The sequence below is a fragment of the Nitrosomonas sp. Nm34 genome, assembly GCF_900113925.1.
Classification (GTDB): domain Bacteria; phylum Pseudomonadota; class Gammaproteobacteria; order Burkholderiales; family Nitrosomonadaceae; genus Nitrosomonas.
In genome coordinates this window covers 57,672-115,342 of the sequence record NZ_FORD01000002.1, presented here as the reverse complement: position 1 = coordinate 115,342, position 57,671 = coordinate 57,672, and the positions used below count along the sequence as shown (strand labels likewise).

Below are 57,671 nucleotides of genomic sequence, written 5' to 3'. Positions count from 1 at the left end.
AGAGGCTAAGGGATTTGTTATTTTGGGCAAAAAATGAAAGAAACTTACTTTGATGTTCCTTTCTAACCCGGAGAGTTAAATCGACCACTCTCCAGGATTTTTTATATCATGCAGCAGTTTGCTGAAAAACCAGTTATGTTTCCGCCGCGATGTCGTCATGAGATTAGGTACAGGCTCAAAATGCTCGTTTATCAGAGATAAGCTCCGCTTTTCTCGCCTGTTTTTGTTTATCATCGATTGCTTCGGATACATTTTCCAACCGCCTGCTAGAAAATCAATTGGTTTCAGGCTAACTTGCTGTCCCATCGTACTTGATGCCATGGGTATGTGAGTTAATTTTTACTCTCAATTTCATTCATTTGTTCAAACACTCTCTATTTGCGGAGATTTCTCAGACTTATAACTTCTGCGCGCAAAGCAAATACCGGAAAACATAGTCAGTGGCCACATCAATAGAGTAATGAGCCCTTCTCGATCTCCTGTTTCCGCTTTAAATACTCATCGCGGGTCATTTTACCTGCCTTGAAGTCTGCTTCCAGCTTATCCAGCTGATCCTTGTGCTTATACTCGTAGGCGCCCCCAGCCGCGCCCGCACCAGCCAACAGCCAGCAGCCAGTCAAAGGGCTTAGCGCCAGCAAGATAACGATTAATCTGAGTAGTTTATGCATCATGATTGCCTCCTCCATATGTGAAATGTCGTTCAGGCGAGCTTGGCCTCAACCGTGAGATTGAGCATTTCCGCTTTTTGTGTCTCAACTTCTGGTGCCACCCATTCACTACCACCTGTCGATTAGCACATGTCATTAGGGAAAATAAATATTCTTTAGTAATATTTGTACCTCAACAGTTTATCGAGTTACCTTGATGGATAAAATACGTGTAAACACGTAGGCAGGCATAAGCGGAAAAAATAGCCATAATAGCCGATGGAGTGAGATAGCCTGAGTGGTCATAAAAAACACATTTCGAGGTTATTTATTCCTAATTGGTATCCACATTTTTCGGGGATAAGATTGTGGATAACTACCTTATGTTGAGGAGGAATCATATTTATTCAGGCTGCCTCAAAAATAGGCAAAAAGTATAGATTTCCGGACCTAGTGGTTGATTTAGAGTATCCTTGTAAGCATACATAAGAATGCCACTTGAATTATTCAGGCTGCAATGCACGACATTTACGCATAAGGCAGCATAACCGGCAGTAGAATTCATACCCTAATGCAAGCAAGGAACCTCCATTGTTTAAGGGGGCTGATACCTTGCACTATGCGGTTATCAAGCAGAATTTCTGGTAGAGATGCTGATGCCCTATGTCGCTGTAATTCCAGTTCTAAATCAGACATGACGCGAAGGCGAGCCGCAGACAGTACCAATCATACGCAAGGTGAAGTCGATAAAGTCAGTTTTGATTAGAAATGGAATAAGCTAACCCCATTCTCTTGTGATGGGGCCAAGAGAGATTAAAAAAGCGAACAATAATGCAACGCATACAATTGAAATAATAAGTGAGGTAAATCTAAATTTTATTATCCACAATTTTCGTGGATAAGGCTGTGGGTAACTGACTTATATCATCGAAAGATAATGTTTATTTCAGATGCTGCAAAAAGATGCTAATAAAAGTTCCTTGGTCGCAATTCCTCGTCGTGGCAGCAAGATTTGTTGAGCCGTCGAAAGTGTCTAGTGAAACAATATCAGGCAGCTAGTGCTGTCATCGTGTCTGAAACTTCAAATTGTTCCATTTCTAAATCAAAACTAACTTTGTCGGCTTCGCCTTGCCGTATTATTTATACTGTCTGCGGCTCGCCTTCGCGTTATTTTTGATTTGGAAATGGAATTACTTGTTTCCTTTATGAGGAAAAATATCATGACAACTATTAAGCAGAAGATTGTTCCACATCTATGGTTCGACAAGGAAGCCAAAGAAGCTGCCGGATTTTACACGTCTATTTTCAAGAACTCTCGGATCAAGCGCACTACCACGCTTCACAATATGCCTTCGGGAACAGTAGATGTCGTAACCTTCGAGCTCTTCGGACAAGAGTTCATGGCGATCAGTGCAGGACCACTTTTCAAATTCAACGAGTCGCTATCGTTTATCGTCAAGTGTGATACACAGGAAGAAATTGATTTCTACTGGCAAAGACTTACCAGCGAAGGTGGGCAAGAAGTTGAGTGTGGATGGCTTAAGGATAAATATGGCTTGTCATGGCAGATCGTTCCTGCTGTTATGGATGAAATGATGCAATCGCAAGATCCTGCGAGGCTGACGCGCGTTACCCAAGCATTTCTCCAAATGAAGAAATTTGACATCGCGGCTTTACAAAGGGCATATAACGGAAAATAACGCCATTTATTCTGCACAGTGAGATTCTCTCCCGTTTCATTCATTTGCTACAAATGTCCATTCCCGCCATTGCCCAAGCAACGTAAAATACAACCCCAGGCGTATGGGGCGTTGTTCCTCCATCTGTTGCAGCAAATTGGCGTAGCGTTCCAGTTGCGGGCGATAGCGCAGCTGCTCATTATCGAGAAAGGCTTCGATATCTCCCCCCTTATGAATACCTGTTTTATAATCAATAATCCAACGGGTTCCTGTGGTATCGATAAAAGTTCTGTCTATGACGATATGATCGATTCCCTCTTTGCGCACACCGCTCAACGCCCATTCACAACGTGCCTCGGCATGTTGGCCGCTTAGAATCCAGCGCGCTCTCTCGTCCTGCCATAACCGCTTAAGCGCGGAGGACAGTTGGGTTAGTGCCTGCTCAAAATGGTTCTGCGTGACGCCTATTTGCAGCAATAATGCACGACCCGCCCGCTCCAGGGGGGACACATCCTGCGGCGCAAAATGTTCGATACCGATAGTGCCGATATGCTGTAACAACCGGTGGATCGCTGTACCGACCCGCCGCGCGGTTTCACTCGTCCAATCAAATTCAACCGATTCTTCCGGATTGTGATAAGCAGCCGCAATAGCCACTTTGATGGCCTCGGGCGGCGCCGGCAGGCTCCACTCAGTCGCTAACCGTAACCGCTTGCTGGAGTAGAACGGGGCTTCGGTCATTACTTCTTGCGCGGTATTTTCCGCGGCTTCTTTCGTCAGTGTGTTAGCCTCCTGCAACAAAGCCTGAAAATGGGCTGCAGCAACCGGCCATAACCGCGCCAGCAAGCTGTTCGCCGGGGGCACCTTGATTTCCATATTGTCGGGTAGCTCTGGCTGATTTACATGTCCGAACAGATGCAGTTGATGTTTGGCACGCGTGGCGGCAACATAGAGCAAACGACCCTCTTCCCACTCACCTTTTACTTGGTCTAATTTGCGTAAGTAGGCGGTAATCGGATTGGCCTCATCACCCACTGCATGGATCGGTGCCAGCAGCAATGCCGGCTCGCCTGATTTCAATTGATGTTTCATCCAGTACAATAATCTGGCCTCCTCATTTCTACCTCTGTGACCCAGGCCGGGTAGGATGACGGTGTCAAATTCGAGCCCTTTCGCCTTATGAATAGTCATCAATTGTAACGAATTATCCGCTGCTACATCGGGCAGGGCATAAAGCTGCTCGACATGCTCACTGAGGAGCTCGATATCCGGCGGTTGACCTGTTTCTTCCAGCTTTTCCAGCAATTGAAAATAAACTTCTGCATCATCCAGATCAGTTTCATCTGTCACACAGGCCGGCCCGCCCAAGGCAAGCCAGGTCCCTTCCACATTCCGGCGCAACGAGCGTTTTGCCTGCTGAGCAATCGCGCTCTCAAGGATAGGCAATACACGGCTCAGTCGCTGTTCGCCATCCTCACTGAGTGGGCAATCATCACTAAGCTGCATAAGCCGGGAAACATGCCGCAGCTGGTCAATAATGGTTTTCTGCCAATCCTGACCCGCCAACACATATAAATCCTGCAGAGTCAGCCCACACCAGGGTGCGCGCAATATCGCCAACCAGGCAATGCGATCGCCATGGTGCAACAAGGCGCGGGTTAACGCGAGTAAGTCCTGAATCACAGGGCGATGAGTAAGCTGTTCGATTTCAACCGCCTGAAAGGACAGTCCTGCCCGTTTCAGGTGCACAATGATCTGCATGAGATGGCTACGGTTGCGCACTAGAATGGCGGTCGTTCCATTCGGGTAACTCTCTTTAGCCCGCTGCACTATCGATACAATCTGTTGTGCTTCCGCAGAACCATCACGTTGCAGCGAGGGATAAAAAATCACTGGCTCTTGGGCTGAAGTCGCATGAAAGGCGACTGACGGCGCATACGAAACGGCACTCAAAGTCATGTCATCCTTTTCTGGCAGAATAAGAGGGAAATGCTGATTGATCCAATGGACGATGCCTTGCTGAGAACGGAAATTGACCGATAAGCGCAGGAATTCCAGCGGAATCTGGCCAAACGCTCCACGATCTCGAATTTCGAGGAATAACCCGACCTCGGCTTGCCGGAAGCGATAGATGGACTGCATCGGATCTCCCACCAGAAATAAGGTGCGCCCATCGTTCACTTGCCAGCCGGCGGTCAATCGCGCCAGCAATTCTGCCTGGTTGAAGGAGGTGTCCTGAAATTCATCTACCAGCAAATGCTGGATACGATAGTCCAGCGCCAGGGCGAGATCAGTCGGGGCATCAGGTTCTCCCAGCGCCTGAATTGCAGCCAGGGTCAGCGCAGGGAAATCAACCTGCCCCATTTGCCGGAAAGTGATTTCGAGATAGCCTGCTGTCAATCTAAGCAATTTGAATAATGCTTGCAGCGTCTCCCACTCTTCTTCCTGGTATTGATAGGCAGGAAGCTCTCGCAGCTGTGCCAGGCGCTGAATAAATTTACTTTCAGCTGCCAATGCTTCCAGCAAAGCTTCCATGCGCCGCTTCATGTCGCGGCAGTACGCTTTTTCTTCTGGGTTATTTCCCTGAGGAGGAGGAAAGCCTTCATTTTTGCTGATTCTCTTCCGTAATTCTCCTTTACCCGTCAGCAGCAAGCTGGCTAACCCTTTCCATTGCGCCAGATCGTCAATTTGCGCACCTGGTAACGTGTGCATATTCTGGCAATGCGTGATAGGAGAAGCGCTCTTTTCGCCTTCAAGCTGATTGGCAGCAAATCTTGCCAATGCCACCATTTCCTCCTTAGCCGTTACCGGAATATGATCGACCAATCGCCGCAAGGCATCGACCACAAGTTCAGCCAGTGCGCCTTCCAGCTGATCACGCATGAGCCCTGCATGATTGGGATCGGCCAGAAAAGACAACCATTGATCACGCCGCGCGAGCATGCTGGCCAGCAGTTGCTGTAGTTTATCCAGTTGGTTGTCCAGATGTTCAATCAGATGAGCAATCGCATGCGACCACTCATCCCCCTCTTCCACTGCTTCAATCGTTTGCCTGGCCGCCTGTTGATAAAGTTCTGCTGCATCCTCCGCAATGGAGGGTAGCGCACCTAGTTTGGAAAGAATCGGCATTTGGCTAACCAGTCTGGCACATAAGGAATCGATCGTCTGGATACGTAAACGGGCAGGATTTTCCAGTAATTGCCACTCATTGGCTCGATCATGCGCCAGTACGCGCTGGGCCAGCTGCCAAGTTTGATATGCATACTGATCCTGCGGTGGCAGTGAATTTTGAGCATCCGTTAGCGCCTGCAGAATGCGCTGCCGCATTTCACTCGCTGCCTTGCGGGTAAAAGTAATCGCCACGATTTCTTCCGGCGCGTCGACTCTTTCCAGCAGCACCAGGAATCGCTGAGTCAATAAACCGGTTTTACCCGAGCCAGCGGGTGCCTGCACAATAAAGGAGTGTTGCGGATCAAGCGCCCGCAACCGCTCAGCCTGATCAGCCACACCTGGCTGCCTCGTCATCCCTCATTCTCCTCTTCTTCAATATTCACTTCACCTGTCAGGGCTAATTCAGTGATACGGCATAATGGCTGCAAGGCGCAATAAGTACACGTGGCAGGGTATCGCTTGGGATTAACGGCAGCTTCTCCACGACAAAAACTGTCGCTGAGCCTTTCCAGGGCTTTTCGCCAATGATTCAGTAGTTGTGACCAGTCACCGATCTCACGATTCTGACTAAATTTTTCGTATGATTTCACCTCAGGCAAGAGGCCCTCTTCAATCGTGATTCCGCTGAATGCCATCCGCCCGGCTCGTATCTGGGCAAAGGCGATGCCTGCAAGATCATCGGGAAAAACCAGACTATATAGCGGCAGTTGCGGTTCATCGGGCGGATCGCCAAACCATTGACTGGCTTTAGCCCGGCCTGTCTTGTAGTCTATGATCAATTGATGACCCGGTTCAATCTCATCGATGCGGTCAATTTTAAGCTGAATGCTGAGTGCGCCCACCGTCAATTCATATTTTCTTTCTCGGGCAATCACGCGAAAAGGCAAACGCTCTTTTTCTAACGCCAGCCACGCCATTATTTGTCGATGCAAGCGATTGATTTCCATCTCGCGGAAACGTTGGCTGAATGTTTGTGGATAATGCGGAGCCGTCATGTGAATGACTTCATGCACCTGGTCCAGTACCAGTTCATTCAACGCAGTATCTGCTAATGCTATCAGCTGTTCATGTGAATCAAGTTTCTCCCACACTTTCTCCATGATGCGATGTAACACATTGCCGCGGGTCATGGCGCTCAAGCCGAATTGGATTTGCCCAAGCGGTCGCGCGCCCAACCGCAGTTCTGCAAATGCGCGAAAAGGGCAGGCGGCCTGCAGCTTGAAAATGTAACTGCCACCTTTGGTGGCTGTCTGCTCCAGTACAGGAGCAGGATCGTATAACAATTCACTCAACTGAAGATGACTATGAATCATTTCACGCCATGAGGTCATTTTACTCGCTGACAATGCACTCACGGCAACAGCGGGATACCCCTTGATCAAAGGGCTAGCGCGTAGCTCCTCGTCACCATTGCGCTGGGGATAGCTTAGCACGACCTGATCAGCGCTCGTCACAATGCGCTGCATAAACAACCGTGTTACCAATAACTCACGCTGTTCACTCGAATGCGGCAATGCATGATTGCGCTGTAACGGCAAGGGTATAAAAGGATTAGGCTGCGGCGATGCTGGCCAGATGCCATCATGTAACCCCATCATCCATAAATAATCAAACTGAAGGCTATGGGCTTCAAGTGGTCCAAGTACTTGAACCGGGGCAACCCCTGTCTGAGGTTGAAAAATGCGCTCTCTTGCCATCTGCCAAAGCTGACTTAATGCATCGGATAATGAGATCTCCCCCCTTACCCAATCGAGCGTGGCCAATTCTGCTAACAACGTACGCCATGCTTCCAATGTCTGATACTCTTCACTCGATAAGGAATAACCCTCCAGCCAACCCATCGTCCTGAGCAAGTGGTCGAAATGCCGCACCCATTGCTCGGGGTGCTCTCTACGTGAGCAGGTGGATAGCCATCCTGCCAGCGTCTCGAGCTTTTTCGCCAGCACCGGGCAGGCATAACTGTGGCTGGTGTGTGAAGCATAATACGCCAAGGTACCAATCGATATGCTGGGCTCACCTGTTTCACGCAATTGGACATCGAGCAAAGCGCGTGCACTCGACTCCTGCGCCCACCCGCCCATAAAGGGTGAGTGAAGTAATTGGCTGATATCTGACAAACTGATCGCTGGCTTTAACAGATCAAGCAGCTTCAATGCGGTCGTCACCAGTGGAAAGGTAGCCAATGGCTTGCCAAGTGAGATATTGTAGGGGCGTTCCTGTTGCGGATAGCCTGGATGGAAGGTCGAGGGTATCAGGATGTCATCCAATGCGTGCACGATGATTTCCCGCATATCAGACAGGTCTGGTACGACAATACCGATTTGTGCCGCGGGATTGTCTTCCAGTCTCTGCCGCACCCAGCGCGCCATAAGCTTTGCTTCCTGCCGCCGATCGGTACAGGCTAGCTGTGCAATCTCACTGATCTTTGGGTTTAGTTGTAACCACTGCACGTGGCAGCCTGATCGATTGAATATTTCCAGCAAAGCTAATTGCTGAGGATTCAGTTCATCAAAACCGATCAGGACTAATTCATCTGGCGGCAGTAATATTCCCTGCTCAAAGTATTGCTGCAGCTTGTCTGGCAAGCAGCTAGCAGACAGCCAACCTTTCTGCTGGCAGGTACGTTGAAATAGCAATTGCCACTTCCAGAATAACCTGCTGTCCTCGTTATACTGGAAAATCGACTCGTTTTGCGGCAAATGCCATTCCCACAGTAATTGCCAGGCTTTTTGCACCTGCACGGCAGTTTTACCCATCGGCTGGAATGGCAGATCTGAGCTAAGGAGCTCTTGCCAAAGGGCGCGTTCCTGCTGCGGCGCGAGCAATTTTCCAGCTTCAGGAACCTCCCCAGAGATCAACGATTCCTCCCAGAAACGCTGTAGCCAACCATGCCATGGCAGAATGTCCGGTGTCGGCCATACTTTCGCGTCCTTGAGGATGGCTGCCTGATCAAACTGCTGACGAAACACATGAGCCAGACGCTGGTTTCCGGTAATCACGGTCATGCCCTGACTTAATTTAACGAGGATATCCTCACTATCCGCTAGCTGTAGATTAGGTTGATATAATTTCATGTGCTCCAGATTACTCCTCTACTACTTCTTTGGGTACAAATTTACCATCATCTGTTGACTGTTCATATCTATCTGAAATAGGTAGAATTGAGAATCAGAAACAGAAACACTTTTATTTAGAAGAGAAAGAAGGATATCAGGAGAACGAATGAACAAAAAATTAATCGGCAGCATGTTTCTTGCAATGACGTTACTATGGGCAGCTCAGGCACAATCTGAGGAAACAGAATCAGCAGAATCTTCTCAAGAAGCTGCTTCCTCTCCCCAAGAAGCTGCTCCATCCTCTCAAGAAGCTGCTTCATCCTCTGAAGAAACTGCTGCGCCAAAAGCAGCTGAATCGTTGCCAAGCGGCTTAGGGTGGCGAGTGGTCCGCGTGTTGGAAATAGGAACTTCAGGTAAATTTGTCCATATGGTACTGGTCGACCTGAACAAAGAAATGGATAAAACGGTCTATAGCGCTGCCATCACTCAGATTTGCGGCAAAGCAACTGAATTCTGCCGGATAAGATTCTGGACTCAGGAACGCTCCATCCCTGAGAAAGTGACGCCGACAGCCGAGCAGCTCAAACAGCAGAAAGCTGAGTTCCTATTCAATAAAGCAGCCGGTATCCGCCAGACAACCTGGTCCTGCGCTGTCAATCCTGATAAAACTCAGTGTGTAAAATATTAATAACAGCTAACCCCACATTGTGCTCTTTTGCAAGGTGGGGTAGCGATTATCCGGCAGTATAACTGGCTAGCTAATTGACAAGTTTAGTTGATGATTAGATATGCAACGCACGTTTATCTACTGCTAAAGCGGCTTCATGTAATACCTCAGATAACGAAGGATGCGCATGAATGATGCGGGCAATATCTTCGCTACTGGCAGCAAATTCCATCGCAACCACGGCTTCTGCAATCATTTCAGAAACATACGGGCCGATCATATGGATGCCCAGAATACGGTCTGTATCAGCATCAGCAAGCACCTTGACAAAACCACTGGTTTCTCCCAGGGCACGTGCGCGCCCATTCGCCATAAAGGGAAATTGTCCGGCGCGATAAGCAATACCGGCCGATTTAAGTTCCTGCTCTGTTTTTCCTACCCAGGCGATTTCCGGTGAGGTATAGATGACCCATGGAATAATATCCAGATTAACTTTAGCAGACTCGTTGGCATCACCTTGCTTAGTGGAAGCGATCATTTCTGCTACAGCCACGCCTTCTTCTGACGCTTTATGTGCCAGCATCGGACCTCTGACCACATCGCCAACGGCATATACTTTTGACAGATTAGTGCAGCAGTGCTCATCGACCTCAATATAACCTCGTTCATTTATTTTTAACCCAATCTCGTCTGTAGCCAGACCCACTGTATTGGGAACTCGGCCAATTGCGACAATCAATTTATCGACTTCCAGTTTTTGTGGATCAGCTTTAGCGTCAGCATAATCAACCACTATTTGCTGCCCCTCAACCTGGATCGATTTGATCTTGACGCCCGTCTGAATGATTAAACCAAGCTCACGTGTGAAGATTTTCTGTGCTTCCTTGGCAATGTGTTCATCTGCGGCCATGAGAAAATTTGGCTGCGCTTCCAGCACAGTCACTTCCGCGCCCAACCGACGCCATACGCTGCCCATCTCGAGGCCAATCACGCCTGCGCCAATGACACCGAGACGTTTGGGTGCTTCTGTTAGCGCCAGCGCACCGCTATTATCCAGTATGCGATGATTATCTACTTCGATGAAGGGCAATTGGCGGGGTGTTGAACCGGTTGCAATGATGATGTATTCAGCCTGAATTTCTTCGACCTCAGAATTATTCTTTACCTGAATTTTCCAGAGACCGTTCTCCTGTTTAAGCAAAGTGCCCCTGCCATGCAAAGAAGTCACCTTATTCTTCTTGAACAGCATGGCAATCCCGCCGGTAAAAGCCTTCACAATTTTATTTTTGCGCGCAATCATCACCGGCACATCCATGGACAAACCTTCCAGATGAATGCCATGATCAATAAATTTATGCGCAGCACGTGCATAGTTCTCGGAAGACTCCAGTAACGCCTTGGATGGAATACACCCTACGTTAAGACAAGTGCCTCCCAGACTCGCTACACCTTGCTCATTTTTCCATTCATCAATACAAACAGTATTAAGACCCAACTGAGCACAACGGATAGCCGCCACATAACCGCCGGGACCTGCGCCAATTACAGCCACATCAAAAGATTTAGTCATGAATCACCTTATAAAAATGAGTCGTTATAAACGAAGGAAAATTCGTCATGAGAAACTATCGTTTCAATGACAATGCCTTCCACACGGCAATCTATCAAGAAGGTACATTTGAGGTTGATTCAATTAAAATAGCAATTGCTGACCGTCTATTCCAATTTCATTGATTTCCCTGGCAGCCAGCATGAAATTTGCATCGTCATGGAGCACTATCATTGAAGGCACATGACGTCGTCCACGCATACGTGCTAACCGCGCCACACTTGCAGCAGAAATTTCCCATTGCAATGTTTCCAGCAATTGATCAGTCGCCTGAAAATCATTGCATACCAGTACCATATCGCACCCTGCTTGTAATGCTGCCTCAGCACGCTCAGTAATGCTGCCATATCCTTTCGTGCCTTGCATGCTCAAATCATCACTAAAAATACAGCCATCAAACCTCAAATTATTGCGTAAAATATTTTTTAGCCAGAAGTTGGAGAAGCCGGCAGGATGTCTATCCATTTCGGGATAGATGACATGGGCTGCCATGATGCCTGCCAGACCAAAACCAATCATCTGACGAAATGGAATCAGATCATCCAGCTCGATATCGGCAAAGGTACGGCCATCCACAGCGATCTCAAAATGCGTATCTGCCTGACTATGTCCATGCCCCGGAAAATGCTTACCGACGGCCACCATGCCTGCTGATTTCAAACCCAGCATCAAGCTATGCGCCAGCTCAGCAATGGCTTGCGGGATACGATGGAAAGCGCGATCACTAATCACACTACTTTGCCCAAAATCGACATCAAGTACCGGAGTAAAACTCAAATCAATACCGCATACAGATAATTCAGCTGCCAGCACATACCCTGCTTGCTGTGCCAGATGACGTGCCCGGCGGGGAGATTTGTCCCATATCCTTCCCAGCTTGCGCATCGCGGGGAGTGGAGTAAAATCTTTGCGGAAACGTTGTACCCTGCCACCTTCATGATCGACAGCAATGAGTAACGGTGGGGTTCTGAGTGCGTGAATCTCGGCGGTCAAGGAGGTCAGTTGCTCAACTGAATCATAATTACGGGTAAACAAGATAACGCCTCCCGTGAGAGGATGAAGTAGTCTTGCTTTATCTTCGGGTGATAATTGAGTGCTCGCGATATCGAGCATCACAGGGCCCAGCGACATCATGCCTTCTCCAGGATGACAAATGCACTGGCCAAATTCAATTCATCGCTGAGGGAAAGGTGATGCCCAATGATTCCTTCACGCTGGATCAATTCGGCCAATTCAGGATGAAAGCGAAAATACGGCTGGCCAAGAGGGGTATGAGCAACCGATATATTGTTTAACGTGACAGGAGGTCGCAAGCCAGTACCCATGGCTTTGGAAAGCGCTTCTTTGGCTGCAAACCGTTTTGCTAGAAACATCACTGGCTTAGCATCCTTAATATAATCAGACCATTCATGCTCGGCTAACAGCCTACGCGCAAAACGTTCGCCATATTTTTCCAGTGATTGAGCAATACGGGAAGGCTCGACGATGTCGGTACCGATGCCATAGATCATTGACTGGCTTCCTGGATGAGTTGCTTCATTTCCCTAACCGCTTGGGCTAAGCCAACGAATAATGCATGCGACACAATCGCGTGCCCGATGTTGAGTTCTGAAAGACCATGTATCGCGGCAATTGGCTGGGTATTTTGGTAATGCAGCCCATGACCAGCATTGACTTTTAATCCTCGACTCAGACCATAGGCAACAGCGGTGCAAATCTTTTCCAGCTCGCATTGCTGCATCTCATTATTGTTAGCATCGGCATAATGACCTGTATGAATTTCGATTACCGGCGCACCGGCTCTTGCCGCAGCCTCTATCTGCTCATACTCCGCATCAATGAATAAGGATGTACGAATACCGGCATCCGTTAACTTACTACAAGCCTGTTTCACCTGTTCGAAGTGTCGTACCACATCCAGCCCCCCTTCCGTCGTCAATTCCTCACGGCGCTCTGGAACGAGACACACATCATGTGGTTTGATACGGCAGGCAAAGGCAATCATCTCTTCAGTCACGGCACTTTCCAGATTCATTCGGGTTTGAAGTCGCTCGCGCAAAACTTCCACATCCCGATCCTGAATATGTCTTCGATCTTCACGCAAGTGGAGCGTAATCGCATCTGCTCCTGCAGACTCAGCAACCAATGCTGCTTCCACTGGACTTGGATAGACCGTTCCGCGCGCCTGGCGCAATGTCGCGACATGATCAATATTCACACCCAAAGCAATCATGATGGTTACGTACCTGTAAACAAAAATTGAGAAGCTTTCCTGTTACTGTTAGCTCCATACGTGAATGTATCGTTTTTATTAATCATTTAGATTCTTCAATCTTATTCATACCCTAAACTCTTCAATGTATTAATATCATCAGCCCAGCCATTTTTCACCTTGACCCATACTTCAAGATAGACCTTGCTGCCAAATAATTTTTCCATATCTTGCCGCGCCTGGGTAGCAATTATTTTAAGTTTTTCACCATTTTTGCCAATAACGATGGCTTTCTGATTGGATTTTTCCACCAGAATGCAGGCAAAAATTCTGCGCAGATTTCCTTCTACTGTAAATTGATCTATGCGCACCGTCGTCGAGTAAGGGATCTCTTCCCCCGTTAAACGAAATAATTTCTCACGTATCATCTCAGCTGCAAGAAAACGCTCACTGCGATCACTAACTTCGTCTTCGCCAAACAAAGGCGGGCTTTCTGGCAAATAAGGCCGAACCATATCGATGAGTTCAGTCAGTTGTATTCCTCTCGCCGCACTGACTGGAATAATGCCAGCAAAGCTAAATTCCTTAGCCATACTTTCCATGAATGGAAGTAATTGAGTTTTCTGAGCCAATTGATCTACTTTATTGATCACAAGGATAACGGGTCGGTCGGCAGGTAAGAGTTTTAATACCCCTTTATCACGTTCATCAAATCGTATGGCTTCGATCACGAAGAGAATGATATCGACTTCGCGTATGCTTTGAATGACCGTTCGGTTCATTATTTGATTAAGCTGGCTGCTATGGCGTGTCTGGAAACCGGGTGTATCTACAAAAATAAATTGAGATTGCTCATCGGTTAAAATACCATTGATCCGATGGCGCGTGGTCTGGGCCTTTTTAGAAGTAATGCTGATTTTTTGTTGGATTAAATGGTTAAGTAAAGTTGATTTACCGACGTTAGGACGTCCAACAATGGCAACATAACCAGTTCTGAAATGAGGGGAAGCCATAAATGGAGATATTTCTATTTTATTTAGCGTTATGTTGGTTTGGTAATAGCTTGAATTCGTAAATCACTTGGTCCCTAAAACTACCCTTATAAAGTGGGTAGCTTAAAGGCATGAGTACGAATAAAATGGTTCAAGGCTGGGGGAGGACTTAAAAAAAATAAAGGTTATATAGGCGCTCCTGGTAATTGAAGCATTGGCGACTATTAATAATGAACGATTAATTCATACGCCTGTTTTGCAGCTTCCTGCTCAGCCCTGCGGCGGCTTGTTCCTTCGCCAACAGCTCGAACATTAAACTTTGCAATGGCGCATTCCACTCTAAATTTCTGCCGATGTGCTTCTCCGCTTGTAGCGATGACAGTATATTCCGGCAAGGCTACCCTGCGACTCTGCAGATATTCCTGCAGCATCGTTTTGGGATCTTTACCTAAAGTTTCCAGATCTAAATTGTGTAACAACGGCTTGTAAAGATTGTTAACAAAATTTTCTACTTCAATGAACCCACCTTCCAGGTAAATGGCGCCTATCACTGCTTCCAGCGCGTTGGCAAGAATTGAAGGCCGGTAATGTCCTCCACTTTTTCGTTCTCCTTCACCCAGCCTGATTAAATCACCTAATCCAAGTGCCGATGCGAGCTCAAATAATGCCTGCTGGTTAACAAGATTAGCGCGCAGCCTGGATAAATTGCCTTCTGGTAAGAGCGGAAACTCTTTGAACAGTAAGGCTGACACTGCACAATTCAATGCGCTATCTCCGAGAAACTCAAGGCGCTCGTTATTCGGATAACCGAAGCTGCGATGTGTTAGTGCTTCTTGCAACAATTCCGGTTGCTTAAAAACATAGCCGATTTTGTGAAAGAAATCGCTCTGATCTTTTACCGGAAAATTTTGTGGACGACGCATATTTAAGCTATGTGAGCTCATCGATTGCTGGCAGCATTAAAATCAATAGATAACGAAATATTAGCAAATAAAGGAGTTTTAACGGAATAGCTTACACTCAAAACTGTTTGTTCCCTTACTTTACTAATTTGAAGATCGTGACTATTGACAGCGGTAATTTGATCGATAACGGCACGCTTACCGAATGATTGGCGTATTTCCCCAGGATGAGCATTCTGCAAGCCTGGGTCACTGGCGATGGCAACCAACGCTCGCTTGATAGCAGCATATTCCATATAGGAGGGAAGTAATTTCATTCCTAGAAGCGCAAATATCACGACTACAGCTGACCAGGTTAGCATGCCAGAAAGACTGATACCTTGTTGTTGTTTTCTCATTACATGGCGCATCTTCCTTACTCCAAGTCCGCTCCCGCATCATTAATTTATTGACAAGCCAATTCGACTTAAATCACTAAAATTCCACCAAACCATAAAAGCTTTCCCCACTATATTTTTCTCTGGAACAAAACCCCAATAACGGCTATCGCTACTGCCATCACGATTATCCCCTAACGTAAAATAATTCCCCTCTGGCACTTTACAAGTAAATCCCCTCATATCGAATGCGCAATTCTCTCTGAAGGGAAAATAATGTACGCTAGATAACAGCATATTAGGCATTCCTTGATTGATAAGTATGCTGTAACTTTTATCGTCTATAAGTTCCTTAAAACGCTGGGTGTATACATAAGCCAAACCTGATTCAATATATTTGTAATCTCCATTCAACTCTCTTTCTACTGGCACCCCATTAATGCTGAGCTTTTTATTACGATACGTAACCGTATCTCCAGGTAAACCAATTACTCGTTTAATATAATCTATCGATGGATCTTCCGGATAACGGAATACCATCACCTCTCCACGTTTGGGTTGATTCATTTCAATGATCTTGTGATTGATAACAGGCAATCTGATCCCGTAGGTAAACTTGTTTACCAGGATAAAATCTCCCACCAGTAAAGTAGGAATCATCGAACCCGAAGGTATTTTGAAAGGCTCCACCAGAAAAGAGCGAAGACAAAAAACAATCAGGATGATGGGAAAAAAACTTTTAGGATATTCCACCCACCAAGGCTCTGTGGCACCCGCTGCGCGTTTGTGTTTGAAAAAAAGGGAATCGAGCAACCAGATACAGCCAGTCACCACCAGTAAAATTAATAATACTAAAGGAAAATTCATTTCATTTCCCCTCATGAGCTAGCAAGAAGCATATAACATAATGGGGAGGGCAAATTTTCATGTTTATCACTCAATTGATTTAATTTTTCAGCAGTTAATTATTTACCAACCTGCAGAATGGCCAAAAATGCCGCCTGGGGAATCTCTACATTACCGACGCGTTTCATACGCTTTTTTCCTGCCTTCTGCTTCTCAAGCAGTTTACGTTTACGCGTGATATCTCCACCATAACATTTGGCCAAAACATTCTTACGCAACGCTTTAACATTTTCTCTTGCCACGACATGAGCCCCAATGGCTGCCTGCACCGCGATATCAAACATTTGTCGGGGAATAAGCTCACGCATTTTTTGTGCTAATTCACGACCTCTTTGTTGGCTACTAGCACGATGCACGATTAATGACAGTGCATCCACTTTTTCACTATTGATCAATATATCGAGTTTCACCAAATCCGCGGCGCGAAATTCTTTGAATTCATAATCCAGCGAAGCATAACCTCGACTAACCGATTTGAGTCTATCAAAGAAATCCATGACAACTTCATTTAGCGGCATTTCATAAACAAGCATCACTTGCCTGCCCATATATTGCATATTTCTCTGAACCCCACGCTTACCGGTGCATAGCGACATCACAGTCCCCACATATTCTTCTGGCACTAATATCGTTGTGGTAATGATCGGTTCTCGAATCTCTTCAATTTTAGAGAGGTCGGGCATTTTGGATGGGTTCTCAATTTCAATCACTGTCCCATCACGCAACGCAACCTGATAAATAACGGTTGGCGCAGTGGTGATAAGATCCATATCATATTCCCGCTCCAGCCTCTCCTGAACAATATCCAAATGGAGCAAACCTAGAAAGCCACAACGGAAACCAAAGCCAAGCGCTTGAGACGTCTCGGGTTCAAACTGTAGCGATGAATCATTCAATTGCAGTTTTTCTAATGCAGAGCGTAAGGCATCATATTGATTGGATTCGACCGGATAAAGCCCGGCAAATACTTGTGGTTTGATTTCTTTAAATCCAACCAAAGGTTCAGCGGCAGGATTATCAGCCAAGGTGACGGTATCCCCTACCTTGGCTGATTTCAATTCCTTAATACCAGAGATAACGAAACCCACTTCACCCGCACTCAGCGAATCACGATTTTCTGCTTTAGGTAAAAATATCCCCACTTGTTCACATAGATAAGCCGCGTGGCTAGCCATGAGCATGATTTTGTTGCCGGCTTTCAATACGCCATCGACCACCCGTACCAATATGACAACACCCACATAATTATCAAACCACGAGTCAATAATGAGTGCTTTCAATGGTGCATTTGGGTCTCCCTTAGGGGCGGGGATACGCTTAACAACTACTTCCAGCATATCCTGTATGCCTTGACCTGTCTTAGCACTCACGCGCAAAGCATCTGTTGCCTCTATCCCGATGATATCTTCTATTTCTGCAATCACTCGGTCCGGGTCAGCTGCAGGCAAATCAATCTTGTTCAAGACCGGTATCACCTCGACGCCCTGCTCGATTGCGGTATAGCAATTCGCTACCGTTTGAGCTTCTACTCCCTGAGAAGCATCTACGACCAATAAAGCCCCTTCACAGGCAGCTAAGGAGCGGGACACTTCATAGGAGAAATCGACATGACCCGGTGTATCAATCAAATTCAGCAGAAAAGTCTGACCATTACGTGCCTGGTATTTTAAAGCAACTGTCTGCGCTTTAATGGTAATGCCGCGTTCACGCTCTAACTCCATAGAGTCGAGCACTTGCTCTTCCATCTCTCGATCAGATAAACCACCACAAAACTGTATGATGCGATCAGCTAATGTAGATTTACCGTGATCAATATGCGCGATAATAGAAAAATTGCGAATGTGTTGCATTCGATTGGGATTTTAAATGTCAGTCGGGAATATTTGCTGGTGCTCGATGCAGATCTAATTTACTTGTAAATAAAATAGTCGCTATTACTAACCGACAGCATTCTATCGAATTTTAGCAAAATACGCATCTAATGCAGCTTCATCAAGGTAATAATGGCAGATTTCGTCTTGTTTATCATTTGCTGACACCAATACTGGAATTCGCTCATTATACTGATTTACCAGCTGAGGATCGCTATCGATATCAATCACTTCAAATTGAAACTCGATTTGCTTCTGTAATTTTTGCAATGATGCAATCATTTCCTGACAAAGATGACAATCCCTTCGACCATACACAATGAGCTTTTTTCTATCCATACAATTAACGGTATATACGCTTTTAATTATCGAGTTTCATCGTAATGAAAGTAGTCATATCGCCTCTTTTTATCAATAGCGCAATATTTCGCCCTTTCTCAACCTTGCTAAGCAACTGATTAAACTGTTTGACGGTTGTGACATCCTGGCTATTAAAACCAAGAATAATGTCACCCTGGCGTATACCAGCACGATTTGCAATGCCACCTTGTACTTCCTCAACCAGCAAACCATTCTCGATACCCAGTTGTTGCTTTTGTTTATCAGAGAGTTCACTCAGAGCCAACCCGAGTGGATTCGAAGTATCAGGGACCTTACTTTGTTTGCGGCTGCGATCACTTTCATCTGATGGCATTTCCCCTACCAAAACAGTTAAATTCTTAGTGGCACCGTCCCGCCAGACTTGCACAGGTACTTTAGATTTAGGTTTAGTGTTTCCGACAAGACGCGGCAGATCACTGGAAACAGCAATATCCTTGCCGTCGAATTTCAAAATAACATCTTTCACTTCGATACCTGCTTTGTCTGCTGGACCATCTTTTTCTACAGAAACAACCAGTGCTCCGCGTGCTTGAGATAAGCCAAAGGATTCAGCCAGCTCTTCAGTCATCTCCTGAATCATAATGCCTATTTTCCCGCGTGAGACTTTCCCATGTTCCTTAAGTTGAGTAGCTATCTCTGTTGCCACGTTGATCGGAATAGCGAAAGACAACCCCATAAAACCACCTGTTCGGCTATAAATCTGCGAGTTGATACCGACTACTTCACCCTTCATGTTAAAAAGAGGACCGCCAGAATTACCGGGATTAATCGCCACATCCGTCTGGATAAAGGGAACATAGCTTTCCTGCGCAAGCGAGCGGCCTTTCGCGCTGACTATCCCTGCAGTTACACTATTTTCGAAACCAAAAGGAGAGCCAATAGCAATGACCCACTCCCCTACCTTGAGCTTTTCCGGATCACCCTGAGTTACCACAGGCAAGTCTTTCGCATCAATCTTGATAAGCGCGACGTCAGTTTTACGATCCGTACCAATAACCTGTGCATTAAATTCTCTTTTATCGGTTAATCTGACATTAATCTGGTTGGCAGCTTCGACGACATGCGCATTTGTTAGAATATATCCATCCTTACTTATAATGAAACCAGACCCTAATGATTTGGATTCATACTTCTTAGGACCTGAGAATGGGTGCATATACCTGCGAAAAAATTCGTAGAAAGGGGAATCTTCTGGAATATTAGGAATTTCAGGAAAAATCTGATTTCCTGTAATCTGTTGTGTTTGTACTGTACTAATATTTACCACTGCTTCTCCATATTGCTCAACCAGACCTGTGAAATCAGGCAGCTCCTTTGAATGCACAAAACCGATGGAACAGAGTGTCAGGAAGCACAGTAGAACAATTTTTGGCATATTTTTTCTTGATAAAAAAAATGGGTAAAATACTGAAAACATAATAATCAAATAGAGGTGCAATTAAATCTTACCAATAACAAACGATAACAGCTATTTGTTTGGTCGAAATCAACAAAACCCTTCGATCAAACAAATAGCCTGTGGACTATCCATAACATTTCAATCCTGAAAGCTTACCCCACACCTTATCTGGATTTCTCTTCCCTGCTTTCAACCTGATGTACACCCGTTATAGGTGCTTGCATCTTCGTATGAGGTGAAAGTTCTCTATGGATCAATGAATAATCACCTGGATGGTGAAGTGTAAATGGAAGCGAAAAGGCTGGGGAAGGCTGGAAAGCTACCGGATGATCAACTTGAACAACTGCCTTATTATTCACTTTCTCGGTAACAAGCACTTCTTGCTGAACATCTGCTATTTGCATCACTAACCAGCCACTTACTAAGGCAGCACAGGATGCAGCCGCTGAAAGTGTCACAAATTTCCGCTTGTGTGCTTGTGATACACGCGGCATAAATAAGGTCGGTTCGCTTATTAAGCGTTCACTTACTCGACTCGCCACATTGATGTGGAATGATACTGCTGGCTGTCGCAGTGCTTCACCGATCATATGATAGGTTGCCCAATCATTCAATAAATCATGCTTTTTCTTTAACTCTGTAATCACCTCATCAGCATCCACCGGATCCAATTCACCGTCCATCAGCTCTGACATTTTATTTTTCATAAAACCACCCCTTCATTACCACCTCTTGTCTTTACTTGTTCCTAATAAAGGCCGCAGTTTTTCAGCTATGGCCTCACGTGCACGAAATATGCGAGAGCGAACTGTTCCAATAGGGCAATTCATAATACTCGCAATCTCTTCATAACTTAAACCTTCAATTTCCCTCAGAACAATTGCCGTCCTTAATTCCTCAGGTAATGCGTCTAATGATTGATTAACCGTTTGAGCAATTTGTTTGGTCATCAGTTCACTTTCTGGTGTACTAACTTCTCGTAATCTACCTGCTTCTTCAAAATTCTCTGCTTCTTCATTATCAAATTCGCTAACAGTCGTGGGCACTTTTCTTCCTTGGGATACCAGAAAGTTTTTGGCTGTATTGATACCAATACGATATAGCCAGGTATAAAAGGCGCTTTCACCACGAAATGATGGTAAAGCACGATATGCCTTAATAAAAGTTTCCTGGGCGACATCTTCAACCTCAGCAGCATCACGAATAAACTGTGATAACAAACGTGCCAGCTTTCTCTGATATTTGATCACCAGTAAATCAAAAGCATGCTTATCGCCATGTTGGACGCGCTCAACCAATTGTTGATCGATTTCACGATCACCCATGCTGTTTTTTCCCCGAAATTAAAAATAGATAACAATTGAACCCTCAATAAAGTATACATCGTTCGGGGATCTGCCGTGAACTATCCGAAGCCGGACTAAAGACAATAAAGTAGCTTGATTAGTTCACTGCTTTTATTAATAAGCATTGCAACGAAGTCAACGAAACTTTAGTTATTGAGTTATGATTAAATAAAGTAGCTTCAGTTTACAAATAAATTAAAATAACCCATGCAACAATATCATTTTGATACGCTGATCATCGGCAGTGGTCTGGCCGGGCTTACACTCGCGCTTAATTTAGCACAAAATCAGAAAGTAGCCATTGTCACTAAACGATCATTACAGGATAGCTCCAGTACTTGGGCACAAGGCGGGATTGCTGCCGTACTTTCAATGGAGGATTCTGCTGATGCTCACATTCGCGATACATTAGTGGCTGGTGCCGGCTTATGTGATGAGGCAATTACCCGCTGTGTCGTTGAAAACGGACCACAAGCTATCAAATGGCTCATTTCTCAAGGGGTCAACTTTACACGTGATAGCAATCATGAAACCGGCTATCACCTCACCCGAGAAGGTGGGCATAGTGTACGGCGAGTTATTCACATCAATGATGCCACCGGGAAAGCAGTACAATCTACACTCAGCACAAAAATTCGCACCCACCCGAACATTGCCATACTCGAGCATCATATTGCAGTTGACCTGATCACAAGTTCTAAATTGGCTCATCATGCTGATAAGCAGAATGAGAATGCCCGCTGTTATGGTGCTTATGTATTAGATATCAAAGCAGATACAATTCACACCATTTCTGCCCACAACACGGTTTTAGCAACAGGGGGAGCGGGAAAAGTCTATCTCTATACAACCAATCCCGATACCGCCACGGGTGACGGCATCGCTATGGGATGGCGTGCAGGCTGCAGGATAGCCAATATGGAATTCATCCAATTTCACCCTACCTGCCTTTATCATCCCCATGCTAAATCTTTCCTGATCAGTGAAGCTGTTAGAGGTGAAGGCGGACTATTAAAACTTCCTAATGGGGAACGCTTTATGCCGTGGCATGATGAACGTGCGGAACTGGCACCACGCGATATTGTGGCACGTGCTATTGATTTTGAAATGAAAAAAAGAGGTCTTGATTGCGTCTATCTGGATATTTCTCATAAATCATCCGAGTTTCTCAAGCAGCATTTTCCTACTATTTATACTCGATGCCACGAATTAGGAATTGATATTACACGCCAACCCATTCCAGTCGTTCCCGCTGCACATTACACATGTGGCGGTATCGTTGTGGACCGGAAAGGCAAAACTGACCTAGGCAACTTATATGCCATAGGCGAAACTGCTCATACTGGATTACATGGCGCTAACCGGTTAGCCAGTAATTCTTTATTAGAGTGTTTAGTATTCGGCCAGGCTGCAGCCGAGGATATTCTCAGTTTATCACCTGTCCCTCCCATCTCACTTCCCAAATGGGATGAAAGTCGCGTGACAGATGCAGATGAGGAAATCGTTATTTCACATAACTGGGACGAGCTACGCCGCTTCATGTGGAGTTACGTGGGAATTGTACGAACCAATAAACGCCTGCAACGCGCTCAACACCGCATAAACCTGCTACGGGAAGAAATCAATGAGTACTATACTAATTTTCGCGTGACAGGGGATTTGTTAGAATTACGTAACTTAGTTACAACGGCTGATTTGATTGTGCAAAGTGCCATGCTTCGCCATGAGAGCCGTGGCTTGCACTACAGCCTTGATTATCCAAATCTATTACCGCAAGCCCAGAATACAATCTTAAGACGAAAAGAATTTGAATTGGCTTCAGAAAATTCGGTACCCATATAGGCAATAAGCACAACAAATCCAGGAGTTGTCGTTTACTTCTGATACTTTTATCAGAAAAATTCCCTTGCCGGTATAATGAGCTGTAGTTTAAGGCTCATATCTTCTTCTTAGATAAGAAACACAGACAGACTCTAGCAGGCTGTTAGAAAATATTTTCGAGGCAGTCAATAATAAACAAAAACAGATCAAAGAAGCCAAATTTATATCTACTAAATGAGCATTTTGAGCCTGTTTTTAACGCCGCAGCGGCAACGTTGATAGCTTTATAGCAACCTAATCGATGAGATAGTATAGAGGATAGAAGTATTGAGAAGCACGATAGATTCTGTTACGCCAGAAACGGATGATAAACCGGATATTACCCCTCAAGCAGAGCTACGTCACAATCCCACATCCTTTCTTAAATTGATCTTGCTCGGGTTTTCGATAGTAGGATTACCCTTAATCGCTGCGCTAATCTACAGCGCCATACGTATTGATCAGCTTGCCGAGCAGAGCCGCCAAACCATCTATCAGGCCACAGAAATTACTCATGGCAGCAGTATCTTGATTGATGAAATTATCGTGATGGAGCGGAGTGTACAGCACGCGCATATTTTGGAAGACATATCCTTACTCGAAGGTTATTTTCAGGCACATACCAATTTTGAGAAAACGGCGATAAAGCTTATGGAAGCTTCTCCCTACCTGGAACAACAGCTTTTATTGGAAAAATTACAATTATTAGAGGCAACCATTTTTCGTGAAATACTGACTTCATATAATACTCCTCAGAGTCTTCGAGATTTACTCAACCAATTTGCTAATCTGCTTATCCTTGCACAGAATTTCTCTACAGAAAATTATCGGATAATTGGACAGAAAATAAATGAAATGAGTGAGATGGCTTTACGTACTCGCACTTTGGTTGAGTGGGAATTACTCATTCTGATCCCATTTGTTATTTTGCTCGCTCTCGCTTTCTCAGTATTCATAGCACGACCGCTTCGTCAGCTTGACGAAGCAATTTATAATATGGGACAAGGTAAATTATCTAGCGCAGTAAAAATTGCTGGTCCTGAAAATTTAAAATACCTGGGTTCTCGCCTAGATTGGATGCGTCGCCGCTTGCTCAAATTGGAAGAACAGAAAATTCAATTTCTACGACAAGTCTCCCATGAACTTAAGACACCCCTCTCCGCTATTCGTGAGGGAACAAATCTCCTTGCAGAAGGAGTAACCGGCGATCTTAATAAAAAACAGCAACAAATTGTTGATATTCTCCAAACCAGTAGCATCCAATTGCAGAAACGTATCGAAGATTTATTAAGTTTTAGTGCTCTTCAGGCAGACAAAGTAGCACTGATTAAGCAGCGCACAAACCTTGCTCATATCATCACCACTGTCTTGAAAGATCAGAATCTGTCTATCATGAGTAGAAAGATAAAAATCGATTTAACATGCCCAGATCTCATGCTCGAATGCGACAAACAAAAAATTGGTATTATAATTGATAATCTTTTATCAAATGCCATAAAATTCTCTCCACAAGACAGTTGCATCAAGATCTCTGCGATACAAATGGATCAAACTATCCAACTCGATGTCATCGACTATGGTAGCGGGATTGATATCACCGATGAGGATAAAATTTTTGAACCCTTTTATCGGGGGCGTAGCAAACCTAATAGCCATATCAGAGGAACCGGGCTTGGCTTGTCAATTGCCAGGGAATATGCACTTGCACACGGAGGGAATATTCAACTTGTTAAACATGGCGGTCAGGGAGCGCATTTCTGCCTAACCCTGCCTATTCAAGATCCTGAGGTTCAGCCATGAATGTTGCTTCAAAGTCGCTATTATTTTCTATATTTTTTGTTGTATTAATTGGGTGTACAACAGCGACTACTTATCCATCACCAGACCCTGCTGACAAGCCAGTTTCCCAGCAAGATAAATTGGATCAGTATGATACATTAGATGAATTGATGTTGTATTATGGTCAGCTGCAAAAAAAGAATGCTGCTCAACTAGTCGCGGAATACAACTCTACCAAGAAACATTTTAATAGGAAAAATTCCGATGCGAAAAGTCGTCTAAAATATATTTTACTTATCAGTTTACCCAAAACATCTTTTACAAATATTCAGGCTGCGCTCGATTTACTGAATAATTGGCCACAAGATATTACAATGTCGACTAACGTAGCTGATTTCAGGAAATTACTCATATCGCTACTCAGAGAACAGCAAATTGCAAGAGCTGATGCGAAAAATTTTTCTCAAAAATTAAAAGCTTCAGATGAGCAAATACAAGCATTGGAAGAACACATTCAAACATTGCAAAATAGAATAGACGCGATAAAGAACATGGAAAAGCATCCAATCCGTAGAATAACACCCTGAATGAAAACATATGGTACCGTCTAAAAAAATCTTAATTGTCGATGACGACTCAGACCTCCTTGAATTACTCTCGATACGTTTAACGGCTGCAGGATTTGAAACCATCGTGGCTACCAGTGCAGAAGCCGCATTAAACTGCCTCGATATCACACGGCCCCATCTCGTCATCAGTGACATGCAAATGAGCGGGATGGATGGTATGGCTTTATTTGAACATATTCATCAAGCCAGCCCAACGCTACCGGTCATTATTCTGACAGCATATGGCACGATCCCGGATGCGGTCGCCGCAGTTCAGCGTGGTATTTTTGGTTACCTCACCAAACCCTATGATCCAAAAACTTTGCTCGATCAAATAGATCAGGCTCTCAGACTTACGTGCAATAGCGGAAATAACGAATCCTGTGAGGAATCACGAGTTGTATGGCGTAAAAGTATCATTACCCAAAATGCTGAAATGGAAGATATTCTGACCAAAGTAGAACGCGTTGCGGAAGGAAATGCGAGCGTGCTACTTCTTGGAGAAAGTGGTGTTGGCAAAGAATTATTTGCACGTGCTATTCATCAAGCATCCAAGCGTTGCCGCCAACCTTTTGTTACCATCAATTGCGCAGCCATCCCTGAGCAATTACTGGAATCAGAGCTATTTGGACATGTCAAAGGGGCTTTTACCGGCGCTATCCGGGACCATAAAGGTCTGTTTCAATTAGCCGAAGGGGGCACATTGTTCCTTGATGAAATTGGTGATATGCCGCTGCTACTGCAAGTAAAGTTACTGCATGCCCTGCAAGAAAGGATCATCAGACCCGTCGGGTCTACGCAGCCAATCCCAATTGATGTCCGGATTATTTCTGCTACTCACCGTGATCTCAAAGCTGAGATTACGGCAGGAAATTTTCGTGAGGATCTGTATTACCGGCTCTATGTGGTTGGTTTAACAATTCCTTCATTAGCTCAACGCCGTGAAGATATCCCCTTGCTGGCTAATTATTTTCTTCGTACCTTTGCTGAAAAATACGAGAAAGAAATCAATGGTTTTTCGCCGGAAGCGACCAATCTTTTGCTCAGTGCTTCATGGCCGGGTAATGTTCGACAATTAATGAATATCATAGAACAAAGCGTCGTCCTGAGCGCGAACCCTCTTATTTCATATCAACTGGTCTATGATGCGATGCATCAGGAGGAAGCGCAACTCGTATCATTTGAAGAAGCACGCAAACAGTTTGAAAGAAATTATCTGGTACGTTTACTAAAAATCACTGCAGGCAACGTAACGCAAGCAGCCAGATTAGCTAAACGTAATCGAACAGAATTTTATAAACTTCTTCAGAGGCATCAACTGGATTTTACGCTTTATAAACCAAAAGAAAAAAGCAAAGAGTTTTGTTAAGTATTCTCCGAGAAGAAATATCACAATCACATACATCGTATAAAAAATCATGATTGCTGCTATCCCATTTCTAAATCAAACCTGACTTTGTCGGCTTCGCCTTGCCGTATTATGGACATTGTCCGCGACTCGCCTTCGCGTCATTTATAATTCAGAAATGGAATACAAACCATCTTAATAATTTGTTTATTTTTCTAGTGCAGGAAACTTGGCAACAATCTCAATCTCGCCATTCCCGCGCTTGACTTTGAGTGGCAACCACGTACCTGGCGCCTGACGTTTGACCACAGCAATGAGGTCTCCCATTTCCATCACTGATAAGCCTGCGATCTCAGTGATGATATCGTTTTCCAGCATATTAGCTTTCTCGGCAATACTGCCTTTTTCAACCTCCAGCACACGCGCTCCGCCATCCTGTGAAGCCATCTCATAACGAATACCCAGTCGCTGGCGCAAAGGTGTAGTTTCCGCACTAGCCGGGCTAACGCCAAAAACGGCATCAGCATAATCTGCCACTAATTGTTGACATGGTTTGTTGGTATCCCATGGTAATAATGAAGTAATTTTTGTTATCCCCAGATCTTTCAATTGATGAGGAACACCGAAACCATGCATGATATGACCCGATCCCATAATAGCAACCACTAGCGGACTTTTCCCTTGACCCTGCGTGCTAAATACCCCATGAATTTCATGAGCCATTGCCCGGTCCCATAATTGCTGACCAATAACGAATCGTAAGAAATCAGGATCATAACGACTATTCCTTTCCTTTTTCTTATCTTTACGATCATGTGACTGATATATGGGTAACAAAAAATCAAGGTATCCGGAACTAGGAGGTGCTGGACGCGTTACGCCTTCACGTTCATTCTCGGGAATACTGTCAAAGCCTTTCTCAGCTACCTGCTTTCTGAGTTTGGTATCGATATTAAGTGCTCGCATCGGAATACGATTCATGCGTGCAAAATGAAATAATGGCAGATAAAGACTGGCATCTGTTCTCCATACCGTATCCCATTCTGAAGCTTTCAGGAAAGCAGCTTCAGATAGCTCACCCGCCACCCATTGATCGAGTACTCTCTGGACCCGACGTGGGAACATTTCGAAACCAATTACCATATCGGGACGAGCAGCATACAACGCTGCCAGCATTTGTAATTGCCAACGATGGTGCTCCCGATTAACATGGGTTTCACCTAGTAAAATGACCGATTGATTTGCTGCATGCTTAATAATATCGGATAAGTCAGTCTTACCCTTCCCCGGGATAACCCACTGCGCTACTGGCACACATTCCCGCGCAGAATCACTGCCAAGAGATTCAGGTTTATGAGCAGGAATGATTTGTGCTGGCAAATTTTCGGAATGTACTGCCCACACTAACAACATTATGCTTACTAATCCGCTTCGGATGCTAACTTTCCACTTAGTCATGTTATCGATTACTCTTAAAAGTATTGATGATCTAGAGAGTCACGTAGGTGTACCCCAGGAAGATGAAAGACCGCGCATGATGGGTTACACACACTCACCCTACCCATTTACGCGCATTTCTGAACATCCTCATCCAAGGAGAATCTTCTGCCCAGGTATCGACATGCCAGGAATGCTGAACGGTACGAAAAACCCGTTCAGGATGCGGCATCAGAATGGTAAATCGACCATCGGTCGAAGTCATCCCGGCTATTCCTTGCGGGGAACCATTAGGATTAAATGGATACCGCTCAGTTGCCGTACCGTAGTGATCAACAAAGCGTAATGGGACATAGGACAATGCTGATTCCAATTGCTGATTATTGCTGAAGGCTGCATAGCCTTCTCCATGTGCTACCTGGATCGGTAAACAACTCCCTACCATGCCATCAAAGAAAAGGGAGGGATTCTTTGGGATCTCAACCATAACAAAGCGTGCTTCAAATTGCTCAGATAGATTACGTTCGAAATGCGGCCAATGATCAGTACCTGGAATAATTTCATGCAGATTGCTCATCATCTGGCAGCCATTGCATACCCCCAGTGCAAAAGTATCACTGCGCTCAAAAAAAGATTCAAATTCATTGCGCACACGTGCATTAAACAAGATAGATTTCGCCCACCCCTCACCAGCCCCAAGCACATCACCATAAGAAAATCCGCCACAGGCGGCAAATCCTTTATAGTCGCTCAATGAAACGCGCCCTGTAATGATATCGCTCATATGCACATCAACAGCCTCAAACCCGGCACGATCAAAGGCGGCCGCCATTTCAACATGACCATTTACCCCTTGCTCACGCAGAACGGCCATCTTGGGTCGGATACCGGCCTGGATAAAAGGTGCTGCAATATCCTCTTCGATATTAAAAGTCAGTTCCGCGCTCAAACCAGGGTCAGAAGTATCAAGGATACGATCAAATTCTTGTTGTGCGCATACGGGATTGTCACGCAGTTTCTGCATCTGGTAAGTCGTTTCTGACCAGGCACGCTGCAAATTAACCCGTTTGTCTTGAAAAATGATTTTATTGTTAAGCAAGAAACGGATCTCATCCTGTTCATTCGGGTTGCCCAGCAAAAAGCTCTTATCATGTAAGCCAGCTTCTGACAGGATTTGTAGCACTGTTTCAACATGTTGTTTCTTTATCTGAATCACTGCCCCCAATTCTTCATTAAATAAAGCCGCCATCGCGCGTTCTAAAGATCGGCTAGGCAGCATCTCCGACTTAATTTCATAACCGGTATCTTTAGCCAATGAATCAAAGCACAACGGGTCCAGGTTGATCGTCATGCCCACATGACCAGCAAAAGCCATCTCGCACAAAGTTACAAACAATCCACCATCTGAACGGTCATGATAAGCTAGAATTTGATCGGCACAATTCAGTTTCTGTATGATCGAAAACAAACGTTTAAGTTTTTCTATTTCCGCGGTAGTCGATATATCTGGGACAATATTGCCCAATTGCCCATAAACTTGCGCCAATGCCGAACCACCCAAGCGGTTTCTCCTGCTTCCCAGATCAATTAGAATAAGCTCGGTTTCACCACAATCAGTACGTAATTGCGGGGTAAGCGTTTTGCGCACATCACGCACTCTTGCAAAAGCAGAAATAATCAATGAGAGAGGCGCAATCACCTCTTTTTGTTGACTGCCTTTATTTCCATTTGATTCCTGCCAGGCGGTTTTCATGGACATCGAATCTTTGCCAACCGGAATACTAATCCCCAGCTGAGGACATAACTCCATCGCCACAGCATGAACAGCGTCATAGAGTGCAGCATCCTCACCTGCGTGCCCGGCAGCTGCCATCCAGTTAGCAGAGAGTTTGATCTCGCTCAGATCGTTTATCGCAGCAGCAGCCATATTAGTGATGGCTTCTGCTACTGCCATCCGCGCAGAGGCCGCTGGATCAATCAATGCCAGAGGTGCGCGCTCACCAAGTGTAAATGCCTCGCCAAGATAAGTCTGATAACCCATGGTCGTTACCGCGACATCTGCTACCGGTATTTGCCAAGGTCCCACCATCTGATCACGCGCGGTCATTCCCCCCACACTCCGGTCACCGATAGTGATCAAAAACGTTTTATCTGCGACAGCAGGCAATCTTAGTACCCGATAAGCAGCTTCTTGCAGATCTATCCCAGCCAGATTAAATGGAGGCAACACGCTACTAATATGCGAGACGACACGCGTCATTTTAGGTGGTTTCCCTAATAATACCGACAGCGGCATATTTATCGGCAGAGTGCTAGATTTCTCATCAGTGACAATGAGTTGCTGCTGAATAATTGCTTCGCCTACTACCGCATAAGGGCACCGCTCTCGTTCACAAATTGCCTGGAACAAAGCCAGTGATTCACGCCTGATAGCGAGCACATAGCGCTCCTGCGCTTCGTTACACCAAATCTGCATCGGGGACATGCCGGATTCTTCCAAGGGAATCGCACGTAAGTTAAAATGCCCTCCGCAGCCAGCTCCATGAACAAGTTCGGGCAAAGCATTGGATAGACCGCCTGCGCCGACATCATGAATCGAGAGAATAGGATTAGGTTGCCCACTGCGCTCCAGCTGCCAGCACCGATCAATTACCTCCTGCGCACGGCGTTGCATTTCGGGGTTACCGCGTTGTACCGAATCAAAATCCAGGTCTTCCGTATTACTACCAGTATCCATACTGGAAGCAGCCCCTCCCCCCAGCCCAATCAGCATGCCCGGTCCGCCCAGTTGAATCAGTAAGGCATCTTTTGAGAAATCCTGCTTTGCGGTATGTCGTTCTGAAATCTGTCCAATGCCGCCAGCCAGCATGATAGGCTTGTGATAGCCCCGTATCTCACCGGCGACTTGCGCTTCGAATGTGCGAAAATAGCCTGCAAGATTAGGTCTGCCAAATTCATTATTAAACGCAGCACCACCAATAGGTCCAGTCAACATGATTTCCAGGGCTGAGGCAATACGTACAGGCTTGCCATAGCCATTTTGCCCCTGCCATGTTTCCCAAGGCTGAATAAAATCAGGAATACGCAGATTGGAAACAGAAAAACCGGTTAATCCAGCTTTGGGTTTGGCACCCCGCCCGGTTGCTCCCTCATCCCGAATTTCTCCTCCCACCCCTGTTGCGGCTCCTGGAAAAGGAGAAATTGCCGTCGGATGATTATGGGTTTCCACTTTCATGAGCAGATGAGTAGGCTCCAGAGCATAGCCATAAGCGTGGTTCTTTCCGGGACAGAAGCGATGGATGGTTGCCCCTTCGATAATAGCAGCATTATCAGCATAGGCCACAATGGTGCCTTGTGGGTACTGTTGATGGGTATGACGTATCATTGAAAACAGTGATTGTTTTTTTTGTTCGCCATCAATAATCCAGTCTGCATTAAAAATTTTATGCCGGCAATGTTCTGAGTTTGCCTGGGCAAACATCATTAACTCGACATCGGTAGGATTACGCCTGACATCAAGAAAATAATCCAGGAGATAATCAATCTCATCAGGAGATAAGGCTAACCCCATTGCTTGATTAGCCTTAACCAGAGCCGTCTTGTCTTCTTTTAAGATATTGATTTCTTTAAGCGGTGCCGGTTCGACATGATGAAACAAAGCCGCTGCTTCAGATAAAGAATGAAAAACCGCTTCAGTCATGCGATCATATAGAATTGCTTCGATTGCACGCCTGCTCTCTTTAGAAAACGCCGTTTCATGCTGGACATAAAATGCAATCCCCCGCTCTACTCTTTCAATCACATCGATTCCACAATGATGAACAATGTCCGTCGCCTTGGATGACCAGGGTGAAATGGTACCGGGGCGCGGTACAACTAACAAAAACTCACCTTGCGGTACAGGCGGTTGTCGCGCTGGATCAATGCCAAGTAACTTCTGCAGAATATTGAGTTCATTTTGCTTCAAATCGCGTTTTATTTTACAAAAATACCAGTACTCAGCGTCAATAACCGAAATTTCAGGTACGATGGATTTGATCAGATCAGATAATTTTTGTAATCGAAAGTGAGATAGCGCCTTATGGCCTTGAAATTGCAACATCAATCAAAATTATAATGAGTTAAATTAAGAATCATTATATTACACGAGAAGACACCCAATCAGATGAATAACCCGATTCCTCTCTATTCCACTGCTGACATTCGTGAAATCGAACAGCTTGCTGCCGCTCGACCTAATCCTCCGAATCTCATGGAAAAAGCTGGATTAGCGGCTGCTCATATCACCAAAAATAAACTGCTCAGTAACGATAAAGGCAACCTTCTGGTGCTAGCTGGACCGGGCAATAATGGAGGAGATGCCTTTGTGACGGCACGCTACTTGCGCGCATGGGGTTTTCAGGTCACTACCATTTTTACTGGTGACCCCTCTAAATTATCGCAAGATGCCAAACAGGCTTTACAAAACTGGCTGAACGCAGGAGGAGAATTACATAACGATATCCCTTCTTCCGGTTCATGGCATGTCATCATCGACGGATTATTCGGCATTGGCCTGAACCCTGCCAAATATCCATTAGATGAAAAATATCAGCGCCTGATCACAGCCGTTAACCATATGAATTTACCCGTACTTGCGCTCGATATTCCCAGTGGCCTCAGCGCCGATAACGGAATCGCACCGAGTACCGCCATCAAAGCAACGATTACGGCTACTTTCATTGGCCTGAAGCCAGGCCTTCTGACGTATGATGGCTGCGAATATGCCGGAGAAATCATTTTATGCGATCTGGATCTCGACGCAGCCTCTATGAAAAGCCCGCAATCATGGCTACTGGATCAAACCCTGATAAAAACTTTATTGCCTGCCCCCCGCCCAGCTAACAGTCATAAAGGCATCTTTGGCAGCGTGGGGATCATAGGAGGAGCATCAGGCATGGTCGGGGCGGCGCTATTAGCAGGCTCAGCCGCACTTAAATTAGGAGCCGGGCGAGTCTACCTTGGCCTGCTTGCCAATCAACCGCCAACTGTCGACCCAGCACAGCCAGAGCTCATGCTGCGTCCAGTGGACGAGCTATTCGAGCTTGATCATCTCACTTGTCTGATCGTGGGTCCTGGACTCGGAAAGGAAATCTCGGCCTGTCTTTGCCTGGAAAAAACTTTGCAGACTTCCTTACCCCTGGTTTTGGACGCAGACGCCCTCAATCTGATTGCACACCATTCTGAGCTCGCGAGCGCATTACGTACCCGCCATGCGCCATCCCTTCTCACGCCGCATGCTGCTGAAGCAGCACGGCTGCTCGGTATCGATATCGCCACTGTTCAGAACCATCGTATGCAAGCAGCAGAGGATCTAGCCAGGAATTTCCATTGTTCAGTTGTGCTGAAAGGAGCAGGAAGCATCTGTGCATTTCCAAACGGTCATTGTTATTTTAATGCCAGTGGCAACCCTGGTTTAAGCAGCGCGGGAACAGGTGATGTGCTTTCCGGCATGACCGGCGCGCTACTCGCTCAGGGGTTAACTTCAAAGAACGCATTACTACTGGCTGTTTATCTGCATGGTGCAGCAGCGGATGCCCTGCTTGAAACCCTGGCTGGTCCAATAGGAATGACCGCATCGGAAATTATTGATTCAGCCCGTCATCTTTTGAATCAGTGGATATATGACCCTCATGCTCGCTTCAGATATTCTCATGCGTATAGCATTTATTGATCATTTAATCTCCGTACCCACTGAAAAAAATAACATTTCATATTTTCACGTAAAAGATATTACTGACGACGCCAGGTTGTCCCCTGCACACTATCTTCCAGAATAATGCCTGCGGCTGCCAGTTGTTTACGGATATTGTCAGCTTGAACAAAATCTCGGTTCTTGCGCGCTTCTAAACGCTGCTGAATCATTTGTTCAATCGCTTGCTGAGAAAACAAATTTTTTTCTGCTGAATGTAAGTTTTGGAGATAAGCTTGCGGATTCTGTTGCAACAAACCTAAGGTGCCACCTAATGCTTTAAGCAAGGCTGCGAGCTGAGCATTACTCGTTCGATTGATCTCCCCGGCAAGATCAAACAGAATCGCGATAGCTTCGGCTGTATTGAAGTCGTCGTTCATCGCCGCCTTGAATCGTTCAGCATATGGCTCATCCCAGTTTATTTCGGTGGATGGCAAGTTATACTCTTTCAAAGCGATATAAAGCCGATCAAGCGCATTCCTGGCATCATTGAGATGCTCATCTGAATAATTAAGGGGGCTTCGATAATGCGCACGTAAAATGAAGAAACGTACAACTTCCGGTTGATAGCGCGCGAGCACTTCCCGTACTGTAAAAAAGTTACCCAATGATTTGGACATCTTTTCATTATCAACACGTACAAAGCCATTATGCATCCAATAGTTAACATAAGCATGATCGTGCGCACCTTCGCTTTGCGCTATTTCATTCTCATGATGCGGAAATTGTAGATCCTGGCCACCGCCATGAATATCAAAGTGTTCACCCAGGTAATGCTCACTCATCGCTGAACATTCAATATGCCAGCCCGGCCGTCCTTTCCCCCAGGGAGAGTCCCAGCAAGGTTCACCGGCTTTAGCCGCTTTCCATAGCACAAAATCCAATGGATCTTTTTTATTGAAATCGATGTCTACACGTTCACCCGCACGTAGATCTTCGAGTGATTTGCCAGAAAGTTTTCCATAATGCGGAAATTGATGAACTGAATAAAACACGTCGCCATTCGCTGCAACATACGCAAGTCCCTTCTGAATGAGGGTGAGTATCATGCCAATCATGTCCTCGATACATTGAGTAGCACGAGGTTCGTGCGTAGGCTGAGCAACGCCCAACCGTGCGGCATCTTCATACATGGCATCGATAAAACGTTGGGTCAAAGTATGGATAGTTTCATCATTTTCCTGCGCACGTTTTATGATTTTATCGTCAATATCAGTGATATTACGCACATAGGTTACCTTGAAACCCGTTACTTCTAGCCAGCGCACAACCGTATCAAAAACCACCAGAACACGAGCATGACCCAAATGACAGTAATCATATACTGTCATCCCGCACACATACATTCTGACTTCACCAGGTTTAATCGGGACAAATTTCTCTTTTTTACGAGTTAGGGTGTTATAAATTTTAAGCATCGCAATGAATGAATAAGCGAATGAATGATTGTGGGGGGAGCGATCTTCTTGGTAAAATCCGTTAATTATAGAATTTTATCCTTAATATAAAAGATAAAGCTCCATCTTACCTCATAGCAAAACCGGGGAATTGTAACACAAGGAAAGGATTACTTTTTGAACCGGCGTATGCACTCCACTCATTGAATAGGAATGACACCATGACCCGATTTCTCATTGTCATGTTACTGATGATCAGTACAACACTTTCTGCTGCTCCGCCAAAAATCAGAATAAATACCAATCTAGGCCCCATCATCGTGGAACTCTATCCTGAGAAAGCGCCTAAAACAGTCAAGAATTTTTTAAATTACGTCAATGAAGGTTTTTATAATGGCACGATATTTCATCGTGTTATCCCAAACTTTATGATCCAGGGAGGAGGATTCGATCAATCGCTCACCCAGAAGCCAACAAAACAACCTATTGAGAACGAGGCTGCTAACGGATTAAAAAATGAAATCGGCACCATAGCTATGGCAAGAACCAACCAACCGCACTCAGCAACTGCCCAATTCTTTATCAATGTTGCGAATAATTCATTTCTCAATCATACTGCCCCAACCATACAAGGATATGGTTACACAGTATTTGGCAAAGTGACTGAAGGTATGGAAGTCGTCAATAAAATAGCCACGACCCCGACAGGACCAAAGGGAATGTTTGCGAGCGATGTGCCGAAAAATACTATTGTTATCGAATCTATCAAACTTCTCGCAGATTCTCCTGATCATTAACTCACTTAGGAATAAACATGATAAAGCTACATACTAATTATGGAGTCATTGGAATAGAGCTTGACAGCGACAAAGCTCCCATTACCACGCAAAATTTCCTGAATTACGTTAATAATGGACACTATGACAATACATTATTTCATCGCGTCATAGATGGGTTTATGATCCAGGGTGGTGGCTACGAGCCGGGCATGAAACAAAAAAAGACCTTGGCTCCTATCAAGAATGAAGCTGCCAATGGTCTTAAAAATGATGCCTATACTATAGCCATGGCAAGGACATCCGATGTGGATTCAGCCACCTCTCAGTTTTTTATTAACGTTAACGATAATAATTTCCTTAATTATACTGCCCCTACCACTCAGGGTTTTGGCTATTGTGTCTTTGGTAAAGTAGTCGAAGGGAAGGATGTCGTTGATAAAATCAAGAAATTAAAAACAGGGAACAATGCAGGGCACCAGAATGTACCACTGGAAGACGTCATCATCACAAAAGCTGAAATCTGCTAACTTTGGATCAAGATAATAACCCCCGCGCCAAATCTGCTTTAATATCTTGCGGGGATTCGAGACCTACAGCCATACGCAATAACCCACCCGTAATTCCTGCTGCATCACGCGCTTCTTGGCTGATTCGGCCATGGGTAGTTGTAGCAGGATGGGTCAGTGTGCTCTTGGTATCACCCAGATTAGCCGTGATCGAAATTAATCTTGTATTATCTATGACGCGCCACGCAGCTTCTTTTCCACCTTCCACCTCAAAGGTGACAATGCCTCCCCCTCCAGCTGTTTGCTGACGCCTGGCCAGTTCATACTGTGGATGAGATGACAGTCCCGGATAAAAAACACGCGTTACGTTCTTTTGCTTTTCTAACCAGCGCGCAATTTCCATGGCATGCGCACAATGTGTATCCATTCTGATTTTGAGCGTCTCCAGCCCTTTCAGAATAACCCATGCATTAAATGCACTCAATGTGGGCCCGGCTGTACGTAGAAAACTAAAAATACCGCCATCCATCAGCAAATCGCGTTTACCCAACACCGCTCCACCGAGTACTCTGCCTTGGCCATCCAGATACTTCGTGGCAGAATGGATCACTAGATCAGCACCCAACTCCAAAGGTTTCTGTAATATAGGCGTACAAAAACAATTATCTACCACCAGCCATGCATTCGCTTGCTTGGCAACTGCTGACAATGCCGAGATATCGGAGATCTCAGTCAATGGATTAGAAGGCGTTTCCAGGAATAACAGCTTTGTATTCACCTTGACTGCCGAGCGCCATTCATCAATATCGGTAGCAGACACAAAAGTCGTTTGAATGTTGAAGCGATTGAGGATATTGGAAAACAGGCTAACCGTTGCGCCGAATAAACTACGCGAGGCAATAATATGATCTCCAGCTGACAGTAACCCCATCACACAGGCAAGTATGGCTGACATGCCGGAAGATGTCGCCACGCATGCTTCAGCTCCTTCCAATGCAGCAAGTCGCTCTTGCATGGCCGTGACGGTAGGATTGGTAAAACGCGAGTAAATATTTCCTGATTCTTCGCCTGAGAAACGTGCAGCTGCCTGAGCAGCACTTTCAAAAACAAAGCTGGAAGTAAGATACATTGCCTCAGAATGCTCATTGAATTGGCTGCGATGAATACCTGTATGGAGTGCTAACGTTTCTGGCTCTAAATCATCCAACATCCTAATTTTTCTCCAAATTTAATCTGTTTGCTTGTTATCCGGAAGCAATAATTAATGATCATGCTCAGTCAGTTTCTTTCTATTAATCCGTCAATATCAGTCCCAGATCAAGCTGAGTACTATATCTATTAGATCGAGATACTTTTAAACCAGCATTACGCTGCGATTCAATTCTGGCTAAATATTCTGGGGTAACATCCTTAGTTATATAATCCCCATCAAAGCAAGAACTCTCAAAGTTCTTCACGAGCGAATCTACCGATGATATCGCCTTTTTGAGAGACTCAAGATCCTGGTAGACAAGACCATCCGCCCCGATCTCGCGGCAAATCTCATCATTATCGCGGCCGGTTGCAATTAATTCTTGCCTGGTCGGCATATCAATCCCATAAACATTCGGGAAACGAACGGGAGGTGCTGCTGATGCAAAATAGACCTTATGCGCCCCTGCTTCTTGCGCCATTTGTACGATCTCTCGACTGGTCGTTCCTCTGACGATGGAATCATCTACCAACAATACATTCTTTCCACGAAACTCAATACTGATTGCATTGAGCTTCTGGCGGACTGACCTACGCCGATGTTGCTGACCCGGCATAATAAAAGTTCTACCGATATAACGATTTTTAACAAAGCCTTCACGAAAATCGATACCAAGACAATTAGCGAGTTGCAGGGCACTTGGGCGGCTTGAGTCCGGGATGGGAATCACGACATCGATATCAAGGTGCCGCATCGTTTTTTTTATTTTATCCCCAAGACTGCTCCCCATATTGAGCCGACTTTCGTATACGGAAATACCATCCATAATGGAATCCGGGCGTGCCAGATAAACATACTCAAATATACATGGATTAAGATCAGGGTTGACTGCGCACTGTTTACTATAGAAATTGCTTTTATCATCAATAAAAATGGCTTCTCCTGGTGCCACATCACGAATCAGTTTGAAGCCTAGCGTATCCAGGGCCACACTTTCGGATGCGACCATATACTCTATTCCATGATCTGTTTCTGTTTTACCAAAAACTAAAGGGCGAATGCCATAGGGGTCACGGAAAGCCAGTAAGCCAGAGCCAGCAATCATTGCGATTACTGCGTAGGCACCTTGACAACGGCGATGGACACCAGCAACTGCAGCAAAAATGGTAGCAGGATCTAACTGATAACTTGAAGCACATTCCTGTAATTCATGCGCTAACACGTTCAGTAACACTTCTGAATCAGAATGCGTATTGACATGGCGTCGATCAGATTGAAATAATTGCTTATCAAGCTCTGCTGCATTAGTCAAATTACCATTATGCCCCAACACAATCCCGAAGGGTGAATTGACATAGAACGGCTGTGCCTCAGCTGCCGATTCTGCAGAGCCAGCGGTTGGATAGCGCACATGAGCAATCCCCATATTACCTGGTAGAGCACGCATGTTACGCGTGCGGAAAACATCTCTTACCATACCCAACCCTTTATGCATATGGAAAGTGTTTTCCTGCGCTGTCACAATACCAGCCGCATCCTGCCCACGGTGCTGTAACATTAACAAACCATCATAAAGTATCTGGTTGACTGGCGATTGAGTAACTATACCGAGAATTCCACACATAATTAACCTCGGAATAAGCTTGTTGAACTACAAAAAAAAGAAAATAAGCTCTTCATAATGAATCTGAAAGGCTCCCAATGGATGTATTTATCTGAGCAATAGGTTTATCTATTTCATCCCCGCAATCCGTATCGATCATTTATTAAAACTTATATACTCTTTGAGATTTTGTGGCAACCACTGAATTGCTTGTGTCGCTATCTTTTCCAGTGGCTCTCTCAGTAAAGCTTGTTGCCAGAAAGATTGTTGCGGCAAAGCGGTAAAACCTGCCGCTATTATTATAAATAAGACAATTAACACTCCGCGCGCAAAACCAAATACCGCACCCAGAATTCTATCGATCAGACCTAGGCCAACACTACTGACCAATTTGGATAACAGCAGTGAAATCACCATTACTACTATTAGAGCTGCAAAAAAGGTCATCACAAATACAATCAACATACGCAGAGAGCCATCTTCAATGGTCTGAGGTAAGAGTGGTTCAAAATTTGCCGCATAATGGCTTGCTATGAAAAAAGCTATGATCCAACCAAGTAATGACACTACTTCACGTACCACACCACGAGTAATACTAATAAGGACAGAAATGAAAACTATACCTAAAACTATATAATCAAAAATAGTCATTTACTATCACTTTAAGATAAGATGAATCAGTCCAAATTATCTACTGGTTACCACGCCACTCAACCCCATTTTCTTTAATTTTTCATATCCCTCTTCGGCTGCTTTTCGTGTTGGGAAAGGGCCGACACGTACACGAACCATTTCATTTCCACCTACTTTTATTGTTTCAATATAAGCGTCAACGCCGCTAGCCGCAAGATTCTGTTGTTGCTGCTTCGCCTTGGCTGGATCAGCAAATGCGCCCAGCTGTATTACAAATTTCCCCTCCACCTTAGGAGACTCTGTTTTTGCTGTTTGTACAGGTTCTGGTTTTGCAGCTTGAACCTTGGGAGATTCTGGTCTTGCAGCTTGAATTAAGGGTTTATTAGTTTGAGTTGCAGGTTTATTTAATCGAGGTTTGGAAGAAGGTATCGGAATACGTGAAGCACCATATCCTTCTGCCGATTCATTATCTGATTGTGGTAATTCTGGTACGCTGAATGGCAAGAGTTCTCCCGATCCCATACTTGCGTTGCTATCCTGATCGATGGATTCCCCAGGCGTCATCCACGGAAAGGATTCACTTACCACATCTTCTGACGGAATTAGAATATCAACTTCTTGCTGCTCTTGTTTCGGCTCACTGTCAAGAATCATAGGTAAAAATACCACAGATAGAATCACCAATGTGACCGCCCCTACTAAACGTCTGCGCGCACGTTTTCTTAGCAATGCTTCTTCTTCACTAACATTCTTGACCATCTGAAGTTACCTTTTGATCATTTATAACTTAGCTCTTCTGTAATGCCCCTAATACAGCACTCACTGTATAAAACGAGCCAAAGACACATATTCTATCATTCTCGGCCGCATGCTCACGAGCAAAAACATAAGCTGCTGACGCATTTGGAAAAACATGAATCTTATCTTTATCTGTTATTCCTACTTTTTTTAGCGCTTGAATGATTTCATCAGCAGAGGCACCACGGCAAGTATGTGTATTTGCTACCAGCCAAGTGTTTACGCACATTTTCAAAGCCAGCACAACGGAAGCGATATCCTTGTCTTTTAACATGCCAATAACGCCATAAGTATACTGATGAAAACCTAAAGCGCCAAGATTATCAGCAAGTACTCGTGCGGCTGCAGGATTATGCGCCACATCTAGAATTGTCATCGGTTTTCCTGGTAAAACCTGAAATCTACCTGGCAAAGTTATTTCTAACAGCCCTCGTCGAATGTCGTTTGCAGAAACTGGCAGTTTGTCTCTGAGCATATCCAATGCAGTCAAACAGACACTGGCATTTTTTAGCTGATAACTTCCACGTAAAGCTGGGTAAGGTAAGGAAGAATAGCTACCTCTTGGCCCCTTGAAATTCCATTGAATCGTATCGGCCTTATAATCAAAATCCTCACCCATGCAACTCAATTTTGCACCAATGGTAGTTATCTGTTTACGTACGCCTTCTGGAAGATGTGTCTCACCACAGATAGCAATTTTATCCTTTCTAAAGATCCCCGCCTTTTCAATTCCGATTTCTTCCCGTGTGCTGCCGAGATAATCCATATGATCTAAATCAATATTAGTCAATATGGCACAGTCCGCATCGAACACGTTGACAGCATCCAAACGCCCGCCTAATCCTACCTCCAGAATCGCGACATCCACTTTTAATTGAACAAACAGATACATTGCTGCCAGTGTCCCAAACTCAAAATAAGTCAGAGAAATGTTACAGCGAGATCTGGCGGCTTCTATGGCCTCAAAAGCGGAACAAAGCTCCTCATCTGAAACTGCTCTTTGCTTAATACGAATGCGCTCGTTATATTTCAGCAAATGTGGAGAGGTATAACATCCTACGCGATATCCAGCACAGCTCAGAATTGATTCGAGCATGGTACAGGTTGAACCTTTCCCATTCGTACCTCCGACCGCTATGAGCGGAAATGTCGGAATAAGGCCTGCAGTATCTTTTACTTGTTTCACTCGATCCAGCCCCATATCGATAGCTTTGGGGTGGAGATGTTCAAGATACAGCAGCCAATCAATTAACGAGGTAGGCTTTGCGGTTTTTTCCGCCATCGAGATATCTCAACAAACCAAAAATAGTTGCATAGCAGCAAGACGAAGCTATCAATTAATTAGATCAGATATTAATATAATGGCTTATCAAATTTCGCTCTAATCATGAGAAGCAGTTACAGCTAACTGCGAGATAGAAGCTGGTATGCGCATTAATAACGTGCACAAATTGACCAGTTTATCGCGCATCTCTCTACGATCGACAATAAGGTCTATTGCGCCATGCTCCAGTAAAAACTCGGCTCGCTGGAAACCATCAGGAAGCGTCTGGCGCACTGTTTGCTCAATCACGCGTGGCCCTGCAAAACCAATCAATGCCCCCGGTTCAGCAATAACAATATCCCCAATAAAAGCAAAACTTGCTGAAACACCGCCCATAGTTGGGTCAGTCAAAACTGAAATAAAAGGCAATCTCTCTTTATTGAGTTGTGTAAGCGCTGCTGATGTCTTTGCCATCTGCATCAGCGAAAACAATCCTTCCTGCATGCGTGCCCCCCCACTCGCTGCAAAACATACAAAAGGTAAATGTTGCTCGATACAAACTTGTACACCACGGACAAAGCGTTCACCAACGACCGAACCCATGGAGCCTCCCATAAAACCAAACTCGAAAGCGGCCACAACCACTGGCACAGCTCTGATGCTTCCTCGCATGACTACAAGCGCATCATCTTCATTTGTATTCTCATTAGCTTGAGTCAATCGATCAATATAACGTTTGCTATCTTTAAATTTGAGGGGATCCTGTGGCGCTATTTCTGCTCCAATTTCACTACGTTCCTCTGGGTCCAGCAGCATATCAATTCGTTTTCTAGCAGAAATACGATTGTGATAACTGCACTTAGGGCAAACATCTAAATTTTTAACCAGATCGGTGTAATACAATACTGCCTCACAAGAAGCGCACTTACTCCATAATCCTCCCGGTACCGCTTTCTTTTCACCATTTTCTTTACGCTTGATTTTGGGCGGGATAATACGTTGGAACCAGCTCATAGCTTGTCAGCATTCACAATTTGAGATGAATTTGCGCTGTTGACTTCGTCAAGCGCTGCACGTAAGGATTTTACTAAATTATTGACATTATCCAACAAAGCAGAACGAGTGGAATTTTCAATTTCTTCGATAATACGACTCCCTACCACCACTGCATCGGCTAGCTCAGAAACTGCCCTTGCTGCCGCGCTATCCCGTATCCCAAATCCAACTCCAATCGGAATAGAGATGAGTGAGCGCACCTCTGCCAGTTTATTACCTACATCGACTAAATTAAGATGCGATGCTCCTGTGACGCCTTTTAGTGACACATAATAAACATAGCCTTTTGCCAATTTTGCTACTTTCTCCATCCGTCTTTTAGGTGTCGTCGGTGACAATAAAAAAATCGGATCGATCTTTTGATCTTGGAGTTGTTGCACCCATTCTTCACATTCTTCAGGCGGATAATCAACAATTAAGACACCATCTACGCCAGCTTCCTTGGCTGTTATCGCAAAATTGCCATGTCCCATCGCCTCGACTGGATTAGCATAACCCATTAATACTACGGGCGTAACTGAATCCGTTTTTCTAAATTCGGCTACCATGGTCAATACATCTGCTAAACCAATGTGATAGTGCAGCGCCCTTTCAGAGGAACGCTGAATGGTCGGACCATCTGCCATCGGATCAGAAAAGGGTACCCCTAACTCAATAATATCAGCCCCTGCTTGCACCAGCGCATGCATCAACATAACCGTCATTTCCGGTTCTGGATCACCCGCAGTAATAAATGGAATCAGTGCTTTTTTATTTTGCGCTTTGAGGATAGAAAAAGTTGATGTGATACGGTTCATCTTTAAATAAATATAAGTCAGTCAATGCAAAGCGAACATTGCTTTTGGATTCAGGCATAATGATTATTGCGCATCTCGGCTCTCTTCACTAAGCTAAGGAAGATTTTATTCAAAATACTATCCCGGACTGTTGCGCAACAGTAACCATATCTTTATCACCCCGTCCTGATAGATTAACCAATAGCAATTGATCTTTTCCAAGGGTAGGCGCAAGTTTAGCCGCATAAGCTAAGGCATGGCTTGATTCAAGCGCCGGGATAATTCCTTCAAATCGGCATAAAGCATGAAATGCTGATAGCGCCTCATCATCCGTTACGGCTACATATTCAGCTCGACCACAGTCTTTGAGCCATGAATGTTCAGGACCTACACCAGGATAATCCAATCCAGCAGAAATAGAGTGAGTTTCAATGATCTGACCATTGTCATCCTGGATCAAGTAAGTACGATTGCCATGCAAGACACCTGGCCTACCGGTTACCAAGGTGGCAGCGTGCTGGTGGGTATTAATTCCCTTACCTGCAGCTTCTATACCTATCATGCGCACATTGTTATCCTCTATATAAGGATAAAACAAGCCAATAGCATTGGATCCGCCTCCTACACAGGCAATTAATGCATCGGGTTGGCGCCCATATTCCTCTTCCATTTGCACTCTGGCTTCTCGCCCAATGACAGCTTGAAAATCTCGCACCATCATTGGATAGGGATGGGGACCAGCAACCGTACCTATGATGTAATAAGTATTTTCAACATTGGTCACCCAATCTCGCATCGCTTCATTTAACGCGTCTTTAAGCGTACGGGAACCAGACTCAACCGGAATGACTGTCGCACCCAGCAACTTCATTCGATAAACATTCGTTGCCTGACGTTTCACATCCTCCGAGCCCATGTAAACGATGCATTCCATGCCATAACGTGCCGCCACTGTCGCACTTGCCACCCCGTGTTGACCCGCACCTGTTTCAGCAATCACTCGAGTTTTGCCCATGCGTTTTGCTAGCAATGCTTGTCCGACGGTATTGTTTATCTTATGGGCACCGGTATGATTCAGATCTTCCCGCTTAAGCAGGATCTGGGCGCCACCAAGATGAGCTGACCAACGCTTGGCATGATAAATCGGGCTAGGTCGTCCGACGTAATGCTTAAGTTCATGAGTGAATTCTGTCTGGAAATCGGCCTCATCGCGAAAATGCTGATACTGAACAAGCAATTCATCCAGTGCCGCAATAAGTGTTTCTGCTACAAATATACCACCATACGGACCAAAATGTCCGTGTTTATCAGGAAGATCATAAATCTTCACAATTCTTGACTCCTTGCATAAAAGCAGAAATTTTATTCACATCCTTAATGCCTTTTGCGGCTTCTACCCCACTGGATACATCGACGGCCCATGGTCGAACTTGCCTAATCGCATTCACCACATTATCAGAATTAAGGCCGCCTGAAAGCACGAGTGGCAGAGGAAAATCTGTTGGAATCAAACTCCAGTCAAACACTTGACCAGTTCCACCTGGCATTCCTGCCGTATAAGCATCTAATAATAATCCTTTGGCATTCTGGTAAAGCTCTGCGTATTGTAACAAATTCATCTCTCTCCTGACACGCAAAGCTTTAATATAAGGCAATTTAAATTGATTACAGAACTCAGGCGTCTCTTCCCCATGGAACTGGAGCAAATTCAGTCCAGCTGCGATAGAAGTTTCCTCTACCCATTCTGGAGACGGATCAACATACACACCGACTACATTCACGAAAGGCGGCAAACGCACTACAATCTCACGTGCGTGGGCAGACGAAATAAAGCGTGTACTCTGGCGCCAGAAAACGAATCCAATCGCATCTGCGCCGTGCTGTACCGCTACGAGTGCATCTTCAACACGTGTTATACCACAAATCTTTACCCGGACCGGCACAAAACACTCACTCCCTCAATAATATATAAATAATCTATTTCTTATTCCATTTCCAAATTAAACATGACGTGCAGGCGAACCGCAGACAGCATCAATAATACGGTAAAAGAAATCGATAAAATCAGATTTAATTTAAAAATGGTATGACCTATCCAAGTAATTTAATCATGCTTGGTATCTCAAGCAAATTCTATACTTTTATCAGAGACCTATTTGCATTGAGCATCATAGTGGCAAGTGGTGATTGATTGAAAGAAGGCAAATTCCATTTGGCATCGTAGCTAATCCCCGCCAAGTATAACCCATAAGGAGAAAATGTAGGGGCAGCAAGGGTTCGATCACGATTTTGTAGTAATAACTGCATCCATCCAGGAGGATATTTACCATGACCAATATATATCAAGCTACCTACAATATTACGCACCATATGATGTAAAAACCCATTAGCACGAAGTTCGAAGATAAAAAAATGGTCATTTTGCGTAATCTCCAGCATGGTTAAGTTTCGTACCGGATCTTTCGCTTGACATTCGGCAGTACGAAAAGCACTAAAATCATGCTCACCCAATAACATGGCTGCCGCCTGTTGCATTTTCTCAAGCTCTAGCGGCTTATGAAACCACCCTACTTTCCTTTGAGATACCCCAGGCCGAATGGGATGGTTCAGCAAATAATAAAGATAACGCCGTTCGATAGCACAATAACGTGCATGAAATGTTTCATCCATCTCTGCTGCCCACAATACAGCGATATCATCAGGTAATAATGCATTAACCCCTCGTACCCATGCACTCATAGGTCTCTGAACGGGTGTTTCAAAATGAACCACTTGATACAGTGCATGAACGCCCGCGTCTGTTCTACCCGCCGCAACGACCCCGACTCGACAATTTGCAATTCTGGAGATTGCCGTCTCCAGCTCCCTCTGAATTGAGATACAAGCAGGCTGGCTTTGCCACCCATGATACCGCTCCCCGCTATATTCCAGAATTAAGGCTACTCTCACAAGAATACAACAATTATACTAATCTAACGACACCACTGAGTTGGAAGATCTTAGATTCACTGAATAAGAAGTGCCCTTCTTAACTGTTGGATTAATTTCAAGATTCATAGCCATCTCATGGCTGGATACAGTCTGCTTTTTTGTACCAAACATTTCTGCCTCATTCACATTTTAAGGGCGGTCTATTAAAGTAAGCGTAGAGTTATTACCATTATTTTCCAAATCAAATTTAGTTTCAGAATCCTGTTTAGCAGATATCTCTTCTGATGGATCAAGTTCCATTTTGCCACGATCATGATTTGAAGCATCACCCCGATCAATGACAAAGCCTTCGCTTAAGTCTTTGCCAGAGAAGATCCCAGAAGCAGGTTCAGACAAATGGCCTTTCAATTCTTCTGATGTTAGAAATTTAGGATCTTGAGAAAATTCAGAAGTCATTTCTCCTTTTCTGGCGGCCTGCATCTCATCCAATACCATTGTCTTCGTTGACGCTGATTTTGCCATGGGCGACGCTTTCACGTTACTTTTTGTAGTTTCTTCGGGATAGTCAAAAACATCATCGTCCATGTTATGACTTCTTTCCCTACTTCGGCGAAGCATGGATATACTCAGCCAAGTCGTGAGCAAAACTATAAGCGCTCCGCCTGCTAGCTCCAAATCATCTGAAACAAAGCCCACAATTTGATCCAATAAGGTAGCCTCTATTGATTCAGAAGAATGAGGAGCTAAAACTTGGTTAACAGTTTGCTCGGCAGATGGCGTAGACATCACCGTTTTAGAGGGCTCTAAGCGATTTATATCATGTATTGGCGCGATATCTCTTGAATCATTCGGTGTTGTTTCGGCTGTGGCTGGTTCAGCCAGTGTCGGTGTTAACGCTGTCGCTGCCTGGGTTTGAGCATCTGTCATGCCTGTGCCTTTAATCTCGAGCAAACGTTGCAATCTTTCAATATTCTGTTCCAATAAAGCAACTCGTTCATTGACCTCTTTCAAAGCACGATCTTTGGCAATGGCATCTTCTTCTATCATTCGTAAATAATCTTGCCCAGCGCTATTTTTTTCCCCATTAAGGCTTTCAAGTTGTCCACCTTTTGAAAGTATCAAAATTTCTTCAGGCGGTATCTTTTTGACGACAGGGTGTTCTTCTGGAACAGTCGCAGATATCCTTGTTGCTGCGGATGGTGTTACTTCTTCCTTTGGCTTTGATGAGAAACCCATCGCTGCACCAGCCAGCTTTTGGCGGTGAACATGCCAGTTTGCAGCTTGAGTTCCAATCTTACGCGTTGCTTCTACCTGGCTAACAGGTGAAATTTCATTTTGATCAGGAATACGCAGAATTGCCCCGACTTTCAGCAAATTCATATCTTTCCCAAAAAAAGCATTCTGATTTGCCTGATAAAGTGCAATCAGCATTTGATTAAGATCAACCCCTTCAGGGGTAACTTTCTTAGCAATTCTGGTCAAGGTTTCTCCTCGCGCAACAGGGCCATAAGTCACCCTTCCCTGCTTATTTGAGGTCGATGAGGTTGCTCGGTCAGTTATTGGCTTCTGCCCAGTCTTAATTTGTGGCTGAATCACTTCAGCAGGTGTTAAGGCAGTTTTGGACAAATCAGGCGTATGCTGGATTATTTGATTAACTGGTGTGGCTATTTGCGTGTCGGCGGGATCAAGCAAAACAGTATACTCACGCAATAAACGCCCTGATAATCCGTTAAGCTCTATCAGTAGACTCACGAATGGTTCATCGACTAGTTGTGGTGAAGCAATCTGAATATAAGGTTGGCCATTGACGCGTTTCTCTATGGAAACACTCAAGGAGGAATGATAAGGTGCATAAGTCACACCTGCCTGACGAAAAACTTCAGGCGAGGCCAAACGCGCAGCTAAAGATGGGATCTCATCTTTTGTTACAGAAACGAGTTCTATCTCCGCTTTAAATGGCTGCCCTAGAAATGAACCGTGAGTTAATTTCCCCAAACCAGCCGTATAAGCTAACCATGGAAATATCAATAACAGTATTAACCAACATGCCTTAAAATGAATATTATTCAAAGAGATACCCTTTCATTTCTTGGAACAGGATACATGCTGCCACAACTTCACTTATAAAAAATAAGGCCCATAGGGTGACCTTTTGCCTCATAGGCCAACTCAACCACTTCAAATGATCAGAGCTGATTAAAGAACCAATATACTTAATTTATTGAAAGATAATTATTTAGTTCTGGATTAGTATCCGCAACATTCTACGTAACGGTTCTGCTGCTCCCCACAGCAATTGATCGCCTACAGTGAAGGCGGAAAGATACTCTTCACCCATATTAAGTTTACGCAACCGTCCAACATGAACATCCAGCTTACCGGTAACAGCAACTGGCGTGAGCTCCTTTGTTGTCCTTTCTCGCTCATTAGGAATGACTCGCACCCAATCGTTTGACTGAGCAATGACATCCTCGATTTCATCCAATGGAATGTTTTGCTTAAGTTTGATTGTCAATGCCTGACTATGACAGCGCATTGAGCCAATACGGACACAAATACCATCAACAGGCACAGGTTTATCAGTATGGCCCAGGATTTTATTCGTTTCAGCCTGACCTTTCCATTCTTCACGACTCTGCCCATGAGCCACTTCCTTGTCAATCCAGGGAATCAAGCTCCCTGCCAAAGGCACACCAAAATTCTCAACAGGAAATTCTTTGTCACGCAGTTTTTCGGCAACTTCACGATCGATATCCAAAATACTTGAAGCTGGATCATTTAACAGATCCTCAGCCACACGGTGGGTTTCGCCCATTTGCAGAAGTAATTCCCGCATGTTTTGAGCGCCTGCCCCCGAAGCTGCTTGATAAGTCATCGCGCTCATCCAATCGACCATATTTTTTTCAAACAATCCACCCACTGCCATCAGCATCAAGCTAACAGTACAGTTACCCCCGATATAATTCTTTATGCCCTCATGCAGGGCTTGCTTGATAACTGGCATATTGACAGGATCCAGAATGATTACAGCATCCTCTTTCATTCTAAGAGTGGATGCTGCATCGATCCAATAACCTTTCCAACCTGATTCACGTAACTTACCAATAACTTCATTGGTATAATCGCCTCCTTGGCAGGAAACGATGATATCCATCTTCTTGAGTTCTGCCACATCCCTGGCATCCTTAAGGGAGGGGATATCTTTCCCGATATCCGGCCCCTTTCCTCCTTTCTGAGAAGTCGTGAAAAATACCGGCTCTACCAATGAAAAATCATCTTCTTCACGCATGCGCTGCATGAGAACAGAACCTACCATACCCCGCCAGCCTACAAAGCCCACTTGTTTCATTAGTTTTTTATAACCTTTACGCTGAATAATCTTGCAATCTTAGAGAGAATTCTTGATCATTAATTCTTGATTATTAATTAGTAATCAATGAGACAAATACAATCTATAAACCTAAACCCCAATTAAAAAAGTAGACAAGCTTGAGATCGCTGTCATTGACTGATCCGTCTGCGTCCAACTTGTTCATAAATTTGCTAACACGGCATCACCCATCTCTCTCGTCCCCACTTTTTTCATACCAGGCTCATAAATATCACCAGTACGAAAGCCTTGCGCCAAGACCTTTCTAACGGCATGTTCAATACGCATGGCACTCTCTTCCTGAGCAAAGGAATAACGTAGCATCATGGCTATTGATAATATTGTTGCTAAAGGGTTAGCCAGGTCTTTTCCTGCGATGTCCGGTGCGGATCCATGAATCGGTTCATATAACCCCTTATTTTGATCATCGAGCGAGGCAGAAGGGAGCATACCTATTGACCCGGTCAGCATAGAAGCTTCATCAGATAAAATATCGCCAAACATATTGCCTGTGACGATCACATCAAATTGCTTGGGATCACGCACCAACTGCATTGCTGCATTATCTACCAGCATATGAGAAAGTTTTACATCCGGGTATTCCTTAGCCGTTTCAGTCACGACATCACGCCATAATTGAGTACACTCCAGCACATTCATTTTATCCACGGAACATAACCTACCCTTTCGTTTGCGTGCTGCTTGAAAAGCGACATGAGCAATCCGATTTATTTCCGCTTCGGTATAAATCATAGTATTAAAACCCACGCGCTGACCTTCTCGTCGCTCAATACCTCGTGGCTGACCGAAATAAATATCTCCGGTCAATTCACGTACAATCAGGATATCCAGACCGGAGATAATTTCTGGTTTCAAGCTCGAGGCACTCGCTAGTTCAGGGTATAAAATAGCAGGCCGCAGATTAGCAAATAGATTAAGCTCTTTACGAATAGCAAGCAGCCCTTGTTCGGGGCGCTTCTCGCGAGGCAGACCATCATATTTTGGGCCCCCAACCGCTCCCAGCAGCACAGCATCCGCCTCTTTAACGAGCTTCCGGGTTATCTCCGGGAAAGGCTCATCAGCAGCATCTACTGCGCACCCACCCAGTAAACCAGGCTCCAGCTCAAGTTTTAATCCATCACTTCTCAGCGCCAATAAAATTCTTTCAGCCTGCCCAGTAATTTCTGGACCAATCCCATCCCCTGCTAATACTGCAATTTTCATATTATTCTTTCCTAACACGGAAAATTCATTTCAAGCGAACAACCAAGGCTGCTCCTTTCGTCGCTTTTCCTCAAACTGTTTAATTTTATCAGCATGCTGCAGGGTCAAACCTATCTCATCCAGTCCGTTGATTAAACAATGTTTTCTAAATGGATCGATATCAAAACCATAGGTTTCATTAGTCGGCGTTATGACTGTCTGGGCAGAAAGATTGACAGCTAGACAATAACCACTGATCGCTATTACTTCATTGATAAGCCTATTCACCACATTTGAATCGAGCACAATCGGTAATAATCCTATCTTGAAACAGTTATTATAAAAAATATCAGCGAAACTCGGCGCAATAATTACCTGAAAACCATAATCCTGCAGTGCCCAAGGTGCATGCTCGCGACTTGAGCCACAACCAAAGTTATCATGTGTAATCAATATTTCCGCTCCCTGATAACGAGCTTGATTAAGCACAAAATCAGGGTTTATTTTACGCTGCGACACATCCATTCCTGGTTCACCGTGATCAAGATAACGCCATTCATCAAATAAATACTGGCCAAAGCCAGAACGCTTGATCGACTTCAGGAATTGTTTTGGGATAATAGCATCCGTATCTACGTTTGCCCGATCCAGCGGGACCACCAACCCTCTACAATATTCAAATTTTTTCATATTTATATATTTACTGAGCAGCTTTCTCGATTGCTTCTCCCCCACTCTGGATATCCTTGCCAAGACCCTGCATGGTATGACAGCCAGTCAACTGCAGAGCCATCAACCATAATCCAATCGATACAGATATCACTTTCATTTGTATTTCCATAAACAAAAATAGAGTGACAGGCTATTCATTCATTGCACCAACATCAGCAAAATAATCTGCTACTGCTGCTATGACAATACAGTATTCAAATTTTTTCATATCTTTGCTTATTGAGTAGATCTCTCGATTGCTTCTCCTCCACTCTGAATATCCTTGCCCACCCCCCGTATGGTATGACAGCCAGCCAACTGCAGAGCAATCAACAATAATACAATCGATACGGATATCATTTTCATTTGTATCTTTCCTTAATAAAAATAAAGTCTTAAGTTATTTATTCATCATACGAACATCAACAAAATGACCTGCTACTGCTGCGGCTGCTGCCATGGCAGGGCTGACCAAATGTGTTCTGCCTCCCGGTCCCTGTCGTCCTTCAAAATTACGGTTCGATGTCGAAGCACAACGCTCGCCCGGCATAAGCCTGTCTTCATTCATCGCAAGGCACATGGAACAACCAGGTTCTCGCCACTCAAACCCTGCTTCCCGAAAAATTTTATCGATCCCTTCCTGTTCAGCTTGAGATTTTACCAAACCCGAGCCTGGAACCACGAGAGCTTGCTTGATATTAGGAGCAATGTGCCTGCCTTTCAATACGGAAGCAGCTTCTCGCAGATCTTCTATTCGTGCATTGGTGCATGAACCAATAAAAATCTTGTCAAGGAAAATCTCGCTGATTGAAGTATTAGGTGAAAGCCCCATGTATCTCAGAGCATTTTCCATATCGTGGCGCTTGACTGGGTCAATTATCATAGTAGGGTCCGGTACTATGCCATCAATTGAAGTCACCATCTCCGGAGAGGTACCCCAAGTTACCTGAGGCTTGATCTGTTCTGCCTTAAGTTCTATTACCCGATCAAATACTGCTCCTCCATCGCTTTTTAAGGTACGCCAATAGGTGACCGCTTGCTCCCATACCGCCCCTTTCGGTGCAAAAGGCCGTCCTTTAATGTATTCAATCGTGGTTTCATCCACCGCGATCATTCCTGCACGTGCACCTGCCTCAATTGACATATTGCAAAGCGTCATACGACCTTCCATAGAAAGTGATCGTATAGCACTGCCTGCAAATTCAATCGCATATCCTGTACCACCTGCTGTACCGATCTCACCCACAATCGCCAGTGCAATATCTTTGGCCGTCACCCCATGCCCTAGTTTGCCTTCGACCAATATTTGCATTGACTTGGATTTTTTGGTCAACAAACACTGAGTGGCCAGCACATGTTCTACCTCGGATGTGCCGATACCAAAGGCAAGGCAGCCAAAGGCACCGTGCGTACTGGTATGCGAGTCCCCACAGACTACTGTCATACCAGGTAACGTCGCACCCTGCTCCGGCCCAATGACATGCACGATCCCTTGTCGCTGGTCATTCATTCGGAACTCAGTTATACCTAGCTCCTCGCAATTCTGATCCAAAGTATCGACTTGCAAGCGCGAGGTGGGATCACTGATACCACCGCTCCGATCAGTGGTAGGAACATTATGATCTGCTACCGCCAGAATCGAATTCACTCGCCAGGGTTTGCGTCTAGCCAATTTCAATCCCTCAAATGCCTGAGGACTGGTTACTTCGTGTACCAGGTGGCGATCAATGTAAAGAATGACCATGCTGCCGGGCCCGTCTGATTCGGCGTGCACTATATGGCTGTCCCAAAGTTTGTCGTATAACGTCTTCATCTTACAATATTCCAAAATAATAAGTTCATTATCACATAAAGCAGTATTAAGCAGTAGGTTGTCATTCAAGCATCCATAAATTTAGCTATCTGATGAAGAGAACTTTCTTCCGACCGCATGAATGGTACAATTTTCCTGTTCATCATTCGCTTAAAATAATGAAATAAAGGATTGACCTATGTCTACCATCAAATCCATGCTGCATGAAGCACGTGTCTTCCCTCCTTTACCGGAATTTGTTGAACAGGCTAATCTGGCTAGTATGGAAGCGTATCAAGCGTTGTGTACTGAAGCTGAAAAGGATTACCCCGGTTTCTGGAGTAAGCTGGCGCAAAAACATATTCTGTGGCATAAACCTTTTACAAGTGTCCTAAATGACTCAGACCCTCCGTTTTATAAATGGTTTGAGGATGGTGAACTAAATATTTCATATAATTGTCTCGATCGGCACTTAACCAGCCAACCGGACAAATTAGCCATTATTTTTGAGGCTGATGATGGCAAGGTAAGCCGTTGCACCTACCGTGAGCTCTACCAGCGCGTTTGTCAGTTTGCCAACGGTTTGAAAGCGCTTAATATCAAAAAAGGTGATCGCATTATCATTTACCTGCCAATGCGCATTGAAGCAATTGTCGCTATGCAAGCTTGTGCGCGTATTGGTGTCATTCACTCGGTTGTTTTCGCTGGATTTTCTGCTAAAAGTCTACATGAACGCATCGTTGATGCAGGTGCAGTCGCTGTCATAACTGCAGATGAGCAAACGCGTGGTGGTAAACATTACCCGCTAAAAGCCACTGTCGATGAGGCCCTGAGTATGAACGGAACAGACTCGGTTAAATCAGTGATCGTTTATCAGCATACCGGGATGGATACGCCATGGCAGGCCGGTCGCGATATAGGGTGGCATGAACTTACCCAGAACAAGCAAACTGACTGCGAGCCTGAATGGATCAATGCCGAGCACCCTTTATTTACCCTCTATACCTCTGGCTCCACGGGCAAACCCAAAGGCGTACAGCACTCGTCAGCAGGTTATCTACTGGGTGTAATGGCAAGCATGCAATGGGTCTTTGATTATAAACCGACCGATATTTTTTGGTGCACCGCCGATGTTGGTTGGATTACCGGTCATAGCTATGTAACGTATGGACCATTGGCCATGGGAGCAACTCAAGTTGTCTTCGAGGGTGTACCTACTTATCCCGATGCTGGACGCTTTTGGAAAATTATACAAGATCATAAAGTAACCACCTTCTACACCGCGCCCACTGCTATTCGCTCTTTGATTAAGCTGGGAGCAGATTTACCGGGTCAATATAATTTATCCTCACTGCGCCTGCTCGGTTCTGTGGGTGAACCCATTAATCCCGAAGCGTGGATGTGGTATTACAGTATGGTCGGGCAATCTCGCTGTCCCATCGTCGATACCTGGTGGCAGACTGAGACTGGCTGCCACATGATCGCACCGGCCCCTGGTGCGGTTCCCCTCAAACCTGGATCATGCACATTCCCTTTACCTGGAATCAGTGCTGCGGTAATCGATGAAGCAGGCCATGAGGTTGAACAGGGAAAAGGGGGATTCCTCGTTATCAAACAACCATTTCCTTCGCAGATCCGAACATTATGGCGAGATCCTGAACGTTTCAAAAAAACATACTTTCCTCAAGATATCGGTGAGGGTCATTTTTATCTGGCAGGTGACTCAGCACATCGTGATAACGATGGCTATTTCTGGATCATGGGACGTATCGACGATGTATTGAATGTATCGGGCCATCGTTTGGGAACTATGGAAATTGAGTCAGCGCTTGTGGCTAATCCGCTGGTTGCTGAAGCTGCGGTCGTAGGAAAACCACATGAAATTAAAGGAGAAGTCATAGTTGCATTTATTGTTCTAAAAGAAAAATGCCCTCATGGCGAGCAAGCTTCTGAAATAGCTAACTCACTCAGAGAATGGGTTGTACACGAAATCGGGCCGATCGCCAAGCCCGAAGAAATTCGTTTTGGCGACAATCTGCCCAAAACACGCTCAGGCAAAATCATGCGCCGATTACTCCGCACGCTTGCCAGAGGAGAAGAAATTACTCAAGATACCTCTACACTCGAGAATCCTGCCATTCTTGATCAACTTAAACAACCTATCCAATAAGTTAAATAAGTATTTTATTGTTTAATCCAGCTCTAGACATATTCCTGCAAACAATATGAATTTACCCAATACCATCGACTACGACTTTGGAATTACTGCCATCGATGCCCAATACCATCGACCCGGCCGAGCAGCTATTCACCTGATTGTCGAAAAGGGGGTTGCTGCCTTGATTGACACGGGGACTCAATTTTCTGTACCAGGTGTGATGCAGGTGCTACAAAACAAGCAGCTTGCTCCTGAGAATATCGCTTATGTGTTTCTTACACATATCCATCTTGATCATGCTGGTGGCGCAAGTGAATTCATGCGATTGCTGCCCAATGCCAAACTGGTTGTCCACCCACGTGGTGCAAAATACATGATCAACCCTGCCAAATTAATTGCAGGGGTAATGGCAGTTTACGGGAAAGCGGAATTTAGACGTTTATATGGCGAAATTTTTCCTATCGACGAAAATCGTGTTCTCGAAGCCCCCGATGAAACGTGTATCGAGTTACATGGCCGTCCTCTGTTGCTGCTTGACACACCTGGTCATGCCCGCCATCACTATTGTATTTTTGACAAAAGAAGCCAGTCCTTTTTCACGGGGGATACTTTTGGCGTCTCTTATCGGGAACTTGATGTAGATGGGCTGGAATTCGTTTTTCCAACTACGACTCCAGTACAGTTCGATCCGGATGCCGCCCATGCCTCATTGGAGCGAATCATGAGCTATCAGCCACAATATGCTTTTCTCACACACTACAGTCGTATCGGTCATTTGCCACATCATGCAATGCAAATGCATGATCTGATTGATGCGTTTGTCAATATCGCCCATCAAGCAGCTAACACAACAGCGGAACGGCATGAGTTTATTGTGCAAGCATTGAAAGATTTATTATGCCAACGACTTGCCATGCATGGCTGCACTTGGTCGCCTACTGAGATTTATGAATTATTACGTGTCGATATCGAACTAAATGCCATGGGGCTGGAAACATGGCTAGATCAATCTGAGAAATCAAATAAACTATAAATATTCCAATATAATGATAGGTTTTTAATATGATTCTGTGGAGATCCCACGTTGATCTGTTTATTGTCAGACCTGAAATTTGATAGCCTATACTATCAAGCTTATTTATAGCAAAAAATAGAGCAGGTTTTTCCTGTTGTTAATATTCCAGGTTCTGATTGGGGAGTAATGGATGAGTGAAATAAATGAGTTTATAGCTGACCTAGTAAATCATTTTTCTTTAAGTACCGTTACAGATAGAAGCTGGTTCGAAATTGCTTCAATTCTGGCACCCTCGGTTATTTTTATCCCCTCACCTTATTCGGTTTCAGCTTCATTCTACAAAAAAGGAACTGGAAAATCGTTACCTAGATGACCTGCCTTTTATTTTTTTGCTTTTTTACCTTACGAATTATTCCGCCAATCTGCTGCTATATCCAAAACCCGGGCAAATATCAGTGAGATTCAAGCCAGTCTAAAAGCATTCCTGAATGATTCAGATCTAAAGTATA

48 protein-coding genes are annotated in these 57,671 nt (G+C 44.8%); 12 read left to right on the top strand and 36 right to left on the bottom strand.

The annotated features are described in order from the left end of the window. Nucleotides 1-449: 449 nt before the first annotated feature. Entirely contained in the window at nt 450-671 is a 222-nt protein-coding gene (locus BM283_RS01570; protein ID WP_052752305.1) for a hypothetical protein, read from the bottom strand. A gap of 1,196 nt (nt 672-1,867) precedes the next feature. Between BM283_RS01570 and BM283_RS01565 the strand changes: the two genes are divergently transcribed. Beyond that, nucleotides 1,868-2,347: a VOC family protein gene (locus tag BM283_RS01565; RefSeq protein ID WP_090688291.1), complete on the top strand. Its 480-nt coding sequence runs from the start codon at nt 1,868-1,870 to the stop codon at nt 2,345-2,347. 36 nt (nt 2,348-2,383) lie between these two features. Here the strand turns inward: BM283_RS01565 and BM283_RS01560 are convergent, their stop codons facing one another. Together BM283_RS01560 and BM283_RS01555 are read right to left on the bottom strand one after the other, a co-directional pair. Further along, the gene (locus BM283_RS01560) at nt 2,384-5,851 is read right to left on the bottom strand and encodes a UvrD-helicase domain-containing protein (protein ID WP_090688289.1); all 3,468 of its coding nucleotides are present in this window, start codon (nt 5,849-5,851) and stop codon (nt 2,384-2,386) included. After that, the gene (locus BM283_RS01555; protein ID WP_090688285.1) at nt 5,848-8,571 is read right to left on the bottom strand and encodes a PD-(D/E)XK nuclease family protein; all 2,724 of its coding nucleotides are present in this window, start codon (nt 8,569-8,571) and stop codon (nt 5,848-5,850) included. Before BM283_RS01555 ends, BM283_RS01560 begins: the two co-directional genes overlap by 4 nt. Before the next feature lie 148 nt (nt 8,572-8,719). Here BM283_RS01555 and BM283_RS01550 point away from each other — a divergent pair, with 148 nt between their 5' ends. Then, the gene (locus tag BM283_RS01550; protein WP_090688282.1) at nt 8,720-9,241 is read left to right on the top strand and encodes a hypothetical protein; all 522 of its coding nucleotides are present in this window, start codon (nt 8,720-8,722) and stop codon (nt 9,239-9,241) included. Between the two features lie 94 nt (nt 9,242-9,335). Here the strand turns inward: BM283_RS01550 and lpdA are convergent, their stop codons facing one another. The 13 genes from lpdA to rpoE all read right to left on the bottom strand — a co-directional run bounded on the left by lpdA (nt 9,336) and on the right by rpoE (nt 21,194). Beyond that, nucleotides 9,336-10,790, bottom strand: coding sequence for a dihydrolipoyl dehydrogenase (lpdA, locus tag BM283_RS01545; protein ID WP_090688279.1), 1,455 nt, complete (start codon nt 10,788-10,790; stop codon nt 9,336-9,338). Nucleotides 10,791-10,913: 123 nt separating this feature from the next. After that, nucleotides 10,914-11,960, bottom strand: a complete 1,047-nt coding sequence (gene nagZ, locus BM283_RS01540) for a beta-N-acetylhexosaminidase (RefSeq protein WP_090688275.1) — start codon at nt 11,958-11,960, stop codon at nt 10,914-10,916. Further along, on the bottom strand, nt 11,960-12,340 hold the full coding sequence (acpS, locus tag BM283_RS01535) for a holo-ACP synthase (RefSeq protein WP_090688271.1): 381 nt from the start codon (nt 12,338-12,340) through the stop codon (nt 11,960-11,962). The genes nagZ and acpS overlap by 1 nt, the downstream gene beginning before the upstream one ends. After that, on the bottom strand, nt 12,337-13,062 hold the full coding sequence (gene pdxJ, locus BM283_RS01530) for a pyridoxine 5'-phosphate synthase (RefSeq protein ID WP_090688268.1): 726 nt from the start codon (nt 13,060-13,062) through the stop codon (nt 12,337-12,339). Before pdxJ ends, acpS begins: the two co-directional genes overlap by 4 nt. Before the next feature lie 101 nt (nt 13,063-13,163). Further along, nucleotides 13,164-14,054, bottom strand: a complete 891-nt coding sequence (gene era / locus BM283_RS01525; protein WP_090688265.1) for a GTPase Era — start codon at nt 14,052-14,054, stop codon at nt 13,164-13,166. Between the two features lie 203 nt (nt 14,055-14,257). Continuing rightward, nucleotides 14,258-14,956 carry a ribonuclease III gene (gene rnc / locus BM283_RS01520; protein WP_175491996.1) on the bottom strand — a complete coding sequence of 233 codons (699 nt, stop codon included), beginning with the start codon at nt 14,954-14,956 and terminating at the stop codon, nt 14,258-14,260. A gap of 17 nt (nt 14,957-14,973) precedes the next feature. After that, complete coding sequence (locus BM283_RS01515; protein ID WP_254776079.1) at nt 14,974-15,333, bottom strand: DUF4845 domain-containing protein; 360 nt, start codon at nt 15,331-15,333, stop codon at nt 14,974-14,976. 42 nt (nt 15,334-15,375) lie between these two features. Next, nucleotides 15,376-16,179 (bottom strand): signal peptidase I, encoded by an 804-nt coding sequence (gene lepB, locus BM283_RS01510; RefSeq protein ID WP_090688258.1) that lies wholly within the window; start codon nt 16,177-16,179, stop codon nt 15,376-15,378. A gap of 98 nt (nt 16,180-16,277) precedes the next feature. Beyond that, entirely contained in the window at nt 16,278-18,068 is a 1,791-nt protein-coding gene (gene lepA, locus BM283_RS01505) for a translation elongation factor 4 (protein ID WP_090688255.1), read from the bottom strand. A gap of 102 nt (nt 18,069-18,170) precedes the next feature. Next, nucleotides 18,171-18,428, bottom strand: a complete 258-nt coding sequence (locus BM283_RS01500; protein WP_074664707.1) for a glutaredoxin family protein — start codon at nt 18,426-18,428, stop codon at nt 18,171-18,173. 22 nt (nt 18,429-18,450) lie between these two features. Beyond that, nucleotides 18,451-19,845 carry a DegQ family serine endoprotease gene (locus BM283_RS01495; RefSeq protein ID WP_090688253.1) on the bottom strand — a complete coding sequence of 465 codons (1,395 nt, stop codon included), beginning with the start codon at nt 19,843-19,845 and terminating at the stop codon, nt 18,451-18,453. Between the two features lie 188 nt (nt 19,846-20,033). Continuing rightward, the gene (locus tag BM283_RS01490) at nt 20,034-20,576 is read right to left on the bottom strand and encodes a sigma-E factor negative regulatory protein (protein ID WP_090688250.1); all 543 of its coding nucleotides are present in this window, start codon (nt 20,574-20,576) and stop codon (nt 20,034-20,036) included. A gap of 15 nt (nt 20,577-20,591) precedes the next feature. Beyond that, nucleotides 20,592-21,194: an RNA polymerase sigma factor RpoE gene (gene rpoE, locus BM283_RS01485; RefSeq protein WP_046851869.1), complete on the bottom strand. Its 603-nt coding sequence runs from the start codon at nt 21,192-21,194 to the stop codon at nt 20,592-20,594. Nucleotides 21,195-21,422: 228 nt separating this feature from the next. Between rpoE and nadB the strand changes: the two genes are divergently transcribed. The 4 genes from nadB (at nt 21,423) to BM283_RS01465 (ending at nt 26,831) form a co-directional block, all read left to right on the top strand. Then, nucleotides 21,423-23,057, top strand: coding sequence for an L-aspartate oxidase (gene nadB, locus BM283_RS01480; RefSeq protein WP_090688246.1), 1,635 nt, complete (start codon nt 21,423-21,425; stop codon nt 23,055-23,057). 306 nt (nt 23,058-23,363) lie between these two features. Further along, nucleotides 23,364-24,875: a HAMP domain-containing sensor histidine kinase gene (locus tag BM283_RS01475; RefSeq protein ID WP_254776077.1), complete on the top strand. Its 1,512-nt coding sequence runs from the start codon at nt 23,364-23,366 to the stop codon at nt 24,873-24,875. Next, entirely contained in the window at nt 24,872-25,441 is a 570-nt protein-coding gene (locus tag BM283_RS01470) for a hypothetical protein (protein ID WP_090688243.1), read from the top strand. The genes BM283_RS01475 and BM283_RS01470 overlap by 4 nt, the downstream gene beginning before the upstream one ends. Nucleotides 25,442-25,451: 10 nt before the next feature. Beyond that, nucleotides 25,452-26,831, top strand: a complete 1,380-nt coding sequence (locus BM283_RS01465) for a sigma 54-interacting transcriptional regulator (RefSeq protein WP_090688240.1) — start codon at nt 25,452-25,454, stop codon at nt 26,829-26,831. A gap of 186 nt (nt 26,832-27,017) precedes the next feature. On the opposite strand, the gene BM283_RS01460 is transcribed toward BM283_RS01465, so the two are convergent. Both BM283_RS01460 and purL read right to left on the bottom strand, forming a co-directional pair. Continuing rightward, a complete protein-coding gene (locus BM283_RS01460; RefSeq protein ID WP_090688237.1) occupies nt 27,018-28,268 on the bottom strand; it encodes a ChaN family lipoprotein in 1,251 nt (416 codons plus the stop codon). A gap of 94 nt (nt 28,269-28,362) precedes the next feature. Next, a complete protein-coding gene (purL, locus tag BM283_RS01455) occupies nt 28,363-32,349 on the bottom strand; it encodes a phosphoribosylformylglycinamidine synthase (RefSeq protein ID WP_090688234.1) in 3,987 nt (1,328 codons plus the stop codon). Between the two features lie 63 nt (nt 32,350-32,412). Here purL and BM283_RS01450 point away from each other — a divergent pair, with 63 nt between their 5' ends. Continuing rightward, nucleotides 32,413-33,960: an NAD(P)H-hydrate dehydratase gene (locus tag BM283_RS01450; protein WP_090688232.1), complete on the top strand. Its 1,548-nt coding sequence runs from the start codon at nt 32,413-32,415 to the stop codon at nt 33,958-33,960. A 59-nt stretch (nt 33,961-34,019) separates the two neighbouring features. On the opposite strand, the gene cysS is transcribed toward BM283_RS01450, so the two are convergent. Continuing rightward, nucleotides 34,020-35,396: a cysteine--tRNA ligase gene (gene cysS / locus BM283_RS01445; protein ID WP_090688229.1), complete on the bottom strand. Its 1,377-nt coding sequence runs from the start codon at nt 35,394-35,396 to the stop codon at nt 34,020-34,022. Nucleotides 35,397-35,626: 230 nt separating this feature from the next. Here cysS and BM283_RS01440 point away from each other — a divergent pair, with 230 nt between their 5' ends. Continuing rightward, nucleotides 35,627-36,172: a peptidylprolyl isomerase gene (locus tag BM283_RS01440; protein ID WP_368086395.1), complete on the top strand. Its 546-nt coding sequence runs from the start codon at nt 35,627-35,629 to the stop codon at nt 36,170-36,172. Between the two features lie 17 nt (nt 36,173-36,189). Next, entirely contained in the window at nt 36,190-36,681 is a 492-nt protein-coding gene (locus BM283_RS01435) for a peptidylprolyl isomerase (protein WP_090688224.1), read from the top strand. 7 nt (nt 36,682-36,688) lie between these two features. On the opposite strand, the gene BM283_RS01430 is transcribed toward BM283_RS01435, so the two are convergent. From BM283_RS01430 to leuC, 17 genes are all read right to left on the bottom strand, one after another. After that, nucleotides 36,689-37,870, bottom strand: coding sequence for an O-succinylhomoserine sulfhydrylase (locus BM283_RS01430; protein WP_090688221.1), 1,182 nt, complete (start codon nt 37,868-37,870; stop codon nt 36,689-36,691). A gap of 82 nt (nt 37,871-37,952) precedes the next feature. Further along, complete coding sequence (purF, locus tag BM283_RS01425) at nt 37,953-39,476, bottom strand: amidophosphoribosyltransferase (protein WP_090688217.1); 1,524 nt, start codon at nt 39,474-39,476, stop codon at nt 37,953-37,955. A gap of 135 nt (nt 39,477-39,611) precedes the next feature. Further along, nucleotides 39,612-40,106: a CvpA family protein gene (locus BM283_RS01420; protein ID WP_046850949.1), complete on the bottom strand. Its 495-nt coding sequence runs from the start codon at nt 40,104-40,106 to the stop codon at nt 39,612-39,614. Between the two features lie 36 nt (nt 40,107-40,142). Continuing rightward, nucleotides 40,143-40,847 carry an SPOR domain-containing protein gene (locus BM283_RS01415; protein ID WP_090688215.1) on the bottom strand — a complete coding sequence of 235 codons (705 nt, stop codon included), beginning with the start codon at nt 40,845-40,847 and terminating at the stop codon, nt 40,143-40,145. A gap of 28 nt (nt 40,848-40,875) precedes the next feature. Continuing rightward, nucleotides 40,876-42,168 (bottom strand): bifunctional tetrahydrofolate synthase/dihydrofolate synthase, encoded by a 1,293-nt coding sequence (folC, locus tag BM283_RS01410; RefSeq protein WP_090688212.1) that lies wholly within the window; start codon nt 42,166-42,168, stop codon nt 40,876-40,878. A 99-nt stretch (nt 42,169-42,267) separates the two neighbouring features. Continuing rightward, nucleotides 42,268-43,164: an acetyl-CoA carboxylase, carboxyltransferase subunit beta gene (accD, locus tag BM283_RS01405; RefSeq protein WP_090688209.1), complete on the bottom strand. Its 897-nt coding sequence runs from the start codon at nt 43,162-43,164 to the stop codon at nt 42,268-42,270. Next, on the bottom strand, nt 43,161-44,003 hold the full coding sequence (trpA, locus tag BM283_RS01400) for a tryptophan synthase subunit alpha (RefSeq protein ID WP_090688206.1): 843 nt from the start codon (nt 44,001-44,003) through the stop codon (nt 43,161-43,163). The genes accD and trpA overlap by 4 nt, the downstream gene beginning before the upstream one ends. Before the next feature lie 109 nt (nt 44,004-44,112). Then, nucleotides 44,113-45,312 (bottom strand): tryptophan synthase subunit beta, encoded by a 1,200-nt coding sequence (trpB, locus tag BM283_RS01395; protein WP_217646402.1) that lies wholly within the window; start codon nt 45,310-45,312, stop codon nt 44,113-44,115. Then, nucleotides 45,299-45,925, bottom strand: a complete 627-nt coding sequence (locus tag BM283_RS01390) for a phosphoribosylanthranilate isomerase (RefSeq protein WP_090688203.1) — start codon at nt 45,923-45,925, stop codon at nt 45,299-45,301. Before BM283_RS01390 ends, trpB begins: the two co-directional genes overlap by 14 nt. Nucleotides 45,926-46,115: 190 nt before the next feature. Next, complete coding sequence (truA, locus tag BM283_RS01385; RefSeq protein WP_090688200.1) at nt 46,116-46,931, bottom strand: tRNA pseudouridine(38-40) synthase TruA; 816 nt, start codon at nt 46,929-46,931, stop codon at nt 46,116-46,118. Nucleotides 46,932-47,102: 171 nt separating this feature from the next. Further along, the gene (locus BM283_RS01380) at nt 47,103-48,395 is read right to left on the bottom strand and encodes a type IV pilus assembly protein FimV (protein ID WP_175491991.1); all 1,293 of its coding nucleotides are present in this window, start codon (nt 48,393-48,395) and stop codon (nt 47,103-47,105) included. Nucleotides 48,396-49,149: 754 nt separating this feature from the next. Next, on the bottom strand, nt 49,150-50,262 hold the full coding sequence (gene asd / locus BM283_RS01375) for an aspartate-semialdehyde dehydrogenase (protein WP_090688194.1): 1,113 nt from the start codon (nt 50,260-50,262) through the stop codon (nt 49,150-49,152). A gap of 183 nt (nt 50,263-50,445) precedes the next feature. Continuing rightward, complete coding sequence (gene leuB / locus BM283_RS01370) at nt 50,446-51,507, bottom strand: 3-isopropylmalate dehydrogenase (protein WP_090688191.1); 1,062 nt, start codon at nt 51,505-51,507, stop codon at nt 50,446-50,448. 30 nt (nt 51,508-51,537) lie between these two features. Then, nucleotides 51,538-52,176 carry a 3-isopropylmalate dehydratase small subunit gene (leuD, locus tag BM283_RS01365; protein WP_090688188.1) on the bottom strand — a complete coding sequence of 213 codons (639 nt, stop codon included), beginning with the start codon at nt 52,174-52,176 and terminating at the stop codon, nt 51,538-51,540. A 10-nt stretch (nt 52,177-52,186) separates the two neighbouring features. Beyond that, on the bottom strand, nt 52,187-52,315 hold the full coding sequence (locus BM283_RS01360; RefSeq protein WP_139225160.1) for an entericidin A/B family lipoprotein: 129 nt from the start codon (nt 52,313-52,315) through the stop codon (nt 52,187-52,189). 119 nt (nt 52,316-52,434) lie between these two features. Continuing rightward, nucleotides 52,435-52,563 (bottom strand): entericidin A/B family lipoprotein, encoded by a 129-nt coding sequence (locus BM283_RS01355; protein WP_046850959.1) that lies wholly within the window; start codon nt 52,561-52,563, stop codon nt 52,435-52,437. 34 nt (nt 52,564-52,597) lie between these two features. Beyond that, a complete protein-coding gene (gene leuC, locus BM283_RS01350) occupies nt 52,598-54,010 on the bottom strand; it encodes a 3-isopropylmalate dehydratase large subunit (RefSeq protein ID WP_090688184.1) in 1,413 nt (470 codons plus the stop codon). 178 nt (nt 54,011-54,188) lie between these two features. On the opposite strand from leuC, the gene acs reads away from it, so the two are divergent. The 3 genes from acs (at nt 54,189) to BM283_RS17850 (ending at nt 57,535) form a co-directional block, all read left to right on the top strand. Continuing rightward, on the top strand, nt 54,189-56,159 hold the full coding sequence (gene acs / locus BM283_RS01345) for an acetate--CoA ligase (protein ID WP_090688181.1): 1,971 nt from the start codon (nt 54,189-54,191) through the stop codon (nt 56,157-56,159). Between the two features lie 55 nt (nt 56,160-56,214). Beyond that, a complete protein-coding gene (locus tag BM283_RS01340) occupies nt 56,215-57,180 on the top strand; it encodes an MBL fold metallo-hydrolase (RefSeq protein ID WP_090688178.1) in 966 nt (321 codons plus the stop codon). Nucleotides 57,181-57,352: 172 nt separating this feature from the next. After that, entirely contained in the window at nt 57,353-57,535 is a 183-nt protein-coding gene (locus tag BM283_RS17850; protein WP_139225159.1) for a hypothetical protein, read from the top strand. The last annotated feature ends 136 nt before the right edge of the window (nt 57,536-57,671 follow it).

What these genes read in the sequence shown, in the direction of transcription:
- BM283_RS01570 (WP_052752305.1), bottom strand. Translation starts at nt 671, where the DNA reads ATGATGCATAAACTACTCAGATTAATCGTTATCTTGCTGGCGCTAAGC.
- BM283_RS01565 (WP_090688291.1), top strand. Translation starts at nt 1,868, where the DNA reads ATGACAACTATTAAGCAGAAGATTGTTCCACATCTATGGTTCGACAAG.
- BM283_RS01560 (WP_090688289.1), bottom strand. Translation starts at nt 5,851, where the DNA reads ATGACGAGGCAGCCAGGTGTGGCTGATCAGGCTGAGCGGTTGCGGGCG.
- BM283_RS01555 (WP_090688285.1), bottom strand. Translation starts at nt 8,571, where the DNA reads ATGAAATTATATCAACCTAATCTACAGCTAGCGGATAGTGAGGATATC.
- BM283_RS01550 (WP_090688282.1), top strand. Translation starts at nt 8,720, where the DNA reads ATGAACAAAAAATTAATCGGCAGCATGTTTCTTGCAATGACGTTACTA.
- lpdA (WP_090688279.1), bottom strand. Translation starts at nt 10,790, where the DNA reads ATGACTAAATCTTTTGATGTGGCTGTAATTGGCGCAGGTCCCGGCGGT.
- nagZ (WP_090688275.1), bottom strand. Translation starts at nt 11,960, where the DNA reads ATGTCGCTGGGCCCTGTGATGCTCGATATCGCGAGCACTCAATTATCA.
- acpS (WP_090688271.1), bottom strand. Translation starts at nt 12,340, where the DNA reads ATGATCTATGGCATCGGTACCGACATCGTCGAGCCTTCCCGTATTGCT.
- pdxJ (WP_090688268.1), bottom strand. Translation starts at nt 13,062, where the DNA reads ATGATTGCTTTGGGTGTGAATATTGATCATGTCGCGACATTGCGCCAG.
- era (WP_090688265.1), bottom strand. Translation starts at nt 14,054, where the DNA reads ATGGCTTCCCCTCATTTCAGAACTGGTTATGTTGCCATTGTTGGACGT.
- rnc (WP_175491996.1), bottom strand. Translation starts at nt 14,956, where the DNA reads ATGCGTCGTCCACAAAATTTTCCGGTAAAAGATCAGAGCGATTTCTTT.
- BM283_RS01515 (WP_254776079.1), bottom strand. Translation starts at nt 15,333, where the DNA reads ATGAGAAAACAACAACAAGGTATCAGTCTTTCTGGCATGCTAACCTGG.
- lepB (WP_090688258.1), bottom strand. Translation starts at nt 16,179, where the DNA reads ATGAATTTTCCTTTAGTATTATTAATTTTACTGGTGGTGACTGGCTGT.
- lepA (WP_090688255.1), bottom strand. Translation starts at nt 18,068, where the DNA reads ATGCAACACATTCGCAATTTTTCTATTATCGCGCATATTGATCACGGT.
- BM283_RS01500 (WP_074664707.1), bottom strand. Translation starts at nt 18,428, where the DNA reads ATGGATAGAAAAAAGCTCATTGTGTATGGTCGAAGGGATTGTCATCTT.
- BM283_RS01495 (WP_090688253.1), bottom strand. Translation starts at nt 19,845, where the DNA reads ATGCCAAAAATTGTTCTACTGTGCTTCCTGACACTCTGTTCCATCGGT.
- BM283_RS01490 (WP_090688250.1), bottom strand. Translation starts at nt 20,576, where the DNA reads ATGAAAAATAAAATGTCAGAGCTGATGGACGGTGAATTGGATCCGGTG.
- rpoE (WP_046851869.1), bottom strand. Translation starts at nt 21,194, where the DNA reads ATGGGTGATCGTGAAATCGATCAACAATTGGTTGAGCGCGTCCAACAT.
- nadB (WP_090688246.1), top strand. Translation starts at nt 21,423, where the DNA reads ATGCAACAATATCATTTTGATACGCTGATCATCGGCAGTGGTCTGGCC.
- BM283_RS01470 (WP_090688243.1), top strand. Translation starts at nt 24,872, where the DNA reads ATGAATGTTGCTTCAAAGTCGCTATTATTTTCTATATTTTTTGTTGTA.
- BM283_RS01465 (WP_090688240.1), top strand. Translation starts at nt 25,452, where the DNA reads ATGGTACCGTCTAAAAAAATCTTAATTGTCGATGACGACTCAGACCTC.
- BM283_RS01460 (WP_090688237.1), bottom strand. Translation starts at nt 28,268, where the DNA reads ATGACTAAGTGGAAAGTTAGCATCCGAAGCGGATTAGTAAGCATAATG.
- purL (WP_090688234.1), bottom strand. Translation starts at nt 32,349, where the DNA reads ATGTTGCAATTTCAAGGCCATAAGGCGCTATCTCACTTTCGATTACAA.
- BM283_RS01450 (WP_090688232.1), top strand. Translation starts at nt 32,413, where the DNA reads ATGAATAACCCGATTCCTCTCTATTCCACTGCTGACATTCGTGAAATC.
- cysS (WP_090688229.1), bottom strand. Translation starts at nt 35,396, where the DNA reads ATGCTTAAAATTTATAACACCCTAACTCGTAAAAAAGAGAAATTTGTC.
- BM283_RS01440 (WP_368086395.1), top strand. Translation starts at nt 35,627, where the DNA reads ATGATCAGTACAACACTTTCTGCTGCTCCGCCAAAAATCAGAATAAAT.
- BM283_RS01435 (WP_090688224.1), top strand. Translation starts at nt 36,190, where the DNA reads ATGATAAAGCTACATACTAATTATGGAGTCATTGGAATAGAGCTTGAC.
- BM283_RS01430 (WP_090688221.1), bottom strand. Translation starts at nt 37,870, where the DNA reads ATGTTGGATGATTTAGAGCCAGAAACGTTAGCACTCCATACAGGTATT.
- purF (WP_090688217.1), bottom strand. Translation starts at nt 39,476, where the DNA reads ATGTGTGGAATTCTCGGTATAGTTACTCAATCGCCAGTCAACCAGATA.
- BM283_RS01420 (WP_046850949.1), bottom strand. Translation starts at nt 40,106, where the DNA reads ATGACTATTTTTGATTATATAGTTTTAGGTATAGTTTTCATTTCTGTC.
- BM283_RS01415 (WP_090688215.1), bottom strand. Translation starts at nt 40,847, where the DNA reads ATGGTCAAGAATGTTAGTGAAGAAGAAGCATTGCTAAGAAAACGTGCG.
- folC (WP_090688212.1), bottom strand. Translation starts at nt 42,168, where the DNA reads ATGGCGGAAAAAACCGCAAAGCCTACCTCGTTAATTGATTGGCTGCTG.
- accD (WP_090688209.1), bottom strand. Translation starts at nt 43,164, where the DNA reads ATGAGCTGGTTCCAACGTATTATCCCGCCCAAAATCAAGCGTAAAGAA.
- trpA (WP_090688206.1), bottom strand. Translation starts at nt 44,003, where the DNA reads ATGAACCGTATCACATCAACTTTTTCTATCCTCAAAGCGCAAAATAAA.
- asd (WP_090688194.1), bottom strand. Translation starts at nt 50,262, where the DNA reads ATGAAACAAGTGGGCTTTGTAGGCTGGCGGGGTATGGTAGGTTCTGTT.
- leuB (WP_090688191.1), bottom strand. Translation starts at nt 51,507, where the DNA reads ATGAAAATTGCAGTATTAGCAGGGGATGGGATTGGTCCAGAAATTACT.
- leuD (WP_090688188.1), bottom strand. Translation starts at nt 52,176, where the DNA reads ATGAAAAAATTTGAATATTGTAGAGGGTTGGTGGTCCCGCTGGATCGG.
- BM283_RS01360 (WP_139225160.1), bottom strand. Translation starts at nt 52,315, where the DNA reads ATGAAAGTGATATCTGTATCGATTGGATTATGGTTGATGGCTCTGCAG.
- BM283_RS01355 (WP_046850959.1), bottom strand. Translation starts at nt 52,563, where the DNA reads ATGAAAATGATATCCGTATCGATTGTATTATTGTTGATTGCTCTGCAG.
- leuC (WP_090688184.1), bottom strand. Translation starts at nt 54,010, where the DNA reads ATGAAGACGTTATACGACAAACTTTGGGACAGCCATATAGTGCACGCC.
- acs (WP_090688181.1), top strand. Translation starts at nt 54,189, where the DNA reads ATGTCTACCATCAAATCCATGCTGCATGAAGCACGTGTCTTCCCTCCT.
- BM283_RS01340 (WP_090688178.1), top strand. Translation starts at nt 56,215, where the DNA reads ATGAATTTACCCAATACCATCGACTACGACTTTGGAATTACTGCCATC.
- BM283_RS17850 (WP_139225159.1), top strand. Translation starts at nt 57,353, where the DNA reads ATGAGTGAAATAAATGAGTTTATAGCTGACCTAGTAAATCATTTTTCT.